The organism is Streptomyces sp. CB02366, from assembly GCF_001905905.1.
In the GTDB taxonomy this organism is placed as follows: domain Bacteria; phylum Actinomycetota; class Actinomycetes; order Streptomycetales; family Streptomycetaceae; genus Streptomyces.
Genome location: NZ_LIVT01000014.1, coordinates 1 through 57,671, shown reverse-complemented (window position 1 = coordinate 57,671; position 57,671 = coordinate 1). Strand labels below are relative to the sequence as shown.

Annotated in this window: 47 protein-coding genes and 2 pseudogenes (1 of these 49 running past the window's edge); 34 read left to right on the top strand and 15 right to left on the bottom strand. The window is 73.3% G+C overall.

What is annotated here, in order from left to right; genetic code table 11:
- Positions 1-383, top strand: partial view of a TetR/AcrR family transcriptional regulator gene (locus tag AMK24_RS27900; RefSeq protein WP_073771666.1) — the 3' portion only. It extends 190 nt beyond the left edge of the window; only the last 383 of its 573 coding nucleotides appear in the window; the start codon falls outside the window, past its left edge; it ends in the stop codon at positions 381-383.
- A gap of 79 nt (positions 384-462) precedes the next feature.
- Positions 463-1,647: a GDSL-type esterase/lipase family protein gene (locus AMK24_RS27895; RefSeq protein WP_073771665.1), complete on the top strand. Its 1,185-nt coding sequence runs from the start codon at positions 463-465 to the stop codon at positions 1,645-1,647.
- Positions 1,648-1,746: 99 nt separating this feature from the next.
- Here the strand turns inward: AMK24_RS27895 and AMK24_RS27890 are convergent, their stop codons facing one another.
- Positions 1,747-2,328 (bottom strand): snapalysin family zinc-dependent metalloprotease, encoded by a 582-nt coding sequence (locus AMK24_RS27890; protein ID WP_073771664.1) that lies wholly within the window; start codon positions 2,326-2,328, stop codon positions 1,747-1,749.
- Positions 2,329-2,575: 247 nt separating this feature from the next.
- On the opposite strand from AMK24_RS27890, the gene AMK24_RS27885 reads away from it, so the two are divergent.
- The 7 genes and pseudogenes from AMK24_RS27885 (at position 2,576) to AMK24_RS27855 (ending at position 20,964) form a co-directional block, all read left to right on the top strand.
- Positions 2,576-3,484: an NAD-dependent protein deacetylase gene (locus AMK24_RS27885; RefSeq protein ID WP_199876517.1), complete on the top strand. Its 909-nt coding sequence runs from the start codon at positions 2,576-2,578 to the stop codon at positions 3,482-3,484.
- Between the two features lie 294 nt (positions 3,485-3,778).
- Complete coding sequence (locus tag AMK24_RS27880) at positions 3,779-4,609, top strand: aldo/keto reductase (protein WP_073771662.1); 831 nt, start codon at positions 3,779-3,781, stop codon at positions 4,607-4,609.
- 159 nt (positions 4,610-4,768) lie between these two features.
- Positions 4,769-5,221, top strand: a pseudogene (locus tag AMK24_RS27875) (sensor histidine kinase); the annotation flags it as partial.
- Positions 5,222-5,258: 37 nt separating this feature from the next.
- The gene (locus AMK24_RS27870) at positions 5,259-5,588 is read left to right on the top strand and encodes an antibiotic biosynthesis monooxygenase family protein (protein WP_073771661.1); all 330 of its coding nucleotides are present in this window, start codon (positions 5,259-5,261) and stop codon (positions 5,586-5,588) included.
- Positions 5,589-6,249: 661 nt separating this feature from the next.
- Positions 6,250-18,735, top strand: a complete 12,486-nt coding sequence (locus tag AMK24_RS27865) for a hybrid non-ribosomal peptide synthetase/type I polyketide synthase (RefSeq protein ID WP_073771660.1) — start codon at positions 6,250-6,252, stop codon at positions 18,733-18,735.
- Between the two features lie 409 nt (positions 18,736-19,144).
- A complete protein-coding gene (locus AMK24_RS27860) occupies positions 19,145-20,032 on the top strand; it encodes an SIS domain-containing protein (RefSeq protein WP_073771659.1) in 888 nt (295 codons plus the stop codon).
- Positions 20,033-20,094: 62 nt separating this feature from the next.
- Positions 20,095-20,964, top strand: coding sequence for a class II fructose-bisphosphate aldolase (locus AMK24_RS27855; protein ID WP_073771658.1), 870 nt, complete (start codon positions 20,095-20,097; stop codon positions 20,962-20,964).
- Positions 20,965-21,256: 292 nt separating this feature from the next.
- Here the strand turns inward: AMK24_RS27855 and AMK24_RS27850 are convergent, their stop codons facing one another.
- Entirely contained in the window at positions 21,257-22,390 is a 1,134-nt protein-coding gene (locus AMK24_RS27850) for a substrate-binding domain-containing protein (RefSeq protein ID WP_073771657.1), read from the bottom strand.
- A gap of 395 nt (positions 22,391-22,785) precedes the next feature.
- Between AMK24_RS27850 and AMK24_RS27845 the strand changes: the two genes are divergently transcribed.
- Together AMK24_RS27845 and AMK24_RS27840 are read left to right on the top strand one after the other, a co-directional pair.
- Positions 22,786-25,200: a polysaccharide lyase 8 family protein gene (locus AMK24_RS27845; RefSeq protein WP_073771656.1), complete on the top strand. Its 2,415-nt coding sequence runs from the start codon at positions 22,786-22,788 to the stop codon at positions 25,198-25,200.
- A 79-nt stretch (positions 25,201-25,279) separates the two neighbouring features.
- Positions 25,280-25,792, top strand: a complete 513-nt coding sequence (locus AMK24_RS27840; protein WP_073771655.1) for a DinB family protein — start codon at positions 25,280-25,282, stop codon at positions 25,790-25,792.
- Between the two features lie 633 nt (positions 25,793-26,425).
- Here AMK24_RS27840 and AMK24_RS27835 read toward each other — a convergent pair.
- Both AMK24_RS27835 and AMK24_RS27830 read right to left on the bottom strand, forming a co-directional pair.
- Positions 26,426-26,998, bottom strand: coding sequence for a GNAT family N-acetyltransferase (locus AMK24_RS27835; RefSeq protein ID WP_073771723.1), 573 nt, complete (start codon positions 26,996-26,998; stop codon positions 26,426-26,428).
- 459 nt (positions 26,999-27,457) lie between these two features.
- Positions 27,458-28,432 (bottom strand): helix-turn-helix transcriptional regulator, encoded by a 975-nt coding sequence (locus AMK24_RS27830; RefSeq protein ID WP_073771654.1) that lies wholly within the window; start codon positions 28,430-28,432, stop codon positions 27,458-27,460.
- A gap of 264 nt (positions 28,433-28,696) precedes the next feature.
- On the opposite strand from AMK24_RS27830, the gene AMK24_RS33755 reads away from it, so the two are divergent.
- The 8 genes from AMK24_RS33755 (at position 28,697) to AMK24_RS34345 (ending at position 34,386) form a co-directional block, all read left to right on the top strand.
- Positions 28,697-28,954: a hypothetical protein gene (locus AMK24_RS33755; RefSeq protein ID WP_143203733.1), complete on the top strand. Its 258-nt coding sequence runs from the start codon at positions 28,697-28,699 to the stop codon at positions 28,952-28,954.
- A gap of 47 nt (positions 28,955-29,001) precedes the next feature.
- The gene (locus AMK24_RS27825; RefSeq protein ID WP_242435268.1) at positions 29,002-29,262 is read left to right on the top strand and encodes a hypothetical protein; all 261 of its coding nucleotides are present in this window, start codon (positions 29,002-29,004) and stop codon (positions 29,260-29,262) included.
- A gap of 59 nt (positions 29,263-29,321) precedes the next feature.
- Entirely contained in the window at positions 29,322-30,554 is a 1,233-nt protein-coding gene (locus AMK24_RS34350; protein WP_199876515.1) for a hypothetical protein, read from the top strand.
- A 1-nt stretch (position 30,555) separates the two neighbouring features.
- Complete coding sequence (locus tag AMK24_RS27815; RefSeq protein WP_073771652.1) at positions 30,556-30,834, top strand: hypothetical protein; 279 nt, start codon at positions 30,556-30,558, stop codon at positions 30,832-30,834.
- Positions 30,835-31,065: 231 nt separating this feature from the next.
- Positions 31,066-31,347, top strand: coding sequence for a hypothetical protein (locus AMK24_RS27810; protein WP_073771651.1), 282 nt, complete (start codon positions 31,066-31,068; stop codon positions 31,345-31,347).
- 70 nt (positions 31,348-31,417) lie between these two features.
- Entirely contained in the window at positions 31,418-32,554 is a 1,137-nt protein-coding gene (locus AMK24_RS34010; RefSeq protein WP_073771650.1) for a hypothetical protein, read from the top strand.
- Entirely contained in the window at positions 32,551-33,873 is a 1,323-nt protein-coding gene (locus AMK24_RS27800) for an MFS transporter (protein ID WP_073771649.1), read from the top strand. The genes AMK24_RS34010 and AMK24_RS27800 overlap by 4 nt, the downstream gene beginning before the upstream one ends.
- A gap of 96 nt (positions 33,874-33,969) precedes the next feature.
- A complete protein-coding gene (locus AMK24_RS34345; RefSeq protein WP_199876521.1) occupies positions 33,970-34,386 on the top strand; it encodes a hypothetical protein in 417 nt (138 codons plus the stop codon).
- Positions 34,387-34,451: 65 nt separating this feature from the next.
- Here AMK24_RS34345 and AMK24_RS34945 read toward each other — a convergent pair.
- From AMK24_RS34945 to AMK24_RS27785, 4 genes and pseudogenes are all read right to left on the bottom strand, one after another.
- Positions 34,452-34,683 (bottom strand): annotated as a pseudogene (locus tag AMK24_RS34945) (transposase); the annotation flags it as partial.
- Between the two features lie 328 nt (positions 34,684-35,011).
- On the bottom strand, positions 35,012-35,497 hold the full coding sequence (locus AMK24_RS27790) for a hypothetical protein (RefSeq protein ID WP_143203732.1): 486 nt from the start codon (positions 35,495-35,497) through the stop codon (positions 35,012-35,014).
- A 435-nt stretch (positions 35,498-35,932) separates the two neighbouring features.
- Entirely contained in the window at positions 35,933-36,100 is a 168-nt protein-coding gene (locus AMK24_RS34335) for a DUF6381 family protein (protein WP_199876513.1), read from the bottom strand.
- A gap of 155 nt (positions 36,101-36,255) precedes the next feature.
- Entirely contained in the window at positions 36,256-36,687 is a 432-nt protein-coding gene (locus AMK24_RS27785) for a hypothetical protein (protein ID WP_073771647.1), read from the bottom strand.
- A 405-nt stretch (positions 36,688-37,092) separates the two neighbouring features.
- Between AMK24_RS27785 and AMK24_RS27780 the strand changes: the two genes are divergently transcribed.
- From AMK24_RS27780 to AMK24_RS27760, 5 genes are all read left to right on the top strand, one after another.
- Positions 37,093-38,430, top strand: a complete 1,338-nt coding sequence (locus AMK24_RS27780) for a hemolysin family protein (protein ID WP_073771646.1) — start codon at positions 37,093-37,095, stop codon at positions 38,428-38,430.
- Entirely contained in the window at positions 38,427-39,443 is a 1,017-nt protein-coding gene (locus tag AMK24_RS27775) for a hemolysin family protein (protein ID WP_073771645.1), read from the top strand. Before AMK24_RS27780 ends, AMK24_RS27775 begins: the two co-directional genes overlap by 4 nt.
- A 126-nt stretch (positions 39,444-39,569) precedes the next feature.
- Positions 39,570-40,190 carry an L-threonylcarbamoyladenylate synthase gene (locus AMK24_RS27770; RefSeq protein ID WP_073771644.1) on the top strand — a complete coding sequence of 207 codons (621 nt, stop codon included), beginning with the start codon at positions 39,570-39,572 and terminating at the stop codon, positions 40,188-40,190.
- A 70-nt stretch (positions 40,191-40,260) separates the two neighbouring features.
- Positions 40,261-40,881, top strand: a complete 621-nt coding sequence (locus tag AMK24_RS27765; RefSeq protein WP_073771722.1) for a hypothetical protein — start codon at positions 40,261-40,263, stop codon at positions 40,879-40,881.
- Between the two features lie 117 nt (positions 40,882-40,998).
- Positions 40,999-41,223, top strand: a complete 225-nt coding sequence (locus AMK24_RS27760; protein ID WP_073771643.1) for a hypothetical protein — start codon at positions 40,999-41,001, stop codon at positions 41,221-41,223.
- Positions 41,224-41,282: 59 nt separating this feature from the next.
- Here the strand turns inward: AMK24_RS27760 and AMK24_RS27755 are convergent, their stop codons facing one another.
- The 4 genes from AMK24_RS27755 to AMK24_RS27740 all read right to left on the bottom strand — a co-directional run bounded on the left by AMK24_RS27755 (position 41,283) and on the right by AMK24_RS27740 (position 45,904).
- Entirely contained in the window at positions 41,283-41,849 is a 567-nt protein-coding gene (locus tag AMK24_RS27755; RefSeq protein WP_073771721.1) for an AAA family ATPase, read from the bottom strand.
- 44 nt (positions 41,850-41,893) lie between these two features.
- Positions 41,894-43,570: an ABC-F family ATP-binding cassette domain-containing protein gene (locus AMK24_RS27750; protein WP_073771642.1), complete on the bottom strand. Its 1,677-nt coding sequence runs from the start codon at positions 43,568-43,570 to the stop codon at positions 41,894-41,896.
- 311 nt (positions 43,571-43,881) lie between these two features.
- Complete coding sequence (mptB, locus tag AMK24_RS27745; RefSeq protein ID WP_073771641.1) at positions 43,882-45,387, bottom strand: polyprenol phosphomannose-dependent alpha 1,6 mannosyltransferase MptB; 1,506 nt, start codon at positions 45,385-45,387, stop codon at positions 43,882-43,884.
- Positions 45,388-45,634: 247 nt separating this feature from the next.
- Complete coding sequence (locus AMK24_RS27740; RefSeq protein ID WP_073771640.1) at positions 45,635-45,904, bottom strand: hypothetical protein; 270 nt, start codon at positions 45,902-45,904, stop codon at positions 45,635-45,637.
- Positions 45,905-46,046: 142 nt separating this feature from the next.
- On the opposite strand from AMK24_RS27740, the gene AMK24_RS27735 reads away from it, so the two are divergent.
- From AMK24_RS27735 to AMK24_RS27710, 6 genes are all read left to right on the top strand, one after another.
- Positions 46,047-46,667, top strand: a complete 621-nt coding sequence (locus AMK24_RS27735; RefSeq protein ID WP_073771639.1) for a DinB family protein — start codon at positions 46,047-46,049, stop codon at positions 46,665-46,667.
- 111 nt (positions 46,668-46,778) lie between these two features.
- Positions 46,779-47,612 carry a PP2C family protein-serine/threonine phosphatase gene (locus tag AMK24_RS27730; RefSeq protein WP_073771638.1) on the top strand — a complete coding sequence of 278 codons (834 nt, stop codon included), beginning with the start codon at positions 46,779-46,781 and terminating at the stop codon, positions 47,610-47,612.
- A gap of 63 nt (positions 47,613-47,675) precedes the next feature.
- Positions 47,676-48,692: an MASE1 domain-containing protein gene (locus tag AMK24_RS27725; protein WP_199876512.1), complete on the top strand. Its 1,017-nt coding sequence runs from the start codon at positions 47,676-47,678 to the stop codon at positions 48,690-48,692.
- A 308-nt stretch (positions 48,693-49,000) separates the two neighbouring features.
- Positions 49,001-49,195, top strand: a complete 195-nt coding sequence (locus AMK24_RS27720) for an antitoxin (RefSeq protein ID WP_073771636.1) — start codon at positions 49,001-49,003, stop codon at positions 49,193-49,195.
- 287 nt (positions 49,196-49,482) lie between these two features.
- On the top strand, positions 49,483-51,099 hold the full coding sequence (locus AMK24_RS27715; protein ID WP_073771635.1) for a sigma-70 family RNA polymerase sigma factor: 1,617 nt from the start codon (positions 49,483-49,485) through the stop codon (positions 51,097-51,099).
- A 375-nt stretch (positions 51,100-51,474) separates the two neighbouring features.
- Positions 51,475-51,852, top strand: coding sequence for a VOC family protein (locus AMK24_RS27710; RefSeq protein WP_073771634.1), 378 nt, complete (start codon positions 51,475-51,477; stop codon positions 51,850-51,852).
- Between the two features lie 151 nt (positions 51,853-52,003).
- Here AMK24_RS27710 and AMK24_RS27705 read toward each other — a convergent pair whose 3' ends face one another.
- Both AMK24_RS27705 and ctaD read right to left on the bottom strand, forming a co-directional pair.
- Positions 52,004-52,345, bottom strand: coding sequence for a hypothetical protein (locus AMK24_RS27705; protein ID WP_073771633.1), 342 nt, complete (start codon positions 52,343-52,345; stop codon positions 52,004-52,006).
- Between the two features lie 47 nt (positions 52,346-52,392).
- On the bottom strand, positions 52,393-54,123 hold the full coding sequence (gene ctaD / locus AMK24_RS27700; RefSeq protein WP_073771632.1) for an aa3-type cytochrome oxidase subunit I: 1,731 nt from the start codon (positions 54,121-54,123) through the stop codon (positions 52,393-52,395).
- A 320-nt stretch (positions 54,124-54,443) separates the two neighbouring features.
- Between ctaD and AMK24_RS27695 the strand changes: the two genes are divergently transcribed.
- Positions 54,444-55,100, top strand: coding sequence for an NADPH-dependent F420 reductase (locus tag AMK24_RS27695; protein WP_073771631.1), 657 nt, complete (start codon positions 54,444-54,446; stop codon positions 55,098-55,100).
- 219 nt (positions 55,101-55,319) lie between these two features.
- Positions 55,320-55,826: an SRPBCC family protein gene (locus AMK24_RS27690; protein ID WP_073771630.1), complete on the top strand. Its 507-nt coding sequence runs from the start codon at positions 55,320-55,322 to the stop codon at positions 55,824-55,826.
- Between the two features lie 59 nt (positions 55,827-55,885).
- Here the strand turns inward: AMK24_RS27690 and AMK24_RS27685 are convergent, their stop codons facing one another.
- Positions 55,886-56,749 carry a pentapeptide repeat-containing protein gene (locus AMK24_RS27685; protein ID WP_073771629.1) on the bottom strand — a complete coding sequence of 288 codons (864 nt, stop codon included), beginning with the start codon at positions 56,747-56,749 and terminating at the stop codon, positions 55,886-55,888.
- A gap of 119 nt (positions 56,750-56,868) precedes the next feature.
- Between AMK24_RS27685 and AMK24_RS27680 the strand changes: the two genes are divergently transcribed.
- Complete coding sequence (locus AMK24_RS27680) at positions 56,869-57,363, top strand: hypothetical protein (protein ID WP_073771628.1); 495 nt, start codon at positions 56,869-56,871, stop codon at positions 57,361-57,363.
- Between the two features lie 66 nt (positions 57,364-57,429).
- On the top strand, positions 57,430-57,654 hold the full coding sequence (locus AMK24_RS27675) for a hypothetical protein (protein ID WP_073771627.1): 225 nt from the start codon (positions 57,430-57,432) through the stop codon (positions 57,652-57,654).
- The last annotated feature ends 17 nt before the right edge of the window (positions 57,655-57,671 follow it).

The following is a 57,671-nucleotide window of genomic DNA, read 5'->3' as shown; positions in this document are numbered from 1 at the left end:
AACTCGCCGACGAGGCGTCGGCCGCCATCGCGGGCCGGGCGGGCCGGGACGCGCTCCGCGCCTTCGCCGACGCCTACCGCGACTACGCGCTCCGGCACCCGGGCCGCTTCACCGCGGCGCGGTACCGGCTCGACCCGGAAGCGGCGGCGGCGAGCGCGGGCGCACGGCACTCCCTGCTGACCCGGGCCATCCTGCGCGACTACGGCCTGGACGCCTCCCGGGAGACGCACGCGGTGCGGCTCCTGGGCGGGTTCTTCAACGGTTACGTGCAACTGGAGGCGGCGGGCGGCTTCAGCCACAGCTCCCCCGCCTCCGAGGAGAGCTGGAGGGAGATCATCGACGCGCTCGACTCCCTGCTCCGCGACTGGCCCGCCCCCTCCTGACCTCTCGCCCGCCCCCGCAGCCCCCGCCCTCGCCCTCGCCCTCGCCCTCGCCCTCGCGACGAACGAAGAGACCGAGCACATGAGCACCCCTCACGGCTGGACCACGACTCCGATCACCACCGACATCCTGCGGGGCGCTCTCGACCTGGAGCAGACCGAGCGGGGGGCGCTGCCGCACCGGCTGCCCGCGCGGGCGCGGCGGCAGATCCCGGACGGGCAGCTCGCCATGGCCGAGTCGCAGCCCTCCGGGGTCCGCCTGGCGTTCCGCACCCGGGCCACCGCCGTGGAGCTGGACGTGGTGGCCACCAAGCGGGTCTACGTCGGAGCGCCGCCGCGCCCCGACGGGGTGTACGAGCTCCTGGTGGACGGCCGCCTCACGGACCGGGCCGGCGTGCCCGACGGGGACACGCTCACGATCGACATGGCCGCGGGGACGGCGCGGGTCCGGCCGGGCCCGACGGAGACGCTCCGGTTCACCGGGCTGCCGGACGCCGAGAAGGACGTCGAGATCTGGCTGCCCCACGACGAGACGACCTGCCTGGTCGCCCTGCGTGCCGATGCCCCGGTCCTGAGCCCCCGGCCGAGCGGCCGGCCCGTCTGGCTGCACCACGGCAGCTCCATCAGCCACGGTTCCAACGCGGCCGCCCCGACCGGCACCTGGCCCGCCCTGGCCGCTTCTCTGGGCGGGGCGGAACTGATCAATCTGGGGTTCGGCGGCGGCGCGCTGCTCGACCCCTTCACGGCCCGCGCCATGCGCGACACACCGGCCGACCTGCTCAGCGTCAAGATCGGCATCAATGTGGTCAACGCCGATCTGATGCGGTTGCGCGCGTTCGGTCCGGCCGTCCACGGCTTCCTCGACACCCTCCGCGAGGGGCATCCCACCGCTCCGCTGCTGGTGGTCTCACCGGTCTACTGCCCCATCCACGAGAACACCCCGGGTCCCAGCGCCCCGGACACCAGCGCGATGGGCGAGGGGCGGCTGCGGTTCCGGGCCACCGGCGATCCGGCGGAGACGGCCGCGGGAAAGCTCACCCTCACCGTCATCCGGGACGAACTGGCCAGGATCGTCGAACAGCGCGCGACCACCGATCCCCGCCTGTACCACCTGGACGGGCTGGACCTCTACGGCGCGAGCGATCACGCGGAACTCCCGTTGCCCGACGCCCTGCACCCGGACCCCGCCGCCCACCGGCGCATCGCCGAGCGGTTCGCGCGGCGCGCCTTCGGCCCCGGCGGGCCGTTCGCCCGGCAGGACCGGTAGCCGCACGCCGCTTTCGGCCGGGCCGCCGACCGCGAGCCGGGACGGGCGGGAGCCGGTGCGGTATGGGCCCGGCCTCCCGCCCTCCGCAGTCCTCTCCGGCTACGGGGCGTCCACCAGGAGGCGGCCGTCCGCCGGGGCGGGGGAGGCGAGGCCGCGCGCGTAGGCGTACTCCACGCGGGACCGCTCGGTCGCGTTGGGAACGGCGTTCGTGCAGCTCGTTCCGGCGCTGGAACCCGACATCAGCTGGGAGCAGGGGCCGGGCTTGGTGTCCGGCAGGCCCAGGCTGTGACCGAGTTCATGGGCGGCGATACGGGTCTTGTCGTGCCCCTGCGCGACCGCCTGGCTGCCCAGCTCCACCCGGGCCTGCCCGCCGGGGCGGACCGGGCCGAGGGTGGCCTGCGGCCAGCCGCTGGTGGCCACGATCTGTATCTCGGCACGGGTGCCGGGGGCGGCTTCGACGAGCTTGACGTTGCCGACGTTCGCGTTCCAGGAGGCGACGCCCGCTGCGATCGCCGCCTCCCAGCCGCCGGCCCGGCTGTCGTCGTAGCGGAGCGTCACCGCGGCTGCCGTGCTCTCCGTCGCCGCCGAGGCCGGCGCGGGGGCGGCGTGCGAGGCCGTCGCCGCGGCCAGGGTGATCGCCGCGGCGACTCCGGCCGCCTTGAACCATCTCGAATCCAGCATTGCTGTCCCTTCACTCATGGGGGGCTCGGCTCCACGGGGAAGCCGGGCGAGTGGGAGGACGGCGCGCGGCTCACGGGGAACCGAGCGGCCACGATGACCGGTTGCCGCTCTCCCGGGGCCGCAGGAACCTATGCCGCGCGAACACCTTGATCATGCACCTGCCATAAAATGCGGCCGGAAACCTCCCCCCGCCCTCAGGTGGCTCCGGGGCCGCCGCGCCCGGGGGCCGGTTCCGTACCCTGGGGACATGCGTATGCGACCCACGCTCAGCTGGACCTCCACCGAGGAGCCGCCGCCGGGCACGACCGACCTGGAACCGGTGGTCGAGGCGCTGCGCGGCGGCGGAGTCCTGGTCCTGAGCGGAGCCGGCATCTCCACGGAGTCGGGCATCCCCGACTACCGGGGCGAGGGCGGGAGCCTGAGCCGGCACACCCCGATGACGTACCAGGACTTCACCGCCGACGCCGGGGCCCGTCGCCGCTACTGGGCGCGCAGCCATCTCGGCTGGCGTACGTTCGGGCGCGCCCGCCCGAACGCCGGGCACCGGGCGGTGGCCGCGTTCGAGCGGCGGGGGCTGCTCTCGGGCGTGATCACCCAGAACGTCGACGGTCTGCACCAGGCCGCCGGCAGCGAGGGCGCCGTGGACCTCCACGGGCGGCTGGACCGGGTGGTCTGCCTCTCCTGCGGCGACCTCAGCCCACGCCGCGAGCTGGCGCACCGGCTGGAGCGGGCCAACGAGGGCTTCGCACCGGTGGCCGCCGCGATGAACCCGGACGGCGATGCCGATCTCACCGACGAGCAGGTCGGGGACTTCACCGTGGCGCCCTGCGCCGTCTGCGGCGGCGTCCTCAAACCGGACGTGGTGTTCTTCGGCGAAGCCGTGCCCCCGCCGCGGGTCGAGCGCTGCCGCGCGCTGGTCCGCGAGGCGGACGCCCTCCTGGTCCTGGGCTCCTCGCTGACCGTGATGTCCGGGCTCCGGTTCGTCCGTCAGGCCGCCGAGGCCGGTACGCCGGTGCTGATCGTCAACCGGGACGCCACACGGGGCGACCGGTACGCCGTGACCCGCATCGCCCTGCCGCTGGGAGCGGCCCTCACCACCGTGGCCGACCGGCTCGGCGTCCCCCTCCCCGACCGCGCGACGCCAGGGCCCGCGTAGCGGACCGGGCGAGGCGCGAACGGGCGCCGACGACGGACGGCCGACCTCCCCCGGCGGCTCTGCGCGCACAGAGCATTACCGATATAGATACTTATGGGCAGTTTTCCGCCCGGTCAGTCGGGTATCCGGCAGAGAGGCGGAGTGCGACGTTCCGCGTTCCGCCCCCACCGTGAGCTCGCCGGGGGGCCGCCGCCCGGAGCCGGGCTCAGCGGCATCGCGGGCTGGCCCGCCCCGCCCCGCCCGTCCTTCCGCCTTTCCCTCCGCCTTCCGAGGCGCCGACAGCGAGGAGCAACCGTGCCCGCAGTACCCGACATCACCCTCAACAACGGTGTGACCATCCCCCAGCTGGGCTTCGGCACCTTCCAGATCCCGCGGGACGAGACGTGCGAGACCACGCTCGCCGCTCTGGAGACCGGTTACCGGCACATCGACACGGCGCAGATGTACGGCAACGAGAAGGAGGTCGGCCAGGCCGTCCGGGAATCGGGGCTCGACCGCGCCGACGTCTTCGTGACGAGCAAACTGAACAACGGCGCCCACGCGTACGACGAGGCCCTGCGGGCGTTCGACCGCACCGCGGAGGAACTGGACCTCGACTACGTGGACCTCTTCCTCATCCACTGGCCCCTGCCGGGAGGTCCGGACGACTTCGTGGAGGCGTGGAAGGCCCTGGAGGAGATCTACCGCTCCGGGCGCGTCAAGGCGATCGGGGTCTCCAACTTCCAGGAGAACCACCTGCGCCGACTGCTGGACGCCGGCACGGTGGTGCCCGCCGTCAACCAGATCGAGGTGCACCCCTACCTCACCCAGGACGCCCTCCGCGCCTTCGGGGCGGAGCACGGCATCGCCACGGAGGCGTGGTCGCCCATCGCCCAGGGCAAGGTGCTCTCGGACCCGACGATCGGCCGCATCGCCGAGCGGGTGGGCAGGACGCCCGCGCAGGTGGTGCTGCGGTGGCATCTGCAGCGCGGGGACATCGTCTTCCCCAAGTCGGTGACGCTGAAGCGCATCCAGGACAACTTCGCGCTCTTCGACTTCGAACTGACCGAAGGGGACGTCGGGGAGATCTCGGCCCTCGACCGCGGCGAGCGCACCGGGCCCGACCCGGACACGTTCAACGGCTGACTCGGCCCACGCGCGGTGCGGGCCCGGCCCGGGGTACGCCCCGGCGCCGGGCCCGCGCCGTGTGCGCGGCACCCCGGTGCGGGCGGGCACGCCGGTTTCCGCCGCTGCGGGATCTCGTGGGGTCGCGGGCCCGAAAGGGGAGGGCGGGTCGCGGAGCCCGCCGTGCTGGCGGAGGAGGCCGCCGAGACCCTCCTCCCCCTCGCGGAGGAACGCGGCGTCACCGTCGAGGTGCGCGGCGCCGTGGCCCCCGCCGACGGATCGCCGGCCCTGCTGCTGCAGCTGACCACGAACCTCGTGCACAACGCGATCGTCCACAACCTGCCGGAAGCGGGCATCGTCCGGGTCACCACGAGCATCCGCCCCAAAGCCGTGGAGCTGGCGGTGGAGAACACCGGGGCGCCGCTCTCCCCGGAGCTGGTGCCGACGCTCACCGAACCGTTCCGGCGCGGCGCGGAGCGTCTGCGGACCCACGACGCGGGCGTCGGCCTCGGGCTGGCGATCGTCGAGACCATCGCCCGGGCGCACGACGGGACGCTCGCCCTCGCCCCGCGCCCGGACGGGGGGCTCCACGTCACGGTGGAGCTTCCCGCCGCCCCGCCGGCCGACGGGTGAGCGACGGCGTCGGAGTGCCGTACGGCAGGATGGGGCCATGAGCGTAGTCAAGATCAATGTACTGACCGTCCCCCGGGAACAACGCGAGACGTTGGAGAAGCGCTTCGCTTCCCGCGCCCACGCCGTGGAGAACTCCGACGGCTTCGAATGGTTCGAACTGCTCCGGCCCGTGGAGGGCACGGACGACTACCTCGTCTACACGCGCTGGCGCGACGAGGAGTCCTTCCAGGCGTGGATGGAGGGCCCGATGAAGGCGGCCCACCAGGGTGGCGACGCCCCGGGCGGCGAGCGCCCCAAGCCGGCGGCCGGCGGATCGACCCTGTGGTCCTTCGAGGTCGTGCAGCAGGCCTCCCCGGCCGGAGCGTAACCCCGCCACGCGTACGCACCGCTCCCGTCCGGTGCGGCCGGGCAGGACGGGAGCGGTGACCAGCTCGCCCGCCGGACCTCCGGCCGGACCGGGGCCGTGCGGGTCGGCGGGCGATCGGCGGCAGTCCGGCCGGGCGGTGTCGTGCACCGCGCGGCCCACGGTCGTGTCCGGGCAGTACCCGTGGGCCGGCCCCCGGTGGCAGGCGCACGGCCGGGCGGGGACGCCGCCGTAGTGGCCGGCCCGGAGGACGCCCTCCACCACGGCGTGGCGACCGGCGTCCGGGGCGCAGCGAGCCGTCGGATCGACCAGGCCGATGTGCGCCGCCCCTGACAGGTCGCGTCGGCGCAGCACGGTAGGGCGGATGGCGTCCTGGCCCACCACCGCCGCCCCTCGACCGAACGCGGCGCGGGCGGTGGCCACCGCGCTCGGCTTTCCCGAGGCGCCGGCGCCGCGCGGGATGATCGGCCCGGTCCCTGGGCGCGCCCTCCTTCGCGGCGACCGCCGAAGGGGGCCGGAAGATGTCCGGCCCGGCGTGGGCCCGATGCCAGGTCGATCACTCCTGGGGCGCATGTCCTCTCCTCCTGGTGGTTGATTCCGTTCATCCCGTCCGTTTTTAAGATCATTCTCCGAGGAACGGATCGATCGACCGGTGGAGCACCCCATGACCTTGCTGGATGTACTGCTGGACGCGGTCCGTGACGCCCCCGGACAGACCGTCGTGCATGTGCGCGGTGACGGGAGCGAGCTGACGGTCACCCTGCGCGAACTCCTGGACGAGGCCGTGCGGGTGGCGGGCGGCTTCCGGGAGGCGGGGGTGCCGCCGGGGACCTGTGTGCCGTTGCTCGCCGACCGCGGGGAGGACTTCCAGCCCCTGTTCTGGGGCGCGGTGGCGGCCGGCCTCGTTCCGGTTCCGCTGGCTCCGGACGCCCGCCGGGTCCTGCCGGTCTGGGAACACCTGGGCCGGCCGCCCGTCGTCGTGGACGCCGCGACCGTGTCGCCGGCCGACGCGTTCCCCGCCGGCGCCGTGGTCCTGACCCTGGACGCCCTGCGGAAGGGTCCGGAGCTGCGGGAGCCGGTCGCCGCCGGGCCCGAGGACGTCGCGTTCGTGCAGTTCTCCTCGGGCAGCACCGGCGCGCCCAAGGGGGTGGAGGTGACGCACGGCGCGGTGCTGGCCAACCTGCGGCAGATACGGGACGCCTCGGCGCTGTGCGCGGACGACGTGGTGGTCAGCTGGATGCCGTACTTCCACGACATGGGGCTCATCGGCACGCATCTCGCCCCGCTGGCCGCACGCGCCCGGCAGGTCAAGATCGGCCCGCTGTCGTTCGCCAAGCGGCCCGGCCTGTGGTTCGAGGCGGCGGCCAGGCACCGGGGCACCGTCCTGTCCGCGGCCAACTTCGCCCTGGCGCTGGCCGTACGCCGGGTTCCCGACGAGGCCCTTGCCCGCCTGGACCTCTCGGCCGTACGGCTGCTCCTGGTCGGGGCGGAGCCGATCGCGCCCGCGGTGTGGCGTGCCTTCGCGCTCAAGACCCGGCCTGCCGGGCTGGACCCGGCGGCGGCCCAGCCCGTGTACGGCCTGGCGGAGGCGACCTTGGCGGTGACCTTCCCGCCGCCGGGCGAAGTGGCCGAGCCGCTGGTCCTGGACCGGGCCTCCTTGAGCCGCGGCGTGGCGGTCGACGCCGAACCGGGCGAAGGAGCCGTGGAGTTGATGGACGTCGGCCGACCGGTGGCCGACTGCTCCGTGCGCGTCGTCGACGACGCGGGGGCCGTCCTCGGGGACCGGCGGGTGGGGCACATCATGGTGCGCGGTCCCCAACTGGCCCGTGGCTACCACGGGCTTCCGGCCGTGAGCGCGGAGGTGTTCGCCGGGGGGTGGCTGCGCACCGGTGACCTCGGGTTCCTGCGGGACGGGCGGCTGTGCGTCACGGGCCGCCACAAGGACGTGCTGTTCCTCAACGGCCGCACCTTCCACGCCCCGGACCTGGAAGAGGTCGTGGCGGCGACGCCCGGGCTGCCGTCCGGGGCCCCGGCGGTGGTCGGGTCGACCGACCCGGTCAGCGGCGCGGAGCGCGTCGTGGTGTTCGTCCCCTGGGCGCGGCCCCCGCACGGGGCGGCGGAGGTGCTCGCACGCGTGGCGGCGCGGGTGGGCGAGGCGCTGCTCCATGACGACGTACGGGTGCTGGCCCTGCCGCCCGGCGCGTTTCCCCGTACGACGAGCGGCAAACTGCAGCGGCGGCGGTTGCGGGAGCGTTTCGAGGCGGGCGAGTTCGCCGCGCACGAGCGGGGCGTGCGCGGGCCGGCGGCGGGCGCGGTCGTCACGGGTGACGGCGGTCCCCCCGTCGCGGCGGGCGGCGGCTCCTCGGTCGCGGCGGCGCCGCGGGGTCGTGCCGAGACCGTCGAGACGGTCCGGGGCGTCTGGAGCCGGGTACTGGGACGGCCCGCCGCGTCGATCGGGTCGCACGAGCCGTTCGGGAGCCTCGGGGGCACGTCGCTCAAGGCGATGGAGGTCCTGGTGGCGCTGGAGGACGCGTTCGGTGTGACGCTGCCGCCGGCGGTCATCCGCGACCACGGCACGGTCGCGGCGCTCGCGGACCACCTGACGAGGATCGCACCCGGGGCCGCTGCCGCCGCTCCCCCCTCCCACGCTCCGGGAACAGGAGGGATGGCCACCCCGTCGGCCGGGGCGACCGGGGCTCGCGCCACCGCTCCCCGTTCCCGCTCCGCCACCGCCTCCCCCGAGGGCTCCGGAGCCGTCGGCTCCGCCGCCGTCATCGGCCTCGCGTGCCGCTTTCCCGGGGCCGACACCCCCGAGGCGTTCTGGGACCTGCTCGTCGAAGGGCGCGACGCCGTCGCCTCCGTACCGTACGGGCGTTGGGGCGAGGATCCCCGCGACCGCCACGGCGACCGGACGCGGTGGGCGGCGCTCCTGGAGGATCCGGCCGCCTTCGACGCCGGGTACTTCGGCATCGGGGCGGAGGAGGCGCGGGCGCTCGATCCGCAGGCGCGGCTCTTCCTGGAACTCGCGCACGAGGCCCTGGAACGCGCCGGCTACGCGGGTCCGCGGCGGCGCGATCGCAGGATCGGCGTGTTCGCGGCGGTCGGCGACAGCGGCTACCGGGAGGTTCTGGACCGGGCGGCGGCGGACGGCTCTCCCCTGCCCACCGCGCTCACCGGGAACCTTCCTTCCCTCATCGCCGCCCGGGTCTCCCAGTGCCTCGATCTCGACGGTCCCGCGCTCGCCGTGGACACGGCCTGTTCGTCGGGGCTGGTGGCGCTGCATCTGGCCCGGCGCAGCCTGCTGGACGGCGAGTGCGACCTCGCCGTCGTCGGCGGGGTCAACCTCCACCTGACCTCGTCCGCGCACCGGCTGCTCGAAGAGGCCGGGGCCCTGTCCCCCACCGGGCGCAGCCGCGCCTTCAGCACCGACGCCGACGGCTTCGTACCCGGCGAGGGGGGCGCGGCGCTCGTCCTGACGCGCCTGGACGCGGCGCGGCTCGCCGACGACCCGGTGCTCGCGGTGGTGCGGGGCACCGCCGTCAACAACGACGGCCGGTCGATGAGTCTGATGGCCCCCAACCCCTTGCGCCAACGCGAGGTCATCACCCGGGCGTACGAGGCGGCGGGCGTGGACCCCGCCGCGGTGACCTACGTCGAGGCCCACGGGACCGGCACGGCCGTGGGAGACCCGATCGAACTGCGTTCGCTGGCCCACGCCTTTCCCGTACGGCCCGACGGCGAACCCCGGCTGCTCGGTTCGGTGAAGACGAACATCGGGCATCTGCTGAACGCCGCCGCGCTGCCCTCCCTGGTGAAGGTCGTGCTGGCCCTGGGCCACCGCAGGCTGCCGCCGTCGCTGCACCACGCGGCGCCCTCGGCGGGCCTCGCCCCCGCCGGCTTCTCGGTGGTGACCGAGGCCCGGGAGTGGACGTCGGCCACGCCCCTGGTCGCGGGGATCAACGCGTTCGGGTTCGGCGGGACCAACGCCCACGCCGTTCTCGAACAGGCTCCGCTCGTGGCCGCCCCGGCCCCGCCGCCGGCGGGGGGAGCCGGGGGTGGGGGGCCTCATCTGCTGACCCTCTCGGCCCGGAGCGGGGGTGCGCTGCGGGACGCGGCGGCCCGGCTCGCCGAGCACCTGGAGAACCGTCCGCACGTGCGCGAGGGCGACGTCTGCCGGACGGCGAGCACCGCCCGGGACGAGGGGCCCCACCGGCTCGCGGTCGTCGCGGACGGTGACCTGCGGGAGCGGCTCGCCGCCGTCACCGCGGCCTCTGCCGCGACGGGCGGGGCCCCCGGGCACGTCGGAAGCGTCGTCCGGTCCCGGCCGCGCGTGGCGTTCCTCTTCCCGGGGCAGGGCACGCAGTCCCCCGGCCGGGACCGGGCGCTGTACCGGACGGCCCCGGTGTTCCGGGAGACGTTCGACGAGGCGTCCGCACTCGTGGGCCCCGTCTGCGGCCGGACCCTGCTGGACTGGGGTCTGGACCTGGGTGCGGGCCCGGCCGCGCAGGCGGCGACGGAGGTGGCGCAGCCGCTCCTGGTCGCTTCCGGGGTGGCGCTGGCCCGCCAGTTGCGCGCCTGGGGCGTGGAGCCGGACGCGGTCGCCGGCCACAGCGTCGGGGAGATCACCGCCGCGTGTGCCGGCGGGCTGCTGACGCTGCCCGACGCCCTGCGGTTCGCGGTCGAACGCGGCCGTCTCATGGGCGGGTTCACCGAGCCGGGAGCCATGCTCTCCGTGCTCGGAGGGGACGAGGCCGTCGCCGCCGCGGTGGCCGGGTCCGCCGGGGCGCTGACGGTGGCCGCGTACAACGGTCCCGGCCTCCAGGTCCTCTCCGGGAGCGTGTCCGCCGTGGAACGCGCGGCGCACGACCTCGACGCCCAGGGCGTCGCGACGCGCCGTCTGCGCGTCTCCCGGGCCTTCCACTCGCCCCTGATGCGTCCGATCGCCGGGCCGCTCGCCGAGGCGGCGCGGGCGCTCGTCCCGCAGACCCCGTCCGTCGCGCTGATGAGCACCGTCACGGCCGAGTGGCAGCCGGTCCTCGGCCCGGAGCACCTGCGCGACCACGCCGAACGCCCGGTGCTGTTCGGGGCGGCCGTGGAACGTCTGGCCGCGGAGGGGTACGACACCTTCGTCGAGGTCGGACACGGCGCGACGCTGTCGGGTGCGGTCCGCGCGGCGACGGAGGCGTACGCGGGCGGCGCGGACCGGGGTACGGTCACGGTGCTGTGCGCCCTGCCAGGCCCTTCCGCCGGGGGGGCGGAAGCCGCGGGCGTGCCCGTCGACGGGCACGGCGGCAGCAAGGACCTTCTGGGAACCGTGGGGCGCCTGTGGTCGCTCGGCGTTCCGTTGGACCGGAGCGCGCTCGACGCGGGGCACCGCCGGATTCCGCTGCCCACCTACCCCTTCCAGCGCAGCCGGTACTGGGCCGATCCACCCGCCGAGCCCCTGCTGCACCGGGTCGTGTGGGAGGAGGACACCCTGCCCGCCGCGGCGGCGCGGTCCGTGCGGTCGGTGCTGCTGACCGGGCCCGACGCCGCCTCCGTCGACCGGCTCGCCTCCCGGCTCCGCGCCGAAGGCGTCCACAGCCACGCGCCGGGCGACGGGCCGCCGGACGCCGTGGTCCTGGTGGCCGGGCCCGCCCCCGCCCAGGACACCGCCGACGCCCTCGGCCGGGCCCAGGAGGCCGCGGTGGCCGCCTTCGACGAGGCCCTGGCCCGGTTCGACGAGACCGGCGCGGACCGGCTGCTGGTGCTGACCGAGGACGTGCACGCCACCGGGGCCGTGCGGGAGCGGCCGCGTCCCGCCCACGCCGTCCTCGGGGGCCTGCTGATGGCTCTGCCGCAGGAGACCGCGGGCGCGGTCGCCACCGCCGTCGACCTCTGTTCGGCCGACACCCCGGCGCAGCGCCTGGCCGCCGTCCTCGCCGAGCTGGGAGCGGACCGTGTTCCGGGAGGGACCGTGAGCGTCGCCTGGCGGGGCGGACGCAGGCTCACCCGCCGCTGCGTACCGTTGGCGGACGCCGCCGCGGCGCGGTGGCCGCTGCCGTCCGACGGCACCTTCCTCATCACCGGGGGCGGCGGCGGAATCGGCGCCGCGCTCGCCCGGGAACTCGCGGGCCGGGGCCGTCCGGCCCTCGTCCTCACCGGGCGCTCCCCGCGGCTTCCCGCAGGGCTGGCCGAGGAGCTGCGGGCCCTGGGTGCGACCGTCCACTACCGGGTGGCCGACGTCTCGGTGGAGCGGGACGTCGATGCGCTCGTCGCGGAACTGCCCCGCCTCGACGCCCTCTTCCACGCGGCCGGCGTGGTGCGGCCGGGAACCCTGCGGAACCGGCGCGCCGAGGAGACGGGGGACGCCCTCGCCGCGAAGACGCGCGGCGCCCTGCTGCTCTCGCTCGCCCTGCGCCGGTACGGGCTCGACCCGGCGGTCCGCGTCGCGTTCTCCTCCGTCAGCGCCGTGCTGCCCGGCCTGGCGGGCGCGCTGGGCGACTACGCGGGGGCCAACGCCTTCCTCGACGCGTTCGCCGCCTCGGAACGGCGCGCGGGCCGGCGCTGGCTCTCCGTGAACCTCGCGGCGGTGACCGGGACGGGCATGGCGGCGGGCTTCGGCCCCGGGGCGGGCTCCCCCGGCGTGCGAAGCGGCGGAAGCCAGCCCGTGGACCTCTCTCCCGCGCTGGCCGCGCTCCGTACGGCCTGCGGCGTCGATACGGCGCAACTCCTGCTCGCCGACCTGTCGCCGTCACCGCGACCGGCGCCCGCCGTGCCGCCGGCCCCCGGGACGGGCCTCACGGGCGCGCCCCCCGCGAGCGTCCCGGCCGCCTCGCACCGGACCTCCGCCGCCGGCACGCGTCCGCGGGGGACGGGCCGGACGGCCGCCCCCGGCCCCACCGCCGCGTCTCTCCGTCGGCTGCTGGCCTCGGCACTGCGCCTGCCCGACTCCGCGATCCCCGACGACGAGCCGTTCCTCGCCCTCGGACTCGACTCGCTCGCCGCCGTCGACCTCGTCCGGCAGCTCGAACGGGAACGGGGCACGACCCTGCCCGCCACGCTCTTCTTCGAGTACCGGACCATCACCGAACTGGCCGCGTACCTCGACACCGCCCCCTCCCGCCCCCCGGCGGCCGTCTCCTCCCCCGCCCCGGCCCCGGTGCCCGAGGGGCGCTCCTTCCCGCTCACCCCCGTCCAACTGGCCCTGCACACCAGCAGCCGCCTCCACCCGGACGTTCCGGCCCACGGTTATGTCCGGCAGACCGTCCGGGGCCCCCTGGACACCGCCGTCCTGGGCCGCGCGCTCGCCGCGCTCGCCGATCGGCACACCATGCTGCGGATCCGTATCGACAGCGGGGGAACCGCCGGGGGCGGGCCGACGCAGTACGTCGCGCCGCCCGCGGCGCTCGGCGACTGGTACGAGGTCCGCGAGCTTCCCGGCCGTGTCGAGGAGTGGGAAGCGGACCTGCGCAACCGGCCGTTCGACCTCTCCGCCGAGCCGCCCGTGCGCGCCCTCCTCGCCCGCGAGAGCGCGGAGCTGTCCCACCTGGTGCTGGTGGTCCACCACGCGGCCGGGGACGGCTACAGCCTCAACGTCCTGGCCGGGGAGCTGTGGACGCTCTACACCGCGCTCGTCCACGGCGAGCAGGCGCGCCTGCCCGCGCTCGACACCGACTTCGCCGGATACGCGGCCGCTGCCGCCGCCGAGCGGTCCTCCACCGGCGGCTCCACGGCTCTCGACGCCGACCGGCGGTACTGGGCGCAGCGGCTGGCCTCCCGGGGCGAGCCGCTGCGCCTGCCGTACGACGGGGACCCCTCCGCCCTCCCCACGGCGCCCGTGGCCTCCCGTCAGAGCGCCCTCGACGCGGCGCTGACCGCCGCGTTGGAGGAGCGGGCCGCCGCCTGCGGGGTGAGCCTGTTCCACCTGCTCCTCGCCGTCCACGTGCGCTGCCTGGCCCGCTGGAGCGGTCAGCGGGACATCGCGGTGAACGTCGCCCGGGCCCGGCGGGACCACCGCGGGGCGGTCCTGGACCGTCTCGTGGGGCCGCTCGCCGACTCCCTTCCCCTGCTGTGCTCGACCGAACCGGAGGAGCCGGTGGAGGCGCTGGCCGAACGGCTGGCGGCCGTCTGGCTGGAGAGCGAGCGGCACGCGAGCCCCACCGGGCTGGACCTGGCCCGCCTGCTGCCGCCCGACCCGGCCGGGGCCGGGCCCCGGACCGTGTCACCGGCCGGCTTCAGCTTCTCGCGCTTCCCCGTCGCTCTCGACGAGCGGTGCCCGGTGAGGGTGCGGCCGACCGCCGCGGGCACCGCCACCGCCGCGACACGCCTGAGCCTGCTGTGCTGGCAGGACGAGTCCGTCCTGCGCTTCTCGTGGAACTTCCCCGCCCGGCTCTTCGACGCCACGACGGTGGACCGGCTGGACCGCGGCTTCCGGGAGGCGTTGGCCGCTCTGGTCCGGCCCGGCGCCCCCTCCCCTCCCGCGGCCCGGCCGGAGCCCGGCCCGTCCGAACGGCAGCCGTCCGCCGCCGGGGGCGAGGGGCCCGGCTCCCCGGCGCCGGTCCCCGACGCGGACCGCGACCCCCGCCCGGACGCCGGGAGCGCCACGCTCGTACGGCGGCTGGTCGAACGGTTCCGGGCCACACCGGACGCGGTCGCCGTCGACACCGGCGACGCCACCTTGACCTACGCCGGGCTCGACCGCGCCTCCCACTCCCTCGCGGCCGCCCTGCTGGCCGGCGGGGTGACTCCGGGGAGCCTGGTCGGTCTGCTGACCGAACCCGGCGCCGACACCGTCGTGGCGGTCGTCGCGGCGCTGCGCGCGGGGGCAGGGTGGGTGCCGCTGGACGCCGGCCATCCGCCCGCACGCCTGGTGGACCAGCTCACGCGGTCGGGGGCCCGTACGGTCCTGTGCCACGCGGCCACCCGGGCGGTGGGCGCGTCGCTCGGCGACGTGGCCCTCGTCTCCGTCGACGACGCGACCCGCCCGCCCCGGGGCGCGACGGATACCGCGGGCGGCCTCGTCCCGGCGGGTTCGGCTCCGGCGCCCGCTCCGCCGGCCGACGAAGACCCCGTACCCGATAGTCCGGTCGACGCCGACGGCATCGCCTACGTGATCTTCACGTCCGGGTCCACCGGGCGGCCCAAGGCCGTGCCCATCACCCACCGGTCGATGGAGAACTACCTCGACTGGGCGATCGGCGCCTTCGGGTACCACGAGCACGACCGGCTCGCCCAGACCGCGTCGCCCTGCTTCGACGCCTCCGTCCGCCAGCTCCTCGCCCCGCTGCTCGTCGGCGCCACCGTGGTCACCGTCGCCTGGGAGCTGTTGCGCGATCCCGACCGGCTGCTGACGCACGTCGAGCGCGGGCGGATCACCGTCTGGAGTTCCGTGCCCACCCTCTGGGAACAGCTCCTGGGCGCGGCCGAGGAACGGGTGCGGCGCGGCGCTCCCCGACCGGACTTGTCCGCCCTGCGGTGGGTCCACGTCGGCGGCGAGGCGCTGTCCCCGGCCCACGTCCGCCGCTGGTTCGACTTCTTCGGCGACGGCGTCCGGATCGCCAACCTGTACGGTCCGACCGAGGCGACCGTCAACACGAGCTGCCACATCATCCGCGCCCGGCCCGGCGAGGAGGTGCGGCGGCTCCCGATCGGCCGCCCCGTCCTGGGTGCGCGGGTGATGGTCGTCGGGCCCGACGGGGAGCGCCGCAGGCCCGGCGAAGCCGGCGAACTCCTCATCTCCGGCATCGGCCTGACGCCGGGGTACCTCGGCGAACCGGCCCTGACCGAGGCGGCGTTCACGGTTCGGGACGGTCGCCGCTGGTACCGCAGCGGCGACCGGGTGCGGTGCGGTGAGGACGGCGTCCTGGAGTTCCTCGGGCGGCTGGACGACCAGGTGAAGATCCGTGGCAACCGGGTCGAGCCGGGCGAGGTCGAGGCGGTGCTCCAGACCCATCCGGAGGTCGCCCACGCCGTCGTCCTCGTGCGGGACGGACGCCTGATCGCCTTCGTGACCCCCGGGCCCGGGCCCGGCGTCGCGGACGCCGCGGCGCTCCGGCGCCATCTCGCGACGTCGCTGCCGCCGTACATGCTGCCGTCGCGGATCACCCGGGTCGGCGGGATGCCGCTGACGGGCACCGGCAAGATCGACCGCCGCGCGCTCCTGGACCTGCGGGAAGCGCCCGGCACGGCCCCGGCTGCCACCGAAGCCGGCGCGGGGGCCCCCGACGTCCGTACGGCGCCGCGCACCGCGCCCCGTACGCCGACCGAGGTCCGGCTGGCCGCCGTCTGGTGCGCGGTGCTCCGCACCGACGAGGTGTGCCGCGAGGACGACTTCTTCGTCCTGGGCGGCGACTCCCTGCTCGTGCTGGAGGTGTTCGCCCGACTAGAGAAGCAGGGCGGGCCGCTCCCGCGGCCGACCGTGGTCTACCGTCACCGGACGCTCGCGGGCCTCGCCTCCGCCCTGGACGCGGAAGCGGAGGCGGCCGGCGCGCCGAGCGCCGCTGCCGGGGGGCGCGAGGCGGTGGACGAGGCGCCCGACCGCTCCGCGGGCCGCCGCCCGGATGCGGGCCCCCAGCCCTTCCCGCTCACCCCGACCCAGCGCGGCTTCCTGCTGGCCGAGGCCATCGCCCCGGGCGCGACCTCGTCCTGGCTCACCCGGCTGCGGCTGCACGGTCGCCTGGACACCGCCCGCTTCCAGAGGGCGGTGGACACGCTCGTCCTCCGTCACCCGATGCTGCGTACCGTCTTCCCCGCGGGAGCGCGTCCGGCCGTCCAGCAGGAGCTCGCGCCCTCGCTGCGCCTGCCGGTCGACTTCGAGGTCCTCACCGGACCGGATCAGGTGGAGGAGCGGATCGCCGGCGAGCGGGCCCGCCGCTTCGAACCCTGGGCCTGGCCCCTGCTGCGCCTGCGGGTGCTCACCGACGCGCCCGACGAACACGTCCTGGTGGTGCACGCCCACCACATCATCGGGGACGGCTACAGCGCCGCCCTCCTGATACGCGAGCTGACGGCCGTCTACGACGCCCTGGCCGACGGCGGCGAGCCGGCCCCGGCCCCCCTGCGCAGCACCTTCCACGACCACGCCGAGCGCCTCGCCCGGCGGACGGGCGCCGACGCGGACGGGTTCCCGGGCGGGGGCTCCCCGGAAGGCGAAAGCCGGTGGGCGCGGCTCAGCGCGCCCTACACGCCGCCCGTCCTCTCCGCCGGTACGGCAAGCTCCGCCGGCGCCGCCCGGCTCCCCCACCCGCGACCGCTCTTCCACACCCACGGCTTCACGCTCGACATCGGGCAGGTGGGGGCGCTGCGCGAGCTCGCCGCCGCGCACAGCGGGTCGAGCCTCTACCTCCCCGTGCTCACCGCCTACTACCGGGCGCTCGCCGCGGTGGCCGGCCGGGCGGATCTCGTGCTCGGACTCGCGGTGAGCGGCCGGGACCACGCCCTGCCCGACGCGCACCGGGTGTTCGGGCCGTTCGCCACGGCCGTCCCCCTGCGCCCGGCGGGTCCGGGGTCCGGGCGGCCCGAGGACGCGGGCTTCGACGACGACCTACGGCGCGTCGCCGCCGAGGCCACCGAGGCGCGGACGTACGAGGGGGCCGTGCCGTCGCTGCCCAACGGACTGCCGTTGACCTCGCAGTTCTTCTTCACCTACCTGGACTTCTCCGCCCTCGGTCCCAGGAGCGGCCGGACGCTGACGGTCACCCCGGAGGACGGTGACAGCGCTTTCACGCCGCCCCCGGCCGGTACGGACGTGTTCCTGGCGGCCGCGCCGGAAGACGGGCGGCTGCGGATCACCGTGCGCGGCTCGGCGACCGCGTTCACCCCGAGCGCGCTGGCCGCGTTCGCGGAGGCGGTACGCGACGGTCTGGCGGCGGCGACCGCGGCCGGGGCCTCCGGTCCGGGCGGTCCGGGCGGTCCGGGCGGTCCGGAGCACCCGCGGCACTCGGACCGGGGCCGGCCGGGGGCGTGCCCAGGCCGGCGGCAGGTGTTCCCGGACCGGCCGGAGGTGTACCCGGACCGGCCGGTCGAGGGTTCGGACCAGCGGATGGATGCCGCGCTCATCGGCTATCCACCGTCCCCCGCCGACCTCGCCCGGATGGCGGGTCTGCCCGAAGCGGCGCTGCCGCGCGAGGAGTTGCGGGCTCTGCTGTTTCCGGCCGGGCGGCCCCGGCTCCTGGAGACGATCAGCACTCCGCTGGGCCGGTCGGGCTTCGTGTGCGTGCCGGTGTTCGCGGACGAACTCGCCCCCGGCGCGCCCCTGCTCGGGCACACGACGCGGGGCGTGGAGCTCGCCGCGTCGCACGGTGCGCGGGCCGTGTCCCTGGCGGGCATGATCCCCTCCCTCACCGGTTACGGCTTCGACGTCCTGCGGGAACTGGGCCCCTCCGGGACCGCCCCCGCTCTCACCACCGGTCACGCGGCGACCGTCGTGTCCGTCGTCCGTACCGTGCACGCCGTGCTCGACGCGACCGGGCGGCGGCTGGACGCTCTCACCGTCGCGTTCGTGGGGCTGGGGTCGATCGGTTCCTCCTCGCTGGAGTTGCTGCTCGGCCGCGCCCCGCGGCCGGTGGCCCGCCTCCTGCTCTGCGACGCGCCGGGCAGCGGACCGCGGCTGAAGGAACTGGCCGACAGCCTGCTGGAGCGACGCCTCGTCGAGGACGTGGAGGTGGTCGAGTCGGGCCACGGACTTCCCGACGCGGTGTACGAAGCCGGTCTGATCGTCGCGGCGGTCGGCGGGGGCGGCGCACTCCTGGACGTCGACCGCTTGGCGCCGGGCACGGCGGTGGTCGACGACTCGTTCCCGCACTGCTTCGACACGGCGCGGGCCTTCGACCGGATGGACCGGGTGAAGGACGTCCTGATCGTCGGCGGCGGGCTGCTGAGCGTGGGGCCGGTCCGACGGCAGGCGGCAGCGGGTCTGCCGGCCGCGGCGGTCGCCGGATACCTGGCCCGGCCGATGGTGCCGGACACCATCGCGTCGTGTCGGCTCGAGTCCCTTCTCCACGCCTCGGGGGCCGCTGTGCCGCTCGTCCGGGGCCTGGTCGACGCGGCCACCGGCCTGGCCTACTGGGAGGCGGCGGAGGCGACGGGAACCCGGGCAGCGCCCCTGCACCTTCTGACCCGCACCATCGACGTGGACGGGCTCGATCGGGTGGTCACGGGTCGGGATTAGGTTCGTCGTCCTCCCGCCGGGCGGGCGGGGACGCCCTCGACGAGGCGCCGGGGGCCGGTCCGCCGCGGCCGGGCCCCCGCCCCCGGCGTGCCCGCGACGCCGTTCGCGCGGTGCGCCGTGGGCGGGGCGCCGGAGGCGCCGCCCGGGTGCGCGGGCCGCGCCGTACCACCGGATCGCCGAACCGGTGCCGCCGCCGTGTGCGGAAGTATTCGTCGGGGCCGGTCGCGCGCATGACCGCGCACTGCCGCCGACCGCCTTCCCCGGAGGGCGCCCCGTGGGCCGGGTGGCGGCGGTGCTCGGGTGCCCGTACGCGCTGGAGAGCCCGGACCCCGCACCTGCTTGATATTGCTTGAAATGCGCGCCTAAAATGCAGATTCGAGCATCTATGACGCCGGGACAGGGAGAACAGATGACGCACGTGGCTCAGGAGCTGGCCAGCCAGCCCGAGTGCTGGCAGGTGGCCGCCGGGATGGCGGACGGACTCGCCCACCGGCTGCCGGCGGCCGGGGAGCGCATCGCCGTGGTGGGGTGCGGGACCTCGTACTTCATGGCCCAGGCGTACGCGGCCCTCCGGGAGGGCAGCGGCCAGGGCGAGACCGACGCGTTCGCCGCCTCGGAGTTCCCGGCCGGACGGCCGTACGACCGGGTCGTGGCGCTGAGCCGCTCCGGCACCACGACGGAGGTGCTGGGACTCCTCGCACGGATCGGCGGCACGACCCGCCGCACGGTGGTCATCGGTGACCCCGACACCCCGATGGCCGCCCTGGCCGACGACACGATCGTGCTCGAGTTCGCCGACGAGAAGTCCGTCGTGCAGACCCGTTTCGCGACCTCGGCGCTGACCCTGCTCCGCGCCCACCTGGGCCTGCACACCGACGCGGTCGTCGAGGACGCCCAGGTGGCGCTCGCCGAGCCGCTGCCCGCCGGTCTGGTGGAGTGCAGCCAGTTCACCTTCCTCGGGCAGGGCTGGAGCGTGGGGCTTGCCAACGAGGCGGCGCTGAAGATGCGCGAGGCGGCGCTGGCCTGGACCGAGGCGTACCCGGCGATGGAGTACCGGCACGGTCCGATCAGCATCTCCACCCGCTCCACCGCGACGTGGATGCTCGGGGAGGCCCCCTCCGGGCTGATGGACGAGGTCCACGCGACCGGGGCGCGCTGGGTGGCCGGCGGCCTCGACCCGCTGGCGGAGCTGGTGCGGGTGCAGCGTCTGGCGCTGGCCGTCGCCGACGCCCGCGGTCTCGACCCGGACCGGCCGCGCCACCTCACCCGCTCGGTCATCCTCAGCACCCCGGCCTGACGGCCCGGACGCTTCTCCCCCTCCCCCGCCCTCGGCACCTCGTTCCCCACCCCGGAGTCACCATGCCCATCGCCGCCACCGGCGACCTGATCGCCGAGGCCGACGCGCAGCAGCGCGCGGTCGCCGCTTTCAACGTCATCACCCTGGAGCACGCGGAAGCCATCGCCGAGGGCGCGGAGGCCGCGGGCTCGCCGGTGATCCTCCAGATCAGCGAGAACGCGGTCGCCTACCACCGGGGCAGGCCGCGTCCGCTCGCACGCGCCGCCGCGGAGGTGGCGGCCCAGGCCGCCGTCCCCGTCTCGCTGCACCTCGACCACGTGCAGTCGACCGCACTGCTGCACCGGGCGGCGGACTGCGGCTTCAGTTCGGCGATGTTCGACGCCGCCCGGCTGCCGTACGCCGAGAACCTGGCGACCACCCGCGACGCCGTCGTCTGGGCGCACGAGCGGGGGCTGTGGCTGGAGGCGGAACTCGGGCAGGTCGGCGGGAAGAACGGCGAACCGGCGCTGGACGCCCACGCCCCCGGCGCCCGTACGGACCCCGAGGAGGCGCGGTCGTTCGTCGCGGCCACCGGGGTCGACGCGCTGGCCGTGGCGGTCGGCACCTCGCACGCCATGACCTCGCGGGACGCCGTCATCGACCACGCCCTGCTGGGCAGGCTGCGGGAGGCCGTGCCGGTCCCGCTGGTGCTGCACGGTTCGTCCGGAGCCTCCGACGAGGAGCTGTCCCGGGCCGTGGCGGGCGGGATCCGCAAGGTGAACATCGGCACCGCGCTCAACATCGCGATGACCGGTGCGATACGGGAGCGGCTGGCCCGGGACGACCGGAGCGTGGACCCGCGCCGGTACCTGGCGGACGGGCGGGACGCGATGGCGGCCACGGTCGCCCGGATGATCTCGCTGCTGCCGTCGGGGCGCGCGCACGCCGTCTGACGCCGCGAGGACGCCGGGGCCCCTGCTCGCGCAGCAGGGAGGCGGGTTCCGGCGGACCCGCCGTCCCGGGGCGGCGGGTCCGCCGGGCGCCGCCGGGATCGCCGTCGGCAGTCGGCGGCCTCGGCGGCGGCGATCCCCGTCGGGCCGCTCCCGGCCGCGGGGCAGCCCTCGGGCGGGAGGCCCGGCCGGGCGGCGGGCTTGGGACAAGGAGCGGGGAAGGCCCTCTCCGGCGCGGCCCGCCGGCCGCGGGCACGGCTCTCCGGGCACGGAACTTCTCCGGCCGGACGGACGGTCAGGAGGCGGCTTCCGCACCGCAGGAGACCCGGACCCGCAGCACGGGCAGGATGTCCAGGTGCCGGCGAGCGGCACGGCTCCCGCCCGCGGCCTCCGCCCCGGCGCCCCCCGTAGCGGGCTCCGCCGCCCCGAGGCGGGACAGCAGGAGCCGGGCGGCGGCGGCCCCCACGGCGCGCTTGTCGGGGGCCACGGCGGTGAGCGGCAGGTCGGCGAGGCCGGCGACCTCGTCGTCGTACGCGATCACCGCCAGGTCCTCGGGCACCCGGACGCCCCGGGCCTGGAGACGCGGGATGAGGACGATGGCGTCCGCGTCGCTGTGCACGATCGCGGCGGTCACCTCGCCGCTCGCCACGCCCTCGCAGAGGTACTCCAGCGTCCGTTCGAAACGGTCGGCCTCCGACCGCGACGGGGTGCCGTCCAGCGGCGACGCCGTCACCGGGGTGAGCTCCAGCGCCCGGACCGCGGCCCGGTAGCCGGCCCGCAGCCGGGGCGCGGTCGGGCTGTCCTGCACGGCGAGCGCGATCGCGCGGTGCCCGAGCCCGGCCAGGTGCGCGACGGCTTCGGCGGCGCCGTGCGCGTGGTCCGAACGCACCCGGTCCAGACGCGCCGCCGGATGCCCCAGGGGCGCCGAGCGCTCCACCAGGACGACCGGGGTCTCCTGCTCCGCCGCCCACAGCCCCTCACCCGGCTCCGGGCAGCCGCGCTCCCAACTCGGGGTGAGCAGGAGCCCGTCGGCGCCGGTGGACAGCAGGCGGCGGGCCTGAGCGGCGTCCTCGTCGGGGAGGTAGCGGGAGAGCCCGATCGTCAGTCGGGCGCCCGCGGCCTCGACGGCCTCCCGGGCGCCGCGCACGACGTCCGCGTAGTAGTACTCGGTGGTGGGCACCACCATGCCCACCACCAGCCCCGCGGCGGGAAGCCCGGCGGCGCGGGCGGGCCGCGGCTGTCCGGAGGGCCACACCACCGCCCCGTGCAGCCGCTCCACGAGCCCCCGGGAGGCCAGCGCCTCGACGTCCCGGCGCAGGGTGACGGCGGACATGCCGAGCTCCCGGGCGAGTTCGGCGACGCGAAGGCTGCCGTGTTCACGGACGAGTTCGAGCACACGCTCGTGGCGCTGGTCGACGTGCAGTCGCATGGATCCCCCTTGGCTCGGATACGGCTGGGCTGGGCCCGACGGTCTCCCGGAGACGGCCGGCGCCGCTCCGGCCGACCGTCCGGCTTCCGGGCCGGACGCTGCCGTCCGGGGCCCGTCCACCCTGACCCCACCCTATCGATCACATTCGCTCAAAACGATCTGATCGGTTTTTCACCTGTGCGTGAGCCCGCGCACGCCGGTTCGGACGCAGCACCCCCCTTGCGCCCGAGAAACGATCGACACGATCAATTCGGCCATAGTCATTGAGCGGATCGTCCGACGGCTGCTAGAAAGTGCCCGCCCGCTCAGAACAGTCGGACCCCGGGATCAGTTCGGCGCCCCCGCGCGCCGGCACCCCCGCCGGAGACACGCCACCCCGACCCGGAGCTCTCCCCATGACTTCTGCCTGGTCCCGCCGCACCTTCCTGGCCGCCTCCGCGGCGCTCACCGCCGCCGGCACCGCGCTGACGCCACCCGCGTCCGCCGTCCCGTCCTCCACCTCCCCCGCCGCCGACCCGTACGCCGCGCTCCGCACGACCTGGAGCGCGCTGATCCTCGGCGAGGGCTTCAGCCCGACCGCCGAACCCTTCAAGAGCCGCCTCGCCGACCTCGGCACGAAGGCCCGGAACCTGCTGGAGGCCATGGCCCCCGTGGACGGCTCGCTGTGGCCCGACGACGTGTTCGCGGACCCGGACCCGGACACGGACGCCGAGAGCTACGGCTTCTCGGGCCGCATGGCCGACAGCTTCACCCGGCTCAGCACCATGGCCCAGGCCTACCGTCAGCAGGGCACCGGCCTCACCGGGGACACCGCCCTGCGCGACGCCGTACTCACCGGCCTGGAGCACCTCGGCTCGCAGGTCTACCACGACGGCCAGACCCGCTACGGCAACTGGTACAGCTGGCAGATCGGCGCACCGCAGGCCCTTCTGGACGTGTGCGTGCTGATGTACGACGCCATCGCCCCGGAACGGCTCGCGCGCTACTGCGCCGCCGTCGACCACTTCGTACCGGACTCCGCCGTCGCCTCGTACACCGGGACCAGCACCGGGGCGAACCGGGTGGACCTGTGCCGGGTGCTGGCCCTGCGCGGAGTCGTCGGAGGGACGGCGGCGAAGATCGCGCTGGCCCGCGACGCGCTGTCCCCCGTCTTCCCGCTGGTGACCAAGGGCGACGGACTCTACGCCGACGGCTCGTTCATCCAGCACACCACCGTGCCCTACACCGGCAGTTACGGATCGGTGATGCTCGGCGGGCTCGGCATGCTGTTCGCGCTGCTGAAAGGCAGCGCCTGGGAGGTCACCGACCCCAAGCGGCAGGTGGTCTTCGACGCGGTGGAGAACGCCTGGGCCCCGTTCCTCTTCAACGGTCTCGCCATGGACGCCGTCGCGGGGCGCGCCATCAGCCGCGGCGAGAGCGACGACCACCGGCGCGGACACCCGATACTCGCCTCCATCGTGCTGCTGGGGCAGGGCGCGTCGGCCGCCGAGAACACCCGGTGGCGGTCGTTGGTCAAGGGCTGGGCACAGCGCGACTACTACAGTCCGCCGCTGAGCAACCCCTCCCTGGGGCTCACCGCGCTGGCCCGCGTCAAGAACGTCCTGGACGACCCCTCCCTCACCCCGGTCCCCGAGCCGGACGGCCACCGCCTCTTCCCCGACATGGCACGGTCCACGCACCGCCGTCCGGGGTGGGCGGCGTCGTTGAGCATGGCCGACCGGCGGATCACCTATTACGAGACCGGCAACGGCGAGAACCTGCGCGGCTGGCACACCGGTTCGGGGATGCTCTCCTGGTGGGGCGACACCTTCGCCAACGGCCAGTACAGCGACGCCTTCTGGCCGACCGTCGATCCCTACCGGCTGCCCGGCACCACCGCCTCGCGCAAGGTGCTCGCCAACGGCGCGGGCGGCGACTGGGGCGCCTCCCTCCCCGATGTGAACTGGGTCGGCGGGGTCACCGACAGGAAACGCGCCGCCGTGGGCCAGTACCTGAAGGGCCTGTCCAGCACGCTGACGGCGAAGAAGTCGTGGTTCTTCCTCGACGACACCGTGGTGTGCCTGGGGGCGGGCGTCCAGAGCCGCGACGGCGCGACCGTGGAGACCACCGTCGACAACCGCAACCTCGGCCCGGTCGGCAACGCCCCCTTCACCGTCGACGGTTCGGCCAAACCCCTCACGGTCCCCTGGTCCGCGACGCTCACCGGCGCGTCCTGGGCACATCTGGCCGGGCACGGCGGCTACGTGTTCCCCGGCGGGGCCACGGTGAAGGCGCTCCGGGAGAACCGGACGGGACGGTGGCGCGACATCAACACGGGGGGCTCCACGGACCCGGTCTCCCGGAAGTACCTCACCCTCTGGTTCGACCACGGCAAGGACCCGTCGAACGCCGCGTACGCGTACCAGCTCCTGCCCGGCGCGTCCGAACAGCGGACGGCGGCGCGGGCGGCGGACGCCGGCTGGTCGCGGGTGCTCGCCAACACGGCCGACCAGCAGGGGGTGGCGGTGCCCTCGCTGGGGCTGACCGCGGTCAACTTCTGGTTCGGCGGGAGGGTCGGCCCGCTGGTGGCGGACGCCCCGTGCTCGGTGATGGTCACCGAGCACGCCGACGGAACGGCGACCGTGTGCGTGAGCGACCCGATGCGGATGCGGACGAGTCTGACCCTGACCTGGGACCGGGCCGTCGCCTCGGTGGTGTCGAAGCCTGCGACGGTGGCGTCGGCGACCACGGGGGCCGCGCTGCGCCTCGTCTTCGGCGATCTCTCCGGGACGCGCGGAGCGACCCAGACGATCAAGGTGCGACTGTCCTGAGCCGCTCGTGCGGCCCGCCCGGCGCGGGCCGCACGCCGCCCGGTCATACTGTCGGCCTGCACACGGACTGGGGAACATCATGACGACCGATGACCGGATCGCACCTCCGCTGCTGGGGAGCGAGCGCGAAACGCTGCGGGCCTTTCTCGACTACCAGCGGGACACCCTGGCGATGAAGTGCGCGGGACTGGACGACGAGGAGCTGCGCGAGCGGTCGATGCCGCCCTCCACGTTGTCGCTGCTGGCGCTCGTACGGCATCTGGCGGAGGTGGAACGCGCCTGGTTCCGCAGGGTGTTCGAGGACGCATCGGCCCCGATGGTCTGGTCGCGGAAACCCTTCGACTTCCAGGCCGCGTACGACGCGAGCACCGCGACCCGGGCCGAGGCGTTCGCCGCCTGGCAGGCGGAGGTGGAGAACTCGCGCCGGATCGAGCGGGAGGCGGCGTCGCTGGACCTGGTGGGGCGTCAGCCGCGCTGGGAGAAGGAGGTCTCGTTGCGGATGGTGATGGTGCACGTGCTGTTGGAGTACGGCCGCCACAACGGCCACGCGGACCTGCTCCGGGAGGGCGTGGACGGGACGGTGGGGGCCTGAACCGGCGGGAGCGGACCCCGCCGCACGCGGGGCCTTCCCGCGCCACCGGAGCCGCCGGCTCCGCCCGTGGAGACGACGGGACGGACCGCTTCGTCGCCGGTCTCCTGGAGCGCCACGGCGTCCCGGGGGGGCGATCGTGGCGCCGGCGGGCTGAAGCCGGTCCAGCGGCGGAGGGCCGGCGCCCGGGTGGTATGGACACGCCCTTGCCGGCTCCACCGGCAAGCGGCTTCACCACGCTTGGACGGACGCCTTCCCCCTTGCACACGCCGCGGGAATCCCCGGAGGGGCTCACTCTGCGCTTCGACCCGGCCTGCCCCAGGGGGACCGCTCGGCCGAGGCCTGCCGTGCGGCGTGCCGGCGGCTGGAGGAGGCGCTGGTGCGGGCGTCCCCCGACGTCGTTCTGGAACCCGGGGACGCCCTGGTGGTGGACAACGACGTGGCCGTGCACGGCCGAGTGCCCTTCCGAGCCCGGTACGACGGCGCCGACCGCCGGCTGAAGCGGGCCCTGGTTCGGATTCCGGAGCGGCCCGGCCGCCCGGCCTCCGAGCAGTACGAGCACGGATACGGCCAGGCCGTGATCGAGCTGTGGGCCAGACCGGACCCAGGTGAACAGCGAGGTGTCCTGCCGCCCCGTCACCCCGGTGCGGCAGGACCGCTCGGCTCTCCACTCGGCTCGGCGTCGCCGGGTACGGCGGTGGCAGGCCCGTCGGGCCAGGAGATCCGGTAGTACTTGAGCCGGTCATCCTGCGCGACCAAGCACATGCCCACGGCGTTCATCACTCGCTGGGACGCGACATTCTGCTGATCTGTGTCGCCCTTCACCCCTTTCACGCCGTTGGCGCGGGCGAACTCCAGCAGTGCCCGGAGCGCTTCGGTGGCGTATCCCCTGCCCTGTGCCGAGGGGACCAGGCCGTAGCCGATGGTGACGATCCCCCTGTCGTCGGCAAGGCCGTGGAAGGCCACACCGCCGACGGCGAGCCCGTCCTGCCGGCGCCGGATCTCGTACGGGCCGAAGGGCTGCGGGTCGCCGGTGCTCGCACAGCTGCGCAAGAACCGCCTGGCGCCCGCCACATCGCCTTCATCCGGGTATCCGGGCGCCCACGGCTCCCCGTGGGTACGCTCGCCCGCCGCACCCATCACCAGTCGTCGCGCTTCGGGGATGGACAGGGGATGCAGTACGAGCCGCGCTGTCACGAGATCCTCCACGGTCAGGAGGACTATCACGCGGGCAGGCCGGTCCGCACGTGGGTTGTGCCCCGCAGCACCCCCGTCCCGCCTCCCGGCTCACCAGCGCCTGCCGCCGGACGAGTCGCTGTGCGAGGACTGCCGAACCCGGGCATGCCTCGGCCGCTTTCGGCTCGCAGTTTCGGTTCGAAAGTACGGTCACCGACGCGCTGGTCGCCGCGGAGCGGGGAGACGGGCGGCCTTCCCGGATCGCCCGAGTTCCTCGCGGGCCTGGCCTAGCTCCAGGTCGAGTTCGGCGGTGATCCGGCGCAGTGCGGCGGTGACGGCGCGTTCCCTGGCCGAGGCTTCCGTCGCATCAGCCGGCTTCTTGTTCAACGCCGCCTTTCGATCGGCCGGTTCCTGCACGGCAGCCGGTGTGCAGTGCTTCACCTCGGCGCGGGCCTGGAACTCTCGACGAGGTCTTCATGGTCACCGTAGGGGCTACAGCCACCCGCGCTTGGCCGCGTTGACGCCTGCTTGGAATCTGCTCGCAGCGTCGAGGCGTTCCATGAGCTGGGACATCATGCGGCGCACGGTTCGCAAGGACACCCCCAGCTTCCGCGCTGCGGTCTCGTCGGTGTCGCCGGCGGCCGCCCCCTGCAGGAGCTCCCTTTCCGCCGGTGTGCACCCGGTCTCGTCTCGCGGTACCTGCTGACCGAAGGGGAGCCCGTTCTCCCATACCTGTTCGAAGAGCGCGTGCAGCGCGGCCACGATGGCGGGGCTGCGGACCTCCAGAGCGCCGGCACGGGGATCGTCGGGCTGGACCGGCAACAGGGCGATCCGGCGGTCGACGATGACCATCTGGATCGGGACCGCCGGCACGGAGCGCATCTCGCTGCCGAGTTCCACGAGCCAGCGCGCGTAGGCGAGGGTGTCGGAGTTGTTGCGGAAACTGTCCTGGCATACCGCGCGGATCGTGACGCCGCGCTTGAGGGCTTCCTCGTTGAGCGGACCGGCGGCCTGACGGGCCTCGGGCTTGTGAGCTCCACCGGGATTGAGCGAGAGGCACTCGAACTCCGCGGTGCGCTGCAACTCCTCGAGGCGGCTTCGGATGGCATCCAGACCGTCGAGCCGGATGGCCCCGTCGAAGGGCCAAGCGCGCTGGTGCTCAGCGGTGATGGCCGCTATCTCCGCACGGGCTTCTTTCATTTTCGCCTGCTGCAAAGCCACTTGGGCCTCCGCCGACGCCAGAAGCTTGGCCAGTCCCACGTCGGGACTGACGGGGCGGAGCTTCCCGTCGACCTGGGCGGACGGCTTGAGCAGTGCGAGTTCGGCCAGCTCGTCCAGCGCGGTTCGGACCTCGGTTTCCGTCAACCCGGTGGTGGTGGCCAGCGCGGAGACCCCGTGGTGCTGATGTTGGAGTGCGGCTCGGTAGACGGTTTCCGCCTTCAGCGACACCCCGAGTGACTGCAGCATGGCACCTCCGTGGACCGGCTCAATCCTGCGAGCAAAAACATTCCCACACGCGTCCCCGGGAAGTCTCCATTCCGCTTCGCCTGTCTTGAACTGCGCTCTTACCGGTCGCATGACGCCAAGGTGCCATGCACCTTGAGGACATCGAGCCCCCGGTGACACGGCCGGTTGCATGCGCGAGTCTTACGTCATCGGCCGCAACACACCGAAACCAGGGTGTAGCGGAGATTTCCTCCAAACCAGTCGTCAACGAGGGGTGGGATTGTCATGTCCCGAGCCATCGCAGTGGTCATCGCGTCCATAGCGGTCCTGACCGCAGCCGGTGTCACGTCGTCCGCTGCTCAGGAAGCACACGGCGCCCCCTACGCGATGGCCGACGACGGGTTCGGGCGGCGGTCCCAGCAGACGACGCTCGACGACGGATTCGGCTGGGGCACCCCGAAGAACCCCGGCGGCACGCTGCTCGACGACGGATTCGGTTGGGGCGCCCCGAAGAGCCCCGGCGGCACGCTCAGGGCCGGTTGACATCCCGTGCCCCACCCCCACCGGTGAGGGCGCGTCAGGAGGTTGTGATGCACATGATCACTATGCGGCTGGTCCGTTCTCCAGGGGTGCTCAAGGACCTGGAAACACCCTCCGCAGTCCTCATGGCGCAGTGCACGCCCGCCGACGGTGTGGAGCACGTGTGGGCGCGGTCCCGCCAGGGCCATATCGATGTCGTCTTCTTCGTCCTGTCCGGGTGCGAAGCCGAAGCCCTGCTCGCCGCCCGCGCCGTTTGCGAGCGCGCCCTTTCCCATGAGCCGGCGTTCGCCTCCTGGCGCCTCACCGACTGACCGGTTCGCACCTGCGCCCTGGCGCAACACCGCTCGACCGACTCGAGAAAGGAACAACCATGCTCGAAACAGCCGACGCCCCGCCTGCTCTCGACCGCAATGCCGAGCGACACCACATCGGCACCTTCCAGGTTCCCGCTGACGTCAACGACCTGGACTTCCCTCTTCCCGGCGTTCGGCTGGAGAGCACCAACGTCACCGAAGGCGACGGCACCAACGGTGTTGCCCGCATCACCCGCATCACCACCGGTCCCGGCATCACCGACTACGTCACCCACGAGCAGGAGTTCACCTACTCCACCTACGGCATACACGTCGGCCAGGACGACCGGCTGACCTTCTTCGGTGAGGGCCAGAACATCAGCGTCCACCTCATCGACTGCCGCAACGACGTGGGCCGGCCCGGTGCGGAGATCACCATCGAGTTGACCGTATCGCCCTACCGTGTGCTCATCATCCCCAAAGGGGTGGCGCACACCCTCGACGGTCTCGGCGGCGTCGTCACCCGGGACGAGCCGGTGTGGTACGCGGACGCCAACCCCCACTGGGAGCCGGACAACGACCTGATCTCCTTCCCCCGGACCTCGGACACCGCCCCGGTGGTGCAGACGAACCGACACCGACTGCCCGTGTCCGCGCACCTGCTGATGTCGCGGATGGCGCAGCGCACGAACGCCCTGTCCCACAACGCGTACGCCGCTCGCTATCGCGTCTCCATCGCCGGCGAGTCCACCTACGCCATGGTCCGTCCGGACTGGCGCGTCGCCGAGGTGAAGCAAGACGCCCACGGGCTGATCAGCGAGAACAACTTCGTACTGACCGGGCCCGAGTCCTTCACCGTGGTGCCCTCGACCGACACCTGCACTTCGGACGCCTGGGAAGTCCGGCTCAACGGCACACCCGAGCGGTTCGTGCGCCACGAGTACTCCCGCCGCCGCCTCACCTGGCTCGCCGGCAGCACCGACGCCCGGATCGAGATCGTGCACGCCGACGGCGAGCACTCGGTCATCGACCTCGGTGACCCCACGATCGGTGTCACGGTTCCCCCCGGCACCTGGTACCGGCTGACCGGCCACGGCCGCATCTGGCTGCGCGCCGAGATGGAGCTCCTCGACCGCCCCTGGGGTCCTGAGCACCGGCTCGGCAGCGACGTCACCACTGCGACCCAGGCCGAGCTCGGCCCCAGCAGACCTACGCAGGACAGCGACCGCTACCTGCCTGGGCCTGCCTTCCACGCGCTCGCGCGCATGGAGGCGCAGGCAATCGCGCTCACCAACCGAAAGGAAGCCTGACATGACCATCACCGCCACCGAGGCCACCGCCTGGAAGACCGAGCTCCAGAACATCACCGCCGACGTCACCGACCCGGCCGGCCGCGCCGCGCTGGAGAGCCTCTCCTCCGCCCTCGAGGGCTACTTCGAGAACCCGCTGCTCTTCCGCAGCGTCCTCGGCAAGATCGCCCAGGCGATGATCGACCCGGCGACCGAGGAGCAGATCACCAGCCAGGCCTTCCAGAACCTGGACGAGTTCAAGGCGGCCCTGCCGGCGGGCGTCACCGTCACCACCGTCTAGCAGGTCCGTTCTCGTGCACGGGTGGGTGCGCCACGCAACGCACCCACCCGCGCGCACGTCCAGGAGACCCGCGGCACCGGCTCCGACGTCGGCCTGCCCGGGCGCGGCACATCCGCTCGTCACGTAACGACCGGCCGTATCACCACATGGTCCACAGCCCGCGCTTCGCGTACGAGGAGTACGCGATCCGCCTCGGGCACACACGACCGACTCTCCTGAAGGAAGGCTGACATGACCATCACCGCCACCGAGACCTCCGCCTGGAAGAACGAGCTCCAGAACATCACCGCCGACGTCACCGACCCGGCCGGCCGCGCCGCGCTGGAGAGCCTCTCCTCCGCCCTCGAGGGCTACTTCGAGAACCCGCTGCTCTTCCGCAGCGTCCTCGGCAAGATCGTCAAGGCGGTCATCGACCCGGCGACCGAGGAGCAGATCACCAGCCAGGCGTTCCAGAACCTGGACGAGTTCAAGGCGGCTCTGCCGGCGGGCGTCACCGTCACCACCCTTCAGTAAGTCCGTTCTCGTGCGCGGGCGGGTGCGCCACGCAGCGCCCCGCCCGCGCGCACGTCCAGGAGGAATCGGCATGTCCGCTCTCCCGAAGCCGCAGCTGATGCTGACCAAGACCCGCAGCACCGGCTCCGACGCTGGCCTGCCCGGTGCGCGGCACATCCGCTCGTCACGTAACGACCGGCCGTATCACTACATGGTCCACAGCCCGCACTTCGCGTACGAGGAGTACGCGATCCACCTCGGGCAGTACGACCGGCTCTCCTTCTACGGGGACGCCGCCGCACCGACGGTGAAAGTGCACATGTACGACTGCCGTGCGAACTCTCCGGAGTACGACCGGAAGCTGGAGGTCGATGTGCCGGCCGACGGCTCCTGCGTGCTGGCCATTCCTCCCGGCTACGCCCACTGGTTCGAAAACCTCGAGAGCGTCACCACCCGCAACGACTACTCGGTCCTGGCCCCGGAGGACCTTTCCACCTCCTGGAACCCCCTTGAGGACAACGCCACCTACCCCGTTGCGGAGATGCGTTCCTCGCGGCCCGAGGTCATCGCCAACACAACGGAGCTGCCGGTCCCGGCCCAGTTCCTGATCGCCAAGGCGGTGTCGCGCAGCTGGCAGGGGGGAGCGACGGAACAAGGCGTCGTGGGCACCGCCACCATCGGCGACCAGGAGTTGCACTACTTCGTCGACCGGGCGCTGTCCCAGCCGGAACTGCCCACCACGAAGCTCGCCACGGTGTCAGTGGAGACCGGTTCCTACCAGGCCATCCGCGACGACTCCTTCGGTATCGGGGCCAACGTCTCCAGCGGCCTCGCCGACACCATGGTCTTCCCGCCCCGGTCCGAGTGGCCGGACTACTTCAGCGTCCACCCCAACATGACCCTGCGGCTGTCCGCCCTGCTGTACGAAAGCCCCGAGGCCGAACTGCACCTCATCGACCGGCGAACGGACTCACCGACGTTCGGCGCCGAGGAGATCCTGCCCTTCCCCTCCGATCCGCGCACCGTGGTGCGGATCGAGCCCGGCGTCTTGATGCGGGCCCGCGGAGCAGGAGCGCTGCACTACCGGGTCGAGTTCGAAGTGCACAACGCCCGGTCGGGGCTGCCGCAGCTCTTCGCCGCCGTTCCCGTGGGCGGCCCGTACCCTGGCTTCGCCCCGCCCGGCGAGGTGCTGAGTGACGATGTCGTACGAGAGTTGGCCTACCGGTGACCCATACAGCCCCGCCCACCAAGCAGTCGCGGACACCCGTCTGGCCCCGCTGGCTGGGCGCCCTCCTGGCGTTCTACGTGGCCCTCACCGTCGTTGCCGCCATGAGCGAAGGCGTCTACGACATCGCCTTCGCGAACCTGGCGCTGGACTTGTCCGGCCTGGTGAGCACGATCGGCATCGTCTACTGCGTGGGATACGGCGTCGAGGTGGTCGCCTCCATCGCCATGGGCCCCCTGCTGGACCGACGCGACGCGGGGCAGGTCCTCGTCGTCTCCTACCTCGTCAAAATCGGGATCTTCGTACTCATCGGCCTGAGTTCGTCGTTCCTGTCCTCGCATCTGTGGACGATCGTGATCGCTGCCGCGGCAGTGGACTTCGTCCACCACGTCGGTGGGATGGCACTGTTCGTGCTGCTTCCGCGGATCGTCGATCGCCACACCCTGGTCAAGATCCAGGGCATCGCGGCCACTGCCCGCTCGGCCAGCGAAATCCTCTCGCCCGTAGTGGCCGGCCTGATCATCGCGGTGCTGCCGGGAGCCCGCGGCCTGATCGCCGCGGCGGGATTCCAGATCCTCGCCCTGGCGTTGTTCGCCGGCCTCCTTATGACCGTTCGACGCGCCGCCGCCTCACAACCGGTCGAAGACACCGAGACGGAACCGAAGGAAGAGACCGCCCACTCGCCGTCCCTGCCCTCGCGCCGCGAGGTGGCGAGCACGATCGTCTCCAGCAGGCCCTGGCGCCGGTACGTCGCCTTCCACTGCCTGAGCGTGCTGGCGCTCTCCACGCTGTTCCTGTCGTGGCTCCCCCTCATGCGAGAAGCCCTGGACATGTCCGCCGCCCGCGCAGGGGCATTCCTCGCCTTCTCCACCGTCGGGGCGGTGCTGGGCGGCCTGATCGTGGCCAAGTCCGGTCCGGACCGCGTCTTCGCGAGCATGCGCTGGGCGCCCGCGCTCGCCGGCGCCGGCACGCTGATCGCAGCGACGCTCGGCTCAAGTCTCTGGCTGCTCGCCCTCGGCCTGATCACCTTCGGGCTCGGAACCACTGTCTACTTCCGTTCCGCGGGACTGATCGTCCAACTGCACGCGCCGATCGCCGTTCTCGGGACCTGGAACGGACTCCTGGACGCCGTCATCCGAGTGGTCGGCGCAGCGGGCATCCTGGCTGCCGGCTTCCTGTTCGACCTGGTCGGCGGCCACGCGGTATTCGTCTGCCTCGGCCTTGGACTGCTGGTGTCGGCAGCGCTGTGGAGCCGCTTCGGCCAGAGGGACCAGGAGAACCTCACCGCCACGCCCCTGCACGAAGGCCTGCCCACCATGTAGGGCTCAGCTCGGCAACCACGGTCCTGTGCAGGCACATCGGGCACTCCACGTGACCGAGTCGGCATCCTGGCCCGCCCATTCCGGAGAGGGAAACAGATGTGGTTCTTCCGCTGGCACCGCGGTGACGGGCCGATGGCGACCTGGACGACCGCCTGGTTCGTGGTGTTCATGTCCATCGGCGGCTTCACGCTCGGCCTCAGGTACGCCGCCTCGGCCGGCCCGGCGCAGACGGCCCAGACCCTGGGCACGATGTCGTTTCCGCTCTGGATCTCCGCCGGCCTGCTCGTCACCGGCCTTTTCGGTATCGCGCACCGCCGCCGCGACCACCGCAAGACGGAGGCCCGAAACGCGGCACTCGCAGAGCGCGAGGCCCACAAGGCGGCGAGAGTCGTTGCGAAAGGGCGACGAACGCTGTCGTCACGAACCGGTCAGCCGGACAGCCGAGTCCTGCCGAGGCAAGCCGCGCCTGTTCCGACGACGCGTACGACGCCCGGACCATCGGCGATCTCCTGACCGACGTGACCCAGCCGGTGTCCGGAGCCATCGAGGCCGGCTCCGGGCACCGGCGCGCCGCAGCGACCCGAGCCGAGCTCCTGGGCGAGGTGTTCCCATTGAATGCCGGCGTGCAGCACGTACAGGATCCCGCACAGCACCTGACGGTCCGGGACCGGAGGACGGCCGGGATACCGAAACCGCCGTTCCTTCCTCGGAAGCAGCGGCTCGGTCCGCTCCCACACGTCACCCGACACGATCCACGGTGAAGTCCCCCACGATCCGGGCAACCCTCAACTCGCCTGCGAGACACGGCAGGCAGGGCCGATGCACCTCATGGCGTCAGCCATTCCCAGAACAAGCTCGGCAACGGTAGCCGCCATCCGTTCAGGCTCGGATCGGGTCGGGGCGCCCGCCCGGATGGGCAGCGGTGATGTACTTCATCGATGTGGTGGGGAACCGGTGAAGCCGATCCGTTCGGTGCGCTGGTGAACGTGCTCATCCGGTCCGGCCGGGTCTGTTCGATCGGGTCCACGTCCGACGCCGGGCGCCTCGTCGGAGGAGGCGGGCGTGCGGGACCGGCGCGTACCGCGGTGATATGGCCCCGGACGTGACCCGAACGGCGGTGTCGCCTGCCGCGCGCTCCTCAGGGGGAGGTCTTGACGGGCCCGATCGGTATGCAGTCGCCGCCGCTGGGCCGGGCTTCGCAGAGGGAGGCGCCGGTCAGGTCGGCATCCTCCGAGACGATCTGCCAGGCCAGGTGGTAGTACACGGTGTTCGCCTCCAGGGCCCCGAACATCGGGCTGATGCCGCGGGCCCCGTCATCGCCGAAGAGCAGCTGGTCCTCGGTCAGGTAAGGCGTGGCTCCGTCCATCACACCCCCGATACGCGCATCCTTGTCGGCGTCCAGACTCGGGTACGTGATTCCGAGGTTCGCGTAGGGTGCCTTGATACTGCGGTCGCGTGGCTCCGCCTCCACGCGCAGCAGGAGCGCCAACGCTTTGGTCCCCGCCGGCGGGGGGTTGTCGCCCGGCACGTCGGTCGTCAGCGTGGCGTCGAGGATCCGCACCGTATAGGTGTACGTGGCCTTCACCTGGAGTACCGGTTTCCTGGCCGGGGGCAGGCTCGGCATCGACGGCTGGTCGGTCGGGTTCTTGCCCGGGACGGGCGGCCTGTCGGCATCCGACGGCCGGTCTTGAGCATCCTCACCGGCCGGCCTGTCACGATCACCCGCCTTCCCGGCGCGGTCATCCGTCCCCTGGCCGCCGCAGCCCGCCAGTACACCGACTGCGACGACCGCCGCGCACAGCCACGCCCTCGTTCGGAGAGCCCGCCGTTCCCCGCCCATACCCCGCCCCCTGTTTTGCCCGCGTCCACTCACGTGCCCCGCGTACGCCCTCAACCGACGCCCGAGCGCACCTGATCACTGGCGTTCATCCTAAGATCCGTTCCGCCCCGGCCGCACCCTTTCCTCGGACGACCCGGTTGCCCCGCGAACCACGTGCGAAGCGGCCGGCGAGGTCTGGCCGCCCACCACCCGTCTCCACCCCTCTGTGAGCCGATACGCCTAGAAGGGACGGGAATCGGCCGGTCCTTCGCGCAGCAGCCGCAGGGCCTTCTCCCGCAGCCGCCGCCGGTGCTCGGGGTCGGTGGCCCGGTCGGCGGCGCGGCCCAGCTCCTCGGCGCGTTCACGGGTGCGGCGCGCCCACTCCGTCGGACTGTCGTACAGGTCCATGGGCCGTCCTCCGTCGTGGGCCTCCGTCGGCAACCGGGGATGGGTGCGCGACCGGAGCCCCAGCGTCACCGGAGCCGGTCCGCTCCGCATCTCGTGCGGCTACGGGTGGTGACGGCGTGGGCGGAGGCGGATTCCGGCAGGACGGCGGCCGCCGGTCAGTCGGCGGTGTGGTCCGGGTGCCCGACGGTCCGGCGGGCCGCCTTCATCTCGGCCTCGTAGAGGTGGTCGCGGCCCTCGGCGAGCTCCTGCGTGATCTGGCGCTCGACCGCCCGGAAGACGTCGTAGTAGGTGGCGTTGTACTTCTCGACGATCTGGAACGTCCAGTGTCCCGGAATGACGTTGCGGCCGAGGATCTCCCGTTCGACCCGCTCGGCCTGCCGTCCGTGTCCCGCGGCGCGGAGCAACCGGACGGCGTCGTCGAGGGCGAGGTCGGCGCTCCCGGTGAGCTGGTGGAAGTCGTAGAGGGCGCCACGAGCGCGCTCAGCGGTCTCCAGGGCCTTCGACAGGGCCCCGAGCGCCTCGACGGTCGCATCGGTGACGCCTTCGGGGCGCTGGTGCCTCGGATCGATGCGGGGGTGGTGGTTCATGGGGCTCCTTGTCCGCAGGGGCTGCCGTTCGCTTCCGACTTCCTACCCCGGCTTCCCGCGCATCCCCGGCAAACGCCCGGAACGGGCGAGCCGCCGCGCCCGTACGACTCGTACCCGCCCACCGGCGAACGTCCGACCCGGGCCACGTGAGCCTGTCCGCGGACCCGGCCCGGTACGGCGTCCGGGCGGAACGCCGTACCGGGCCCCGTGGCGCACTCCGTGTGACGATCGGCACTCCCGATCGCTTTGCGTTCCCTTTACTATCTAGGGGCGGGTTCACACCCGTCCCCGCCCGTCGATCCCGACGACCGAACAGAGAAGGAGCTGCGGCACCGCAATGGGTGAGCCTCCCAGTAGGAACCGTGTCATCCCTGACCCTGCGCACCGGGGGACGGAGGTGACACGGTGAGCGAAGTGGCCCTTCTCCTCCTCGCCCTCGCGCTGACGCTGGCCTGTGCGGTGTTCGTCGCGGCGGAGTTCTCGCTGACCACCGTCGAGCGCGGCGAGCTCGAACGGGCCGCGCAGGCCGGAGAGCGCGGTGCCGAGAGCGCGCTCAAGGCCGCCAAGCGGCTCACCTTCCAGCTCTCCGGCGCGCAGCTCGGCATCACGGTGACCTCTCTGGTCATCGGCATGCTGGCCGAGCCGTCCCTCGCGGTGCTGCTGCGCGGCCCGCTGGAGGCCGTCGGGCTTCCGGCCGGCGCCGTGTCCACGGTCGCCACCCTCATCGGTGTGGCCGTCTCCACCGTGGTCCTCATGGTCATCGGCGAGCTGGTCCCGAAGAACTGGGCGATCTCCAGTCCGCTGGCCGTCGCCAAGGTCGTCTCGACCCCGCAGCGGGCGTTCACGGCGGCTTTCGCCCCGCTCATCCGGCACCTCAACAACACGGCGAACCGCGCGGTGCGGCGCCTGGGCCTGGAACCCGCCGAGGAGCTGGCCTCCGCCCGTACGCCGCAGGAGCTGGTCGCGCTCGCCCAGCACTCCGCCCGCGAGGGCGCCATCGAGCAGGACTCGGCCGAGTTGTTCGTCCGTACGCTGCACCTGGCGGAGCTGTCCGCGGAGAACGTGATGACGCCGCGCGTCGACGTCCGGGCGCTGGACGCGCACGCCACGGCCGCCGATGCCGCCAATCTCACGCTGGCCACCGGCCTCTCCCGCTTCCCGGTCTACCGCGACAGCCTGGACGAGGTCATCGGTACGGTCCACATCCGCGACGTCCTGGCCCTGGACGAGTCCGAGCGGGCCCGGACCCCGGTCACGGCGCTGGCCACCGAGCCGCTGCTGGTGCCCGACTCGTTGCCCGTGGACCGTCTGCTGGCGCAGTTGCGCAAGCGTCGGACGATGGCGGTGGTGATCGACGAGTACGGCGGTACGGCGGGCGTCGCCACCGTCGAGGACATCGTCGAGGAGGTCGTCGGCGAGGTCCGCGACGAGCACGACCCCCACGAGCGCCCCGACCTCGCACCGGGCGAGCCGCTCGGCGACGGGCGCCAGGTCTGGGAGGCCGAGGGCAGCATCCGGCTGGACCAGCTCGACCGGATCGGTTTCCGCGCGCCGGAAGGCCCGTACGAGACCCTCGCCGGCCTGCTCGCCAACCAGCTGGCCCGCATCCCGGTCCGCGCGGACCGGGTCGAGGTCGACGGCTGGCAGTTCGACGTGCTCGACATCGAGCACCACCGGGCCGACCGGGTCCGGATCACCGCGCCCGCCCCGGCGCTCGCCCTCATGGAGGAGGACGCCCGATGACCGCCGTTCAGCTCGCCATCGGCGCGCTCACCCTCCTCACCAACGCGTTCTTCGTGGGCGCGGAGTTCGCGCTCATCTCCGTGCGCCGCAGCCAGATCGAGCCGCAGGCCGTGCAGGGCAGCCGACGGGCCAGGAGCGCCCTGTGGGGCCTGGAGCACCTGTCGGCCGCCATGGCCACCGCCCAGCTCGGCATCACCATCTCGTCGCTGGTGCTGGGCGCCGTCGCGGAGCCGGCCATCGCCCATCTGCTGGAGCCGCCGTTCGACGCGGTCGGCGTGCCCGAGGCGCTGGTCCACCCGATCGCGTTCGTCATCGCGCTGACCCTGGCGACGTATCTGCACATGCTCATCGGCGAGATGATCCCGAAGAACATCGCGCTGGCCGCCCCGGTCGCCACCGCGCTGGCGCTGGGGCCGTCCCTGGTGGCCCTCACGCGGGCGTTGCGACCGGTCATCTTCGGCGTCAACGCCTTCGCCAACACGCTGCTGCGGCTGCTCAAGGTGGAACCGAAGGACGAGGTCGCCTCGGTGTTCACCGACGACGAGCTCGTGCGGCTGGTGAAGGACTCCAGCGAGGCGGGGCTGCTGGCCCCGGCCGACGGAGAGCGTCTGCGGGACGCGCTGGAGCTCGGAACCCGTCCGGTCGGCGAGGTGATGGTCCCGTTGAACCGGACCGTCACCGTCGACCTGGGCATCACCCCGCGGGGGCTGGAGCGGGCCGCGGTCTCCTCCGGCTTCTCCCGGCTGCCCGTCATCGGCCCCGACGACGGTCTGCTGGGCTACTTCCACATCAAGGACGCCCTCGGTGTCGCGGAGCGCACCGAGGCGCTGCCCAAGAGCGCGCTGCACCCCGTCATCCGGGTCGAGATCGACACCCCGCTCGACGACGCCCTCACGGCGATGCGGGCCGCCGGTACGCATCTCGCCGCGGTCGCCGGGGACAGGGGCACGGTCATCGGTTTCGTGACCATGGAGGACGTGCTGGACGAGCTGGTGGGGGCCGCCGCGGTCTGACCGGCCCGTCGGCGGTGCACGCCGGCGGTCGAAGCGGAACGGGAGGCGGCCGTCGTGCGACGGCCGCCTCCCCCGCTTCCCGGCAGAGGACTCGGCCGCTCGCGCCCGAGCGCGTAAGCTCGGCGAATGGCCAAGTACTTCGACGTGCACCCCGCGAATCCCCAGCCCCGCACCATCAGCACGGTGGTCGACAGCATCCGGTCCGGTGCGCTCGTCGCGTACCCGACGGACTCGTGCTACGCGCTGGGCTGCCAGGTGGGCAACCGTGACGCCGTCGGCCGGATCAAGACGATCCGGAACCTCGACGACCGCCACCACTTCACTCTGGTGTGCCACGACTTCGCGCAGCTGGCGCAGTTCGTCCGCGTGGACAACGACGTGTTCCGGGCGGTCAAGGCGGCGACGCCCGGCAGTTACACCTTCATCCTCCCGGCGACGAAGGAGGTGCCGCGCCAGCTGCTGCATCCGAAGAAGAAGACGGTCGGCGTGCGCATCCCCGACCATGTGGTGACCCAGGCGCTGGTGGCCGAGCTCGGCGAGCCGCTGCTGTCCAGCACCTTGCTGCTGCCGGACGAGGAGGAGCCGATGACGCAGGGCTGGGAGATCAAGGAGCGGCTCGACCACGAGGTGGACGCCGTCCTCGACTCGGGCGACTGCGGCACCGAGCCCACCACGGTCATCGACTTCTCCGGCGACGAGCCCGAGATCGTACGGCGCGGGGCCGGGGACGCGTCCCGCTTCGAGTAGGCCGCCCGGCACGCCGCTCACCCGCTCATCGGGGCTGCCCCGGCGCGAGCGGCGGGGCAGACTGGTGGGCGTGACGGGTGAACGGCTGCGGTTCGACGGCTGGATCGCCGGTGTGGGCACCACCTCGGGGGTCCGGCTGGTGGTCGGGCACTGGCCGCGTTCCCCCTTCGGGGCGTTCAGCGACGTGATGGTCGAGCATCCCGGGGGCCGGCGCGTCCTGCTGGCACCGTCCCGGCGGATCGCGGACTTCGTCGCCGCCACCTACCGCTTCGACCGTGTCGAGGTGGTCCCCGTGGCGGTCGCCGTCACCGGGGAGAGCTGGCTGGTCGAGGCGGGCCCCCTGCGGCTGCGGCTGCGGGCCGGCCGCCGGTCCGCCCTCGGCCTGCTGCTGTCCGCCGTACCGGCCCCGCTCGCCCGCAGCCCGCTCTGGGCCGCGCTGTGCGACGGGCCTGCCCGGCTGTTGATGCCGGGGGTACGCACCCTGGGCCACGCGGGTCCGGGGCGGCGGGAGTGGTACGGGGCGCGGGGGCTGCGGCCGATCGTGGCGGCCGACGCCACGCTGGACGGCGTGAGCCTGGGGCGGCTCGGCCCGCTCGACCCGCCGGTCGCCTTCGGCTTCGGTTCCGCTCCGAGGCGCCCCTCCCTGGTCCGCGTCACCACAACGGTGGAACTCGCCCCCTCCGGTCGGTGAGGGCCGCCGCGGCCCCTCCGGGAAGGGGCCGGAGCCTTTCGCGGGGCCCCTCGGGCCCGCTCGCGGAGGGGGCCGGCCGGGGATGCGGGGGTGCGGGGCGCGGAGCAGGGTGGAGCCATGGCAACTCCCCCGATCGTCATCCACCGGCCGACCCCGTCGGGCGGCCGTCGGGTGACCGCGCACTACGAAGGCCGGGACGAGATACTCGGGCTGGCCCACAGCGACCGCGACGTGATCGTGTTCCTGAGCGGGGCCGGCCTCGAAGAAGCGGGCCGGCTGCTCGACAACCCGGTCTGGGTGGAATGGCGGGGCGGGCGGGCCCACCACTACGAAGCGGCCTGACCCGTCGCCCGCCTTGCCGGGCAGCGGCCTCTCTTCCCGTCTTCCCGCCCCGCCCCCGGTCACACCTCCTGCGACCACCGCCCCGGATCCCCGGCTCCCCCGCGCAGGCCGTCGAGGACGGCCGCAACCGTCTCCTCGGGCGTCTGCCCCGAGGTGTCCAGCCAGAGGCCGATGCGAGGCGTTCCGCTCCGCAGATGCGCGTCGAACGCCTCGACCGTCCACTCCCCGTACCCCGTCTTGCCCCGTCCGGCCTCCCGCGTGCGCACGGCCTCGGGCGAGGGGGCCAGCACGACGACGTGCAGGGGGCGGGTGCGGACCCGGTCGACATAGCGGGGCAGGTCGTCGCCGAGCACGATGTCCTGGACGACCGCCGTCCAGCCGTCGTCCGCGTAGGCGTCGGCCACCTGGGCCGAGAGCCGTTGGCGCAGGTCGAGCTGGCTGCGCGCCTCCTCCGCCTCGTCGGGCGCCATCTCCGCCCGGCCGGAGACGATCATGCGGCGGAAGACGTCGCCGCGCACGTGGACCGCTCGCGGCAGACTCTCCGCCAGGAGTTGGGCCACCGTGGACTTCCCGGCGGCCATCACCCCGGTGATCAGGACGACACAGGGACCGAGGCCGGCGCCCATCGGGATCTCCTCCATCTTCTTCTCCTCCGATCGCGCGGTGGGCGTCACGCCGGTCCCGCCGGGGCGGAATCCGGGCTTCCGAACAGCTCGCGAATCTCCTCGGGATCGGTATCGCGCAGGGCGTCGTCCAGCAGGATCCACCGGGTGATGCCCACGGACTCCAGGAACGGCAGGTCGTGGCCGGCGATGAGGAGCGCGCCCTCGTAGGACTCCAGGGCGCTCGTCAGCTGCCGCACGCTGGCCACGTCGAGGTTGTTCGTCGGTTCGTCCAGCAGGAGCAGCTGCGGGGCGGGGGCGGCGAGCATGGTGGCCGCGAGCGCGGCCCGGAAGCGTTCGCCGCCCGACAGAGTGCCGGCCGGCTGTTCGGCGCGGGCCCCCTTGAAGAGGAACCGGGCGAGCTGGGAGCGGATCTGGTTGTCGGTGGTGCCCGGGGCGGTGCGGGCGACGTTGTCGGCGACGCTCAGGGTGTCGTCGAGGACGTCCAGTCGCTGCGGCAGGAACTTCAGCGGTACCGCCGCCGTGGCCTCCCCGGTGAGCGGCGCGAGCTCCCCGGTGATGGTGCGCAGCAGGGTCGTCTTGCCGGCCCCGTTGCGGCCGAGCAGGGCGATGCGTTCGGGACCCTGCACCTGGAGGCTGCCTCCGCTCAGTCGGCCGTAGGGGAGGGTGAGGTCTCGTACGGTCAGGACGGTGCGGCCCGCGGGTACGGCGGTGTGGGGCAGGCTCACCTTGATCTCGGCGTCCCGGCGGACGGCCTCGGCGGCCTCCTCCCTGCGCTCGCGCGCCTCGTCGAGGCGACTCTCGTGCAGTCCGCGCAACCGGTCCCCGGACTCCTGGGCGGAGCGCTTGCGCTCCCCGGCGACGATGCGCGGGGCCTTTCGCTGGGAGTCCAGCTTCCTGTCGTGGCGCTGGCGGCGGGCCACCTTGATCCGGGCCTCCTCCAGTTCCCGCTGCTGACGGCGTACGTCGGCGTCGGCGGCGCGCAGCATCCGTCCGGCCGCCTCCTGCTGAGTGGCGAGGGCTTCCTGGTACGCCGACCAGCCGCCCCCGTACCAGCTCACGGAGCCGGCTCGCAGTTCGGCGATGCGGTCGACCCGCTCCAGCAGGTCCCGGTCGTGGCTGACGACGACCAGGATGCCGGTGCGCCAGGACTCGACCGCGTCGTACAGCCGGCGGCGGGCGAACAGGTCGAGGTTGTTGGTCGGTTCGTCGAGGAGGAGCACGTCGGGGCGTTCCAGGAGCAGCGCCGCCAGGCGCAGCAGGACCGTCTCCCCGCCGGACAGCCGGCCGACGGTGCGGTCCAGGTCGACCGCGCCGAGTCCGAGGGCGCCGAGGGTGGCCAGGGCGCGTTCCTCGACGTCCCAGTCGTCGCCGACCGTCTCGAAGTGCTCCTCGCGTACGTCCCCGGCCTCGATGGCGCGCAGGGCGGCCCGCCGCTCGGCGATGCCGAGGGCCGCGTCCACGCGCAGGGAGGTGTCCAGGGTGATGTTCTGCGGCAGGTGGGCGAGGTTTCCGCCGACGGTGACGGACCCCGCCGAGGGACGCAGGTGTCCGGCGAACAGGCGGAGCAGGGTGGACTTCCCGGCCCCGTTGGCGCCGGCCAGACCGGTGCGGCCGCGGGGCACGGTGAGGGAGAGCCCGTCGAAGAGGGTGGTGCCGTCCGGCCACTGGTAGGTGACGTTGGAGGCGGTGAGGGAGGCGCCGGGCGCGGTGGGATGGCTCATGGGAATTCTCGCAGTCGGAAGCGGAGGAACCGGGGGCTTCGTATGCGAACAGCACGCGGCGACCCGGCCGAGGAGGGCCGGAGGCGGTGGGGAGAACAGTCCTGCGAAGGGAGAGGGACGGCTCAGCACCGAGGTCGCATCCACGCGGAAGCCACGGACGGCGGACATGCCGACAACGTCGTGACCGTGTACGGGCCAGGGCCGTACCGCGCGATGATCGCGGACCTCAGATGCGCAACGTCCACCTCTATCGGAGACAACAGGACGGGATCAGCGTAGCCGACGGTCTTCGCGGGCGTCGAGGGAATTGTTCACGCGGGGGTCCGCGCGGTCGGGCTCCGCTCGGAGGAAGCGGCGGGAACGCCCTCGTCGGCCGGGGAGTTCACGGGTCCGCGCTGACCGGGCAGGAGGGCCCCGGGCGGCACGACGGGCGCCCGGCGGATCGTGAGGACGCCGAGGAGGACGGCGAAACCGGCGAGGACGAACCCGTAGGGCGGGGTCGCCCCCATGGGGTGGGTCTCGTAGACCAGGGCCGCCGAGAGGACGGTCAGGACGGCGGAGAGGCGGCCGTACTGCTCGGTCGCGGCGACCACGGCCATGCCCCACAGCAGGTACCAGGGCTGGACCATGGGCGACAGGGCGACCAGGAGCAACAGCGACAGACCCAGGGCGTGGGCCGCCGTGATACCGCCCCGCATCGCGCGCCGGGCCAGCACGAGGATCAGGCCGATCGCGACCGCCAGGCCCAGCGTCTGCACGGCGGACTTGACCGGGTCCGCGTCGACGTCCAGGAACAGATGGGCCAGCTCACCGAGTCCGAGGCCGAGGTCGCTGGTGGCGGAGAGCGCGGTGTGGATGTTCGCGGCGACGCCCTGGGTGTGGAGCCAGCCGAACCCGGTGCCGCTGATCAGCGTCGCCCCTCCGGCGACGGCGCAGGCGACCAGGCCGGGCCCGAGAAGGCCCTTGGCCCAGCGGCGCCACCGGGGGCCGGTCGCGGCGGCGTGCACGAGGACGCCGATGAACAGGAGCGACACGGCGGCGGGCGACTTCACCATCATGGCGAGGCCGACCAGGGCGCTGCCGGTGATCCACCTGCCGCGCAGGGCGAGCACGACACCGGCGAGCATCAGGCCGATCATCAGCCCGTCGTTGTGGACGCCGCCGACCACGTGCATCAGCAGCAGCGGGTTGAGCGCGCCGAGCCACAGGGCCCTGCTCTCGCTGCGGCCGTGCTCGCGCGCCAGGCGGCGCAGGGCCCAGACGATCAGGGCGAGGGAGAGGAGGGCGACGAGCCGCAGGGCGAGGACGGCCGGGACGATCGTGCCGCCGGTCGTCCAGGCGACGGCGGCGGACAGCAGCAGGAAGAGCGGGCCGTAGGGGGCCGGGGTGTCCCGCCAGTGGTTGCCGACGCTCGCGGCGGCGTCCCCGCCGATTCCCCCCGGGTCCAGGGCGGAGGGGCCCAAGGTGTACACGTCGTGCCCTTCGACGACCATCGAGCCCTGGGCGATGTAGCTGTACACGTCGGCGCTGTAGAGCGGGGGCGCGAGGAGGAACGGAGCGGTCCACCAGGCGAGGGCGACCAGGGTCTCCCGGGTCGTGGAGGCGCTCCTGCCGTACTGCCACCAGGCCACGACGAGCACCGTCAGTCCGACGTAGGCGAGGGCCGCACCGGCCGCCTTCACGGCGGACCCGTGGTCGACCCACACGCCCCAGGGGTCGTGCACCGGCAGCTTTCCGGCGAACCAGCCGCCGCCGACGACCCCCAGCGATCCCGCCGCACCCAGTCGGCGGTACCCGACCGCGCTCAAAGCCCACATGACCGGTCAACCTATCGGACGGCCGGCGCCCGCCCGCAGCCGCTCCCCCGGCGCCCGGGCCGCTCCGGGCCCGGAGGACGGCCGGTCCTCCGGGGTGACGTCACCGGGGCCGGGGGGCCATCGGCGCCCGGGCCCGGCCGTGGCATGCTCCGAGCCGGAGCCCGGGGGCGCAGCTCAGCGGCCGGAGCGGCGGCCCCCACCCCCGTATGCCGCGGGTCCGGCCCCGTTCACCACCGCCCGACCCCCGTCAGCGCACGTCGCCGCGCCAGTCCCACTGGTGGCTGTCCGGCGACCGGGGCCCGTACTCGGCGCGTCCGCCGGGCCCGTAGGCGCCGATCTCGGTGACCAGCCCGACGCCGTCGCGCAGATCGGCGTCGTCCCACCCCGTCACGTCGAGCAGCAGTCCGTCGAGCGGGCCGCCGACCAGTTCGCGGTAGTCGTGTCCCGGCCTCGGACCGGGGCAGGGATCGTCGTGGTCGGCGCCGTACACCCGCCGCTGCCTCATCAGCTCGTCCATGCGGGCAGCATCCCACCGGGCACTGACAACGGCTCGGTACGAGGGTCCATCCGGCCGCCCCCGCGCGGCCCCGCCGTCGATCCGGTCGGCGGGATCCGCCGAGGGGGGCGCGTCCGCCCGCGGTCTGTGGCACGCTCCCCCGATGGCCCTCCCTCCACGCCTGATCCCCCTGCTGGAGCAGTACGACTTCGCCTGCGAACGGCTCCTCGCCCGCCTTGCCGGACCCGTCATGGACAGCGGCAACGGCGTCGATATCGGTGTCACCCCGTTCGGCGACGAGGAGTACCTCTGGGAACCCCTGCCCGACTGCTGGTCCGTCCGCCGGCGCGGCGACGGCCCCGGGGCACGGGCGACCGTGCTGGCGGGGGCCGGTGAGTGGGGGCGGGACTCGGCGGGCTCGCCGCATCCGTTCCCTCCGCCGTTCACCACCCTCGCGTGGCGGCTGAGCCACCTCTGCGAGATGCTCACCCTCCGGGCCGATCACACCCGGGGCACCGGGTCGTTGACGCGTGACGACCACCGCACGCCGGGGGACGCCGCCGGCGCGGTGGCCGCCTTCGAGTCCGCGTCCGCCGCCTGGCGCGAAGTCCTCCTGACTGTGGACGAAAGCGCTCTGGACACCGTCGGGTACAGCACGTATCCGAACGGCAGCGACGCCGAGGATCCGTTCGTCGACATCGTCTGGTGGGTCAACCAGGAGGTGTTGCACCACGGCGCGGAGATCGCCCTGCTCCGCGATCTGTACCGCGCCCGGCCGTCCTGAACGGCCGGGGAGCCCCGTCCGGCCGGCGGGGCGGCCCCACCGTCGTCACGGTGGCCGCCTGGGGGGTGCCCACTATATGATTCAGGGACATATCGCACTGCGGAGCGGCACATGAACCGGCGTCGGACTCCCCGCTCGGCCAGTTCCGAAGATCTGCTCAACACCTTGCAGGACCTCACCGCCCGAGCTCGGCGCGAAGTGGAGTTCCACCAGGCCAGGGTGGAGCTGGCCCAAGCGCTCCAGCGCGACATGCTTCCGGCGGCGCTGCCCGCCCTTCCCGGTCTCCGGCCGGCGGCGGGCTACGCGCCCGCCCGCCACGGCCTGGACATCGGCGGCGACTGGTACGACGGCTTCCCCCTCGCGGACGGGGCCCTCGGCTTCGCCGTCGGCGACGTGCAGGGACATGACGTCGAGGCGGCGGCCTTCATGGGGCAGGTGCGCATCGCGATGCGGGCCATCGCGGGCACCGCCTCCGATCCCGGCGAGATCCTGGGCCGGACGAACGACCTGCTCCTGTCCGTGGACTCGGGGCTCTTCGCGACCTGCACCTTCCTGCGGCTCGACCCTGTGACCTGGGAGCTGCACAGCGCGCGGGCCGGCCATGTGGCGTGCGTGTGGGCCACCGCGGAGGGCAGGTCCGGCGTCACCGAGGACCCCGGCGGCCTGCCGCTGGGCATCGAACCCGGCGAGAGCTATCCCGTCACCCGGCGCACCCTCGACTCCGACGGGGCGATCGTGCTGCTCACGGACGGGGTGGTCGAGGGCCCTTCGCTGCTGATCGAGGACGGTCTCGAACGGGTACGGCGCCTGGTCACCGCGCACATCGGGGCCGACGCGGCCCAGCTGGCCCACCTGGTGCTGGGCGCGGCGGAGGAGACGGGCCACGAGGACGACGCCGCCGTACTGGTGCTGCGACACGAGGCCGCCCGCGGCGGACCCCGGTGACGACGGGGCCGTACCGCGCGTGTCACCGGCCGACTCCCGCCGCGGCCGGTGTCTGATGAGTGGGTGATCCGTAGCGGGGATGCCAGACGTCGGGCCGTGTACGTGGCGCAGGTCCTGGGTGTGACCGGCGCCTATTTCCTGGCCGGGCGGGTCGGGCTGATGCGCCAGGTCGTCCTGGACGGGGCGGTGGTCACGCCGCTGTGGCCCCCCACCGGGATCGCCCTGGCCGCACTGCTGTGCCTGGGCGTCCGGGTCTGGCCCGGCATCGCCCTGGGAACCCTCCTCACGGTCTCCGGGATCGGCGACGCGTTCACCCTCGGCCTTCTGGCCATCGTGTCCGGCAACACGGTCGCACCGCTGGCCTCGTACGCGCTGCTGCGGAGAGTGGGCTTCCGTATCGAGCTGGCCCGGCTGCGGGACGGGGTCTGCCTGGTGTTCCTCGGCGCGTTCGCGGGGATGCTGCTCAGCTCCACCATCGGAAGCCTCACGCTGATGTTCGACGGAAAGGTGCCGCCGGGCCGGTTCTGGCTGGTCTGGTCGTCCTGGTGGGCGGGGGACGCGATGGGGGTCCTGGTGGTCGCCCCCGCGCTGCTGGTCCTGCGAAGGGTTCGGTGGCCGCGCCCGAGCGACCGGTGGCTGGAGGCGTCGGTCCTCGCAGTCGTCGTGGTCGTGACGTCGTTGATCGCCACACGCAGCCCGCTGTCGATGATCTACCTGGTGTTCCCGGTGATCATCTGGGCGGCTCTGCGCTTCCAGCTGCCCGGCAGCGCTCCGTGCGCCCTGGTCGTCTCGGTGCTGGCCACCGTCGCCGGGACGGATGCCCTGGGGCCGTTCGCGGGTCACAGCCTGATGGAGATCATGGTCAACCTCTCGCTGCTCAACGGGTGCGTCGCCCTCACCGCACTGCTGCTCGGCGCCATCGTGGCGGAGCACAAGAACATGCGCCGTGAGACGGAGTACGCCGTAGAGGAGCTGGAGGCCCTGGTGGAGCAGCTCGCACCGCTGTCGGGGCCGGCCTCGGCGCGGCACAAGGACCGGCAGCGCCGCCACGGTCCGCCGGACGGCGGCGCCCGCCCCTAGCACGCACGGACGCCACCGGAACCCGCAGGGATCGGTGGCGTCGGCGGTCAGTACGGAAGGGGGCGGCCTGAGGGAGTGCGCAGGTCGAGCGGCGGCGGCCCCGAGGGGGGCGGGGAACGACGGACGACGACTCGGATGCGGCCCAATGCCACCACCTCCTCCTGGTAACCCGGTATGTGCCCAGCCGGCGCGGGTTCACACCTGGCCTCCCGTCCCGCCGGCCCGCCGGAGGCCCGGCGCGGATGCGGGCAGCGCCCCGGGCGGTGACCCTTGGTGGGTGGGGGGAGCAGCATCGACGAGGAGGACGCATGTCCGCACTGGACAAGATCAAGAAGATGCTCAAGGGCCACGAGGACCAGGCCGGCAAGGGGATCGACAAGGCCGGCGACATGGTCGACGACCGTACGCAGGGCAAGTACCGGAAGCACGTCGACACCGCTCAGGACAGGCTGAAGCAGCAGTTCGGGACGGAGCGCGACCAGGACGGGCCGCCGCGCGGCTGAGTCGTCCCCCGCGGGGCCCGGGCGGCCGTCGCCCGGACGTCCGCCCGTCCCGCGCGCCGGTCCGGGCCACGGTGGAGGTGGGCCGTGGCCCGGGCCGGCGCGCGGAGCGCGTCCGCCCGGTTTCGCGGAGCGCCTTCGCGAGGGCCCGTGGCGGAGAGGCCGGGGATCGGGGGCCGGGGGTAAAGGTTTCCGGGGTTGCCGGCGGGATTCTTGTTATCGTCCCGCTCGCCCGCCGTCTCCCACGTGTGGGAAGTGACAGCACCGGACCCCGGAAGAGTGAGCACAGCATGGGCAAGGATCACCCGACGGTCTTGATCGCGGCGGCACGAAGCGGCGACCAGCGGGCCAAGGACCAGCTCGTCTCGGCGTACCTGCCACTGCTCTACAACGTCGTCGGACGCGCGCTGAACGGTCACGCGGACGTCGACGACGTGGTGCAGGAGACGGTGCTGCGCATGCTTCGGGGCCTGCCCGACCTGCGGGCCCCGGAGAGTTTCCGTTCCTGGCTGGTGGCGATAGCCATGAACGAGATACGTACGCACTGGCGCGAGAAGCAGTCGGGGGCGATAGCCGCGGACCGGCTGGACGCTGCGTACGACCTGCCCGACCCCCGCGCGGACTTCGTCGAGGCGACGATTCTGGAGCTCGGCCTGACCGGCCAACGGAGGCAGACGGCGGAGGCGACACGCTGGCTGGACGAGGACGACCGCGCCCTGTTGTCCCTGTGGTGGCTGGAGACCGCCGGGCATCTGTCCCGGGCCGAGGTCGCCGCCGCGCTCCAGCTCACCCCCCAGCACACCGCCGTACGGGTTCAGCGCATGAAGGCGCAGTTGGAGGCGGCGCGGGTCGTGGTGAGTGCGCTGTCCGCCGATCCCTCCTGTGTGCTGCTGGACGACATCGCCGCCGACTGGGACGGGCGCCCCTCCGCCCTGTGGCGCAAACGGCTGGCCCGCCACGCCGGCGAGTGCACGGTGTGCTCGGGACTCCGCTCGGGGCTGGTGCCCGCCGAAGGGCTGCTCGTGGGGCTCGCGCTGGTCCCGATGGCCGCCGTGGCCGGGGCGGGGGCCGCGCCCGAACTGCTGGCCACCGCGGCGCACCTCCGGGCGCCCGCGCCGGGCGGGGACGGTGCCGGGGCCGGACGGGCCGAGCGCAGGCGGGTGCAGGCGCGGCGACGCCGCCGCAACTCGGCCGTGGCCGCTGTGGTGGCGGTCGCGGCGCTGGGCACGGGCGGCGCGGCGGTGCACCTCTACACCGACGGCGACGAGCGGGACGCGACGACCGTCACGGCGGACGCGCCGGCTCCTCCTTCTTCCGAGCCGTCGGCTTCCGCTTCCCCTCCGTCGGCCCCGTCCCCCTCGGTCTCCGCGTCCGCGTCCCCCAGCACGTCGGCGTCGCCCAGCCCTTCGCGTACGCCCAGGGCGAAGCCGAGGAAGAGCACTCCGCCACCGCCCGCCCCCCGCTCCGCCGTCCCTGCCCCGAAGCCGCCCGAGCCCAGGCCGGCGCCGCCCGCCCCGCCTGCCCCGACCGGTACGGCCGAGCAGGTCGCCGAGTCGGTCAACGCGGAGCGCGCCAAGGAGGGCTGCGGTCCGGTCTCCGTCAACGGTCTGCTCAACACGGCGGCGCAGCGGCACTCCGCCGACATGGCGGCCCGGGACTACTTCTCGCACACCTCGCAGGACGGCAGGGAGCCGGGCGACCGGATCACGGCCGCCGGTTACCGGTGGTCCACCTACGGCGAGAACATCGCCAAGGGCCAGCGCACCCCGGCCGATGTGATGCGGGCGTGGATGGACAGCCCGGGGCACCGGGCCAACATCCTGAACTGCTCGTTCAAGGAGATCGGCGTGGGGAAACAGGACTCCGGGGGCGGTCCCGTGTGGACCCAGGTGTTCGGCGCGCGCTGAACACGCCCGGTGCGAGACGCACCCCCGAGCCGTCGATCAGCCCCCGCCGCCCTCGCCCCCCAGGCCGACGAAGTCCCAGGCCCCGCCCCGCTCCCCCGGCCGGGCGCCGCTCCGATCGCAGAGAGCCACTCTTCCCTTGACCGTGGCTTCGGGAGAACAGGACCGAGTCCGCCCGGCAGGCGGCAGTGCGACGACAGGCCCTATGGGCTCTCCCGCAATTCCCGGTGGATCAGCGCGCGGGGTCGGATGCCGTGCACCGCAAGGCGGAGGGGCATCCGCATACTGGGGGTGGGGAGGTTCCCGACGACGCGCGAGGTGCCGTAGCCCTCGCCGTGCGCCCTCCGGGAATTGCGGGACAGTCCTTAAGATGCGGTCGTGATCGCTGAACTGGAGTGCGTGGTCCTGGACTGTCGCGACCCGAAGGAACTGGCCCGCTTCTACTCCTCGTTGCTCGGCGGGGAGGTCGACCGTCCCGACCGGCGGTGGGCGTGCGACGCGGACTGGTCCACCCTGCACACGCCGGGCGGGCTCGTCCTCGCGTTCCAGCGGGTGGCGGACCACCGGCCGCCGCACTGGCCCGCCCAGGATCCGCCGCAACAGTTCCACCTGGACTTCGGCGTCACCGATCAGGAACGGGCGCACGACGAGGTCCTGGCGGCCGGGGCCTCCCTGCTCGACGCCGGGGAGGAGAGCCGCGGTTGGCGCGTCTACGCCGACCCCGCCGGGCACCCCTTCTGCCTCGTGCGGCACTGACCGCTCCGTCTCCGCTTCACCGGGCCCGGGGCTCCCCGGCACGGCCGACGATCGGCCGCGCCGGGCCCCCCGGAGTCCGCCCGGTCCCTCCGCCCCCTCCGGAACCGGGCCCCGCCCGAGGCCGGGCCGGGTCCTGAGAGCCGCCCCCGGATCAGCGCAGGACCGGTGCCAGTGCCGCGCCGAGGCAGGCCGCCGCGCCCACCGCGCCGGCGGAGACGGCGACGCAGCGGGCCCGGAGCCGGGCGTAACGGCCGGCGTACTCCGCGCGCAGTTCGTCCGCGCGGTCACGGACGCGGGTGAGTGACTCCCGGGCAGCGGCGACGCGTTCGGTGATGAACACCCGTTCTACGTCCTCGCACTGCGCGGTGGTCAGCCAGGGCAGTTGTTCGGTGAACCGGCGTGCCTGGCGACGGGCCTGCTCGACCTCGGCGCTCCACAGCAGGAAGCCCTCCAGTTGGACCAGGCCGCGCGCGCTCTCCTTGTCCGGTTTCACACGTCCTCCCTCTCCCTCTCCGCCGCCTCCTCGGTACGGGATCGATCTCACGTGTGCTGGTCCCCCGGAGCGACGACCGCGGACTTGTCGGGACGGTTGGTGGCGTCGGCCAGGGCGCGGACCGCGGGGTGGTGCAGGTCGAACGCCGGGGATTCGGAGCGGATCCGCGGCAGGGTGAGGAAGTTGTGCCGCGGCGGCGGGCAGGAGGTCGCCCACTCCAGCGAACGGCCGTAGCCCCACGGGTCGTCGACCTCGATCTTCTTGCCGTACTTCGCGGTCTTCCAGACGTTGTAGAAGAACGGCAGCATCGACAGGCCGAGCAGGAACGAGGAGATCGTCGAGATCGTGTTCAGCGCGGTGAAGCCGTCCGCGTCGAGGTAGTCCGCATAACGACGCGGCATGCCCTCGGCGCCGAGCCAGTGCTGCACCAGGAACGTGCCGTGAAAACCGAAGAAGAGCGTCCAGAACGTCATTTTCCCGAGCCGCTCGTCCAGCATCTTGCCGGTGAACTTCGGCCACCAGAAGTGGAAGCCGGCGAACATCGCGAAGACCACGGTGCCGAACACGACGTAGTGGAAGTGCGCGACCACGAAGTACGAGTCGGAGACGTGGAAGTCCAGGGGCGGGGAGGCGAGGATGATCCCGGTCAGACCGCCGAACAGGAAGGTGACCAGGAATCCGACGGCCCACAGCATCGGGGTCTCCAGCGAGATCGACCCTTTCCACATCGTGCCGATCCAGTTGAAGAACTTCACACCGGTCGGTACCGCGATGAGGAAGGTCATGAACGAGAAGAACGGCAACAGCACGCCGCCCGTGACGAACATGTGGTGGGCCCACACCGTCGCGGACAGACCGGCGATGGCGATGGTGGCCGCGACCAGGCCGATGTAGCCGAAGACCGGTTTACGGCTGAATACCGGGAAGATCTCGGTGACGATTCCGAAGAACGGCAGGGCGATGATGTAGACCTCGGGATGCCCGAAGAACCAGAAGAGGTGCTGCCACAGCAGGGGGCCGCCGTTGGCCGCGTCGAAGATGTGCGCGCCGAATTTGCGGTCGGCCTCCAGCGCCAGCAGGGCCGCGGCGAGGACCGGGAAGGCCAGCAGGACCAGGACACCGGTCAGCAGGACGTTCCAGGTGAAGATCGGCATGCGGAACATCGTCATGCCGGGGGCGCGCATGCAGATGATCGTGGTGATGAAGTTGACCGAGCCGAGGATCGTGCCGAAGCCGGAGAAGGCCAGACCCATGATCCACATGTCGGCGCCGACGCCCGGCGTACGGACCGCGTCGTTGAGCGGTGCGTAGGCGAACCAGCCGAAGTCGGCGGCGCCCTGCGGGGTGAGGAAGCCGGCCACCGCGATGAGTGAACCGAAGAGGTACAGCCAGTACGCGAACATGTTCAGCCGCGGGAACGCCACGTCGGGCGCGCCGATCTGCAGCGGCATGATCCAGTTCGCGAATCCGGCGAACAGCGGCGTCGCGAACATCAGCAGCATGACCGTGCCGTGCATCGTGAACGCCTGGTTGAACTGCTCGTTCGACAGCAGCTGGATTCCCGGCCGGGCCAGTTCGGCGCGCATCGCCAACGCCAGGAGCCCTCCCACGCAGAAGAACCCGAAGGAGGTGACGAGGTAGAGCGTGCCGATCGTCTTGTGGTCCGTCGTGGTCATCCACTTGACGATCACGTTGCCGGGTTCCCCGCTGCGTACCGGCAGTTCGTCCTCTTCGGCGGTATCGCTCTCCACCGGTTGCGAGATGCCCCTCGTCGTCACTACGGCGCTCCTTCGTTCGACGGCCCGTGTGGACTCGGCGACCAGAATGGACCTACGGCGACAGGTGCGGTGGGACATCCTTCCCCGTTCGGCGGACGCGGCCGCCAAGGACACCCGAACGGCCTACAGGCGAACGGATCCGCCCTCCCCTGTACATCCGTCGGCGCGGCAGCGGAAAACTCACGTCAACGTCCCGGAGCCGTTCGAGTATTCCTTCAGGGAGAACGGAATAGCCCCGGACGCAGCGGAGTTGGCGCAGGGGCAGAACCGCATCTCCCCTGTTCCCTTCCCCACCCCACGAGCTTCGAAAGGCCGGACCCATGAAGATCGGCATCATCGGCGCGGGCAACATCGGCGGCAACCTGACACGGCGGCTGACCGCGCTCGGACACGAGGTCGCGGTCGCCAACTCCCGCGGCCCCCACACGCTCACCGCCCTCGCCGAGGAGACGGGGGCGACGCCCGTGGCCGCGGCCGACGCCGCGAAGGGCGCCCGGGTGGTCGTGGTCACCGTGCCGCTCAAGGCCGTACCGGACCTGCCCGACGGGTTCCTCGACGGCGCCGCGGAGGGCGTCGCGGTCATCGACACGGGCAACTACTACCCGCAGCGTGACGGGCGCATCGCCGACATCGAGGACGGTCTGCCCGAGAGCCGGTGGACGGAGCGGCAGATCGGCCACCCCGTGATCAAGGCGTTCAACGGCACATACGCCCAGGACATCCTGGACCGAGGCCGCCCGCAGGGCACTCCGGGCCGACAGGCGCTCCCGGTGGCGGGCGACGACCCCGCAGCCAAGCGAACCGTGCGCGACCTCATCGACGAGTTGGGCTTCGACACCGTCGACAGCGGCGGCCTGGGCGATTCATGGCGCCAGCAGCCCGGTACACCGGTGTACGGCGACCGGGGCGACGTCGACGCCATCGTGAAGGCACTGGCCGAGGCGTCGCCGGAGCGCACGGCGGAGTGGCGCGCCTGACCCCGGACGGCACACGGCAGAGGGACCGGGCGAAGGCTCCGGTCGGGCGGAAGAGGGGGCGCCCGACCGGTCCGCCGGCCGCCCTGCCCGGCAGCATGCTCACAGCGCGGGAACAGCCGGACCTACTCCTGAGTAAGGTATGGGCTCCGGGTCGCCGTCCCACGGTCCGTACGGCGTCGGGAAGTGGTCCGTCGACGGCCGTGGAAGAGGAGCCGCCTCATGCCCCGCACCATGTCCGTAGCCGGCAGCATCGTCATCGACGCCACGCCGGCACGGGTCTACGAGCAGCTCAGCGACCCCACGGCGATGGGGCGCTGGAGCCCGGAGAACCGGGGCGCGACCGTACGGGGTGATCGGCGCGACGCCTACGTCGGCATGGTCTTCGAGGGGCGGAACAGGCGGGGCGCCGTGCGCTGGACGACGCGCTGCACGGTGACGGCCGCCGACCCGGGCGAGCGCTTCGCCTTCCGGGTGCACGCGATAGGACTGCGGCGCCCGCTGATTCCGGGGCCGATCGCCACGTGGGAGTACCGCTTCGAGGCGGTGGACGGCGCGACGCGGGTCACCGAGACCTGGACCGACGACCGTCGCCGTTGGCCGGACTTCCTCGCCGCCGCCTTCGACCGTGCGGCGACGGGCGGAAAGACCTTCGCACGGTTCCAGGACGGCAACATCCGCACGACGCTGGGGCGGCTCAAGGCGGCGCTGGAGGCGGAGGCGGGCTGACGTGCGGGCGGTCCTGGCGAGGCGCCCGGCGGATCAGGGCCGGAGGAGGGCGGGCCGGGTCACGACCCGCCGGACGCGCCGTGCACGGTCCAGTGCGCAGGGCGACTCAGGGACGGAGGGAGCACGGTCTTCGCGTCGCCCTTCGCGGCGTTCACCTGTGTCTGGGTGAGGAAGAGGCTTCCGGCCAGGTCGGCGCCCGAGAGGTCCGCGTCGCGGAAGTCCGCACCGATGAGGTCGGCCAGGCGGAGATCGGCGCCGGTGAGATCGGCGGCGATCAGATAGGCCCCGCGGAGATCGGCTCCTCGCAGGTCCGCCCCGCGCAACCGGGCTCCGATGAGGTCGGCGCCGGGGCGGTGGCGCTTCTTGGGGCGCGGCGCGGCGGCCCGGACGAGTTCGCTGGTGCGCTGGAGCAGCCCGGCGACCTGGTCCCGGTGGCCTGCGACGTCCAGGTCGGCGAAGTCGACGGCGGCTCGCGCGGTGTGCCGCTCGGTCGCTTCCAGGGCCCGGCGGAGTTCGGCGCGCAGAGGCCGCGCTTCGGGCCGGGCGAGGGCTTCGGTGAGGTACCAGAGCAGTTCGTGGAGCTGCCGCATGACGGGGAACACCTGGAACATCTGCGCGGCGAGGTCGGGGGACGACCGCCAGTCGCGGCCCCCGTAGGTCTCCTGGGAGACTTTCTGGCCGGCGCCGAAGCAGTCGTACACCGTGCAACCGGGGAAGCCCTTCGGGCGCAACCGTGTGTGGATGCCGCAACGGAAGTCGTCCCGCAGATGGGTGCAGGGGCGTCCGGCCGCCTTGTCGATGGCGAAGTCCGACGAGGCCGTCAGTGTGAGGGCGACACAGCAGAGAGCGAAGCAGTTCGCGCAGTCCCCGCGGAGAGCTTCCCGTCCGGTGTCGGCCAGGGGGTTCTGTATGTCGTCGGGCACGGGTGGCGGGTCCTCGCGTCGCTGCTGCGGAAAAGGCGGTGTGGGGCCGGGTGGGGCCCGCGCAAGTCTACGCGGGGGCCGGGGGCACACTGGGCGCGAACGGATGACGAGGGGGGCGTATGGGCGCCGAGGAGAACAGCGGGTTCGAGCCCGCGACCGGTGACGGGCCCGTGCCCGTCGGACCCGCGGCGGCACGGGCCGCTTCGGTGCGCACCGCTTTCGAGGGGCTGCTGCAGATCCGTCGCCTCACGGGCTCCGGGGAGGCCGACCCTCTGGCCGTGCCCGCCCCGTGGGAACGGAACCGTCCGGTCAGGGCGGTCGCGTTGGCCTTGGAGCACGCGGGAGCGGCGCCTTCGGCCGTGGACCCCTCGGGGCAGCGCGTGACCGCCGGCTATCGGGTGAGCCTCGGGGAGACGCCGGGTGCGGTACGGGTCGAGTGGGCCGGGCCGCCGGGCAGCGGCGCCGTTCACGACGAGGAGGAGGCCCTGGCCGGCTGCGCCGCGGCCTTGCGGGAACTGGGCTGGACGGTGTTGCTGTACCGGGGGCCCCGCAGACGGCGCTATCTGGAGGTGGAACCACCGGGGGAGCCGTCCGCAGGGCGCGGACGGGCGTGAGGACGCGTTGTCAGACCCATGGGGGATGCTTGAGGGGTCCGACGGCTCGGAGGAGGAGATGCTGAGATGGACCAGGTCGAACGCGCGGCGGCCCAGGCGTACGTCCGCCTGTTGGAGGCCACCCGGGCGGCGCTCGCGGACCCCGGTGACGCTCCGGTCCACCTGCCGCTCCTCACCTCTCCGATGAGGGAGGCCGACCACGCCCTGCGCAGTGCGGGGCTGACGGGCAACGAGGACCGGCTGTTCGCTCTCGTCCGGGAGCTGCGGCCGAGCTTTTCCGGCAGCAGCTAGGTGTATTGATCACGAGC

Coding starts and splice junctions, on each gene's coding strand:
- AMK24_RS27695 (WP_073771631.1), top strand. CDS start 54,444: ATGAAGATCGGCATCATCGGCGCGGGCAACATCGGCGGCAACCTGACA.
- AMK24_RS27750 (WP_073771642.1), bottom strand. CDS start 43,570: ATGAGCCATCCCACCGCGCCCGGCGCCTCCCTCACCGCCTCCAACGTC.
- AMK24_RS27860 (WP_073771659.1), top strand. CDS start 19,145: ATGACGCACGTGGCTCAGGAGCTGGCCAGCCAGCCCGAGTGCTGGCAG.
- AMK24_RS33755 (WP_143203733.1), top strand. CDS start 28,697: ATGTCCCGAGCCATCGCAGTGGTCATCGCGTCCATAGCGGTCCTGACC.
- AMK24_RS27755 (WP_073771721.1), bottom strand. CDS start 41,849: ATGGGCGCCGGCCTCGGTCCCTGTGTCGTCCTGATCACCGGGGTGATG.
- mptB (WP_073771641.1), bottom strand. CDS start 45,387: ATGTGGGCTTTGAGCGCGGTCGGGTACCGCCGACTGGGTGCGGCGGGA.
- AMK24_RS27790 (WP_143203732.1), bottom strand. CDS start 35,497: ATGCCGAGCCTGCCCCCGGCCAGGAAACCGGTACTCCAGGTGAAGGCC.
- AMK24_RS27770 (WP_073771644.1), top strand. CDS start 39,570: ATGGCCAAGTACTTCGACGTGCACCCCGCGAATCCCCAGCCCCGCACC.
- AMK24_RS27720 (WP_073771636.1), top strand. CDS start 49,001: ATGTCCGCACTGGACAAGATCAAGAAGATGCTCAAGGGCCACGAGGAC.
- AMK24_RS27810 (WP_073771651.1), top strand. CDS start 31,066: ATGACCATCACCGCCACCGAGACCTCCGCCTGGAAGAACGAGCTCCAG.
- AMK24_RS27865 (WP_073771660.1), top strand. CDS start 6,250: ATGACCTTGCTGGATGTACTGCTGGACGCGGTCCGTGACGCCCCCGGA.
- AMK24_RS27740 (WP_073771640.1), bottom strand. CDS start 45,904: ATGGACGAGCTGATGAGGCAGCGGCGGGTGTACGGCGCCGACCACGAC.
- AMK24_RS27870 (WP_073771661.1), top strand. CDS start 5,259: ATGAGCGTAGTCAAGATCAATGTACTGACCGTCCCCCGGGAACAACGC.
- AMK24_RS27690 (WP_073771630.1), top strand. CDS start 55,320: ATGCCCCGCACCATGTCCGTAGCCGGCAGCATCGTCATCGACGCCACG.
- AMK24_RS27735 (WP_073771639.1), top strand. CDS start 46,047: ATGGCCCTCCCTCCACGCCTGATCCCCCTGCTGGAGCAGTACGACTTC.
- AMK24_RS27730 (WP_073771638.1), top strand. CDS start 46,779: ATGAACCGGCGTCGGACTCCCCGCTCGGCCAGTTCCGAAGATCTGCTC.
- AMK24_RS27885 (WP_199876517.1), top strand. CDS start 2,576: ATGCGTATGCGACCCACGCTCAGCTGGACCTCCACCGAGGAGCCGCCG.
- AMK24_RS27855 (WP_073771658.1), top strand. CDS start 20,095: ATGCCCATCGCCGCCACCGGCGACCTGATCGCCGAGGCCGACGCGCAG.
- AMK24_RS27815 (WP_073771652.1), top strand. CDS start 30,556: ATGACCATCACCGCCACCGAGGCCACCGCCTGGAAGACCGAGCTCCAG.
- AMK24_RS27845 (WP_073771656.1), top strand. CDS start 22,786: ATGACTTCTGCCTGGTCCCGCCGCACCTTCCTGGCCGCCTCCGCGGCG.
- AMK24_RS34335 (WP_199876513.1), bottom strand. CDS start 36,100: ATGGACCTGTACGACAGTCCGACGGAGTGGGCGCGCCGCACCCGTGAA.
- AMK24_RS27895 (WP_073771665.1), top strand. CDS start 463: ATGAGCACCCCTCACGGCTGGACCACGACTCCGATCACCACCGACATC.
- AMK24_RS27830 (WP_073771654.1), bottom strand. CDS start 28,432: ATGCTGCAGTCACTCGGGGTGTCGCTGAAGGCGGAAACCGTCTACCGA.
- AMK24_RS27890 (WP_073771664.1), bottom strand. CDS start 2,328: ATGCTGGATTCGAGATGGTTCAAGGCGGCCGGAGTCGCCGCGGCGATC.
- AMK24_RS34010 (WP_073771650.1), top strand. CDS start 31,418: ATGTCCGCTCTCCCGAAGCCGCAGCTGATGCTGACCAAGACCCGCAGC.
- AMK24_RS27715 (WP_073771635.1), top strand. CDS start 49,483: ATGGGCAAGGATCACCCGACGGTCTTGATCGCGGCGGCACGAAGCGGC.
- AMK24_RS27760 (WP_073771643.1), top strand. CDS start 40,999: ATGGCAACTCCCCCGATCGTCATCCACCGGCCGACCCCGTCGGGCGGC.
- AMK24_RS27850 (WP_073771657.1), bottom strand. CDS start 22,390: ATGCGACTGCACGTCGACCAGCGCCACGAGCGTGTGCTCGAACTCGTC.
- AMK24_RS34345 (WP_199876521.1), top strand. CDS start 33,970: ATGTGGTTCTTCCGCTGGCACCGCGGTGACGGGCCGATGGCGACCTGG.
- AMK24_RS27785 (WP_073771647.1), bottom strand. CDS start 36,687: ATGAACCACCACCCCCGCATCGATCCGAGGCACCAGCGCCCCGAAGGC.
- AMK24_RS34350 (WP_199876515.1), top strand. CDS start 29,322: ATGCTCGAAACAGCCGACGCCCCGCCTGCTCTCGACCGCAATGCCGAG.
- AMK24_RS27775 (WP_073771645.1), top strand. CDS start 38,427: ATGACCGCCGTTCAGCTCGCCATCGGCGCGCTCACCCTCCTCACCAAC.
- AMK24_RS27840 (WP_073771655.1), top strand. CDS start 25,280: ATGACGACCGATGACCGGATCGCACCTCCGCTGCTGGGGAGCGAGCGC.
- AMK24_RS27680 (WP_073771628.1), top strand. CDS start 56,869: ATGGGCGCCGAGGAGAACAGCGGGTTCGAGCCCGCGACCGGTGACGGG.
- AMK24_RS27825 (WP_242435268.1), top strand. CDS start 29,002: ATGCACATGATCACTATGCGGCTGGTCCGTTCTCCAGGGGTGCTCAAG.
- AMK24_RS27675 (WP_073771627.1), top strand. CDS start 57,430: ATGGACCAGGTCGAACGCGCGGCGGCCCAGGCGTACGTCCGCCTGTTG.